This window comes from Fuscibacter oryzae (assembly GCF_016765795.1).
GTDB lineage: Bacteria > Pseudomonadota > Alphaproteobacteria > Rhodobacterales > Rhodobacteraceae > Fuscibacter > Fuscibacter oryzae.
Genome location: NZ_JAESVP010000005.1, coordinates 56686 through 112894, shown reverse-complemented (window position 1 = coordinate 112894; position 56209 = coordinate 56686). Strand labels below are relative to the sequence as shown.

At 64.0% G+C, this 56209-nt stretch carries 54 protein-coding genes and 1 tRNA gene (2 of these 55 running past the window's edge); 26 read left to right on the top strand and 29 right to left on the bottom strand.

What is annotated here, in order from left to right:
- The 3 genes in view from JI744_RS10975 to JI744_RS10965 are tightly spaced (at most 15 nt apart) and all read left to right on the top strand, a layout consistent with a single transcriptional unit that may run on beyond the window.
- A protein-coding gene (locus JI744_RS10975) for an SRPBCC domain-containing protein (RefSeq protein ID WP_236019390.1) crosses the window boundary here: on the top strand, window positions 1-146 show its final stretch. The gene continues 340 nt to the left of window position 1, outside the view; 146 of the gene's 486 nt are visible here — the last part of the coding sequence; its start codon lies beyond the left edge, outside the window; its stop codon occupies window positions 144-146.
- Between the two features lie 15 nt (window positions 147-161).
- Window positions 162-638 carry an SRPBCC family protein gene (locus tag JI744_RS10970; protein ID WP_202660717.1) on the top strand — a complete coding sequence of 159 codons (477 nt, stop codon included), beginning with the start codon at window positions 162-164 and terminating at the stop codon, window positions 636-638.
- A complete protein-coding gene (locus tag JI744_RS10965) occupies window positions 635-1087 on the top strand; it encodes an SRPBCC domain-containing protein (RefSeq protein WP_202660715.1) in 453 nt (150 codons plus the stop codon). The genes JI744_RS10970 and JI744_RS10965 overlap by 4 nt, the downstream gene beginning before the upstream one ends.
- On the opposite strand, the gene JI744_RS10960 is transcribed toward JI744_RS10965, so the two are convergent.
- Window positions 1084-1233, bottom strand: coding sequence for a DUF2256 domain-containing protein (locus JI744_RS10960; protein ID WP_202660707.1), 150 nt, complete (start codon window positions 1231-1233; stop codon window positions 1084-1086). The two genes, JI744_RS10965 and JI744_RS10960, sit on opposite strands and share 4 nt — an antisense overlap.
- Window positions 1233-2720, bottom strand: a complete 1488-nt coding sequence (locus tag JI744_RS10955) for an FAD-binding domain-containing protein (protein WP_202660705.1) — start codon at window positions 2718-2720, stop codon at window positions 1233-1235. The genes JI744_RS10960 and JI744_RS10955 overlap by 1 nt, the downstream gene beginning before the upstream one ends.
- A gap of 87 nt (window positions 2721-2807) precedes the next feature.
- On the opposite strand from JI744_RS10955, the gene pepN reads away from it, so the two are divergent.
- Complete coding sequence (gene pepN, locus JI744_RS10950) at window positions 2808-5378, top strand: aminopeptidase N (RefSeq protein ID WP_202660703.1); 2571 nt, start codon at window positions 2808-2810, stop codon at window positions 5376-5378.
- A gap of 25 nt (window positions 5379-5403) precedes the next feature.
- Here pepN and JI744_RS10945 read toward each other — a convergent pair whose 3' ends face one another.
- Entirely contained in the window at window positions 5404-5982 is a 579-nt protein-coding gene (locus tag JI744_RS10945) for a transglycosylase SLT domain-containing protein (RefSeq protein ID WP_202660701.1), read from the bottom strand.
- A gap of 182 nt (window positions 5983-6164) precedes the next feature.
- Here JI744_RS10945 and gatB point away from each other — a divergent pair, with 182 nt between their 5' ends.
- On the top strand, window positions 6165-7676 hold the full coding sequence (gene gatB / locus JI744_RS10940) for an Asp-tRNA(Asn)/Glu-tRNA(Gln) amidotransferase subunit GatB (RefSeq protein ID WP_202660699.1): 1512 nt from the start codon (window positions 6165-6167) through the stop codon (window positions 7674-7676).
- A gap of 81 nt (window positions 7677-7757) precedes the next feature.
- Here gatB and JI744_RS10935 read toward each other — a convergent pair whose 3' ends face one another.
- On the bottom strand, window positions 7758-8864 hold the full coding sequence (locus JI744_RS10935; RefSeq protein ID WP_202660697.1) for a class II histone deacetylase: 1107 nt from the start codon (window positions 8862-8864) through the stop codon (window positions 7758-7760).
- Window positions 8865-9073: 209 nt separating this feature from the next.
- Between JI744_RS10935 and JI744_RS10930 the strand changes: the two genes are divergently transcribed.
- Window positions 9074-9451 carry a DUF4177 domain-containing protein gene (locus tag JI744_RS10930; RefSeq protein WP_202660695.1) on the top strand — a complete coding sequence of 126 codons (378 nt, stop codon included), beginning with the start codon at window positions 9074-9076 and terminating at the stop codon, window positions 9449-9451.
- Between the two features lie 12 nt (window positions 9452-9463).
- Here JI744_RS10930 and JI744_RS10925 read toward each other — a convergent pair whose 3' ends face one another.
- The 4 genes from JI744_RS10925 to JI744_RS10910 form a co-directional block, all read right to left on the bottom strand.
- Window positions 9464-10564, bottom strand: a complete 1101-nt coding sequence (locus JI744_RS10925) for a pyridoxal phosphate-dependent aminotransferase (RefSeq protein WP_202660693.1) — start codon at window positions 10562-10564, stop codon at window positions 9464-9466.
- 98 nt (window positions 10565-10662) lie between these two features.
- On the bottom strand, window positions 10663-13779 hold the full coding sequence (locus tag JI744_RS10920) for a valine--tRNA ligase (protein ID WP_202660690.1): 3117 nt from the start codon (window positions 13777-13779) through the stop codon (window positions 10663-10665).
- A gap of 70 nt (window positions 13780-13849) precedes the next feature.
- Window positions 13850-14599, bottom strand: a complete 750-nt coding sequence (locus JI744_RS10915; RefSeq protein WP_202660681.1) for a VOC family protein — start codon at window positions 14597-14599, stop codon at window positions 13850-13852.
- On the bottom strand, window positions 14596-14955 hold the full coding sequence (locus JI744_RS10910; protein WP_202660679.1) for a DUF1428 domain-containing protein: 360 nt from the start codon (window positions 14953-14955) through the stop codon (window positions 14596-14598). The genes JI744_RS10915 and JI744_RS10910 overlap by 4 nt, the downstream gene beginning before the upstream one ends.
- 73 nt (window positions 14956-15028) lie before the next feature.
- Here JI744_RS10910 and JI744_RS10905 point away from each other — a divergent pair, with 73 nt between their 5' ends.
- Window positions 15029-15661, top strand: a complete 633-nt coding sequence (locus tag JI744_RS10905; protein ID WP_202660677.1) for a winged helix-turn-helix transcriptional regulator — start codon at window positions 15029-15031, stop codon at window positions 15659-15661.
- 259 nt (window positions 15662-15920) lie between these two features.
- Here the strand turns inward: JI744_RS10905 and JI744_RS10900 are convergent, their stop codons facing one another.
- Entirely contained in the window at window positions 15921-16352 is a 432-nt protein-coding gene (locus tag JI744_RS10900) for an Lrp/AsnC family transcriptional regulator (RefSeq protein WP_202660675.1), read from the bottom strand.
- 227 nt (window positions 16353-16579) lie between these two features.
- Here JI744_RS10900 and JI744_RS10895 point away from each other — a divergent pair, with 227 nt between their 5' ends.
- The 3 genes from JI744_RS10895 to aguB all read left to right on the top strand — a co-directional run bounded on the left by JI744_RS10895 (window position 16580) and on the right by aguB (window position 19918).
- Window positions 16580-17725, top strand: coding sequence for a type III PLP-dependent enzyme (locus JI744_RS10895; protein WP_202660673.1), 1146 nt, complete (start codon window positions 16580-16582; stop codon window positions 17723-17725).
- A 107-nt stretch (window positions 17726-17832) separates the two neighbouring features.
- Complete coding sequence (locus JI744_RS10890) at window positions 17833-18912, top strand: DUF2235 domain-containing protein (protein WP_236019389.1); 1080 nt, start codon at window positions 17833-17835, stop codon at window positions 18910-18912.
- 133 nt (window positions 18913-19045) lie between these two features.
- Window positions 19046-19918 (top strand): N-carbamoylputrescine amidase, encoded by an 873-nt coding sequence (gene aguB / locus JI744_RS10885; RefSeq protein ID WP_202660671.1) that lies wholly within the window; start codon window positions 19046-19048, stop codon window positions 19916-19918.
- On the opposite strand, the gene JI744_RS10880 is transcribed toward aguB, so the two are convergent.
- The 6 genes from JI744_RS10880 to gltX form a co-directional block, all read right to left on the bottom strand.
- Window positions 19919-20680: an energy transducer TonB family protein gene (locus JI744_RS10880; RefSeq protein ID WP_202660669.1), complete on the bottom strand. Its 762-nt coding sequence runs from the start codon at window positions 20678-20680 to the stop codon at window positions 19919-19921.
- A complete protein-coding gene (gene exbD / locus JI744_RS10875) occupies window positions 20677-21111 on the bottom strand; it encodes a TonB system transport protein ExbD (RefSeq protein ID WP_202660667.1) in 435 nt (144 codons plus the stop codon). The genes JI744_RS10880 and exbD overlap by 4 nt, the downstream gene beginning before the upstream one ends.
- Before the next feature lie 3 nt (window positions 21112-21114).
- Window positions 21115-22029: a tonB-system energizer ExbB gene (exbB, locus tag JI744_RS10870; protein WP_202660666.1), complete on the bottom strand. Its 915-nt coding sequence runs from the start codon at window positions 22027-22029 to the stop codon at window positions 21115-21117.
- Between the two features lie 75 nt (window positions 22030-22104).
- A complete protein-coding gene (locus JI744_RS10865; protein ID WP_202660664.1) occupies window positions 22105-22842 on the bottom strand; it encodes a heparan-alpha-glucosaminide N-acetyltransferase in 738 nt (245 codons plus the stop codon).
- Window positions 22843-22958: 116 nt separating this feature from the next.
- Complete coding sequence (gene gltA, locus JI744_RS10860; RefSeq protein WP_202660662.1) at window positions 22959-24254, bottom strand: citrate synthase; 1296 nt, start codon at window positions 24252-24254, stop codon at window positions 22959-22961.
- Between the two features lie 75 nt (window positions 24255-24329).
- Window positions 24330-25736, bottom strand: a complete 1407-nt coding sequence (gene gltX / locus JI744_RS10855) for a glutamate--tRNA ligase (RefSeq protein ID WP_202660660.1) — start codon at window positions 25734-25736, stop codon at window positions 24330-24332.
- Window positions 25737-25822: 86 nt separating this feature from the next.
- Between gltX and JI744_RS10850 the strand changes: the two genes are divergently transcribed.
- Entirely contained in the window at window positions 25823-27886 is a 2064-nt protein-coding gene (locus JI744_RS10850; RefSeq protein WP_328757240.1) for a ComEC/Rec2 family competence protein, read from the top strand.
- On the opposite strand, the gene lexA is transcribed toward JI744_RS10850, so the two are convergent.
- The 7 genes from lexA to JI744_RS10815 all read right to left on the bottom strand — a co-directional run bounded on the left by lexA (window position 27880) and on the right by JI744_RS10815 (window position 33507).
- Entirely contained in the window at window positions 27880-28563 is a 684-nt protein-coding gene (gene lexA, locus JI744_RS10845) for a transcriptional repressor LexA (protein ID WP_202660658.1), read from the bottom strand. The genes JI744_RS10850 and lexA overlap by 7 nt on opposite strands.
- A gap of 113 nt (window positions 28564-28676) precedes the next feature.
- Window positions 28677-29852 carry a molybdopterin molybdotransferase MoeA gene (locus JI744_RS10840; protein ID WP_202660656.1) on the bottom strand — a complete coding sequence of 392 codons (1176 nt, stop codon included), beginning with the start codon at window positions 29850-29852 and terminating at the stop codon, window positions 28677-28679.
- A complete protein-coding gene (moaC, locus tag JI744_RS10835) occupies window positions 29849-30325 on the bottom strand; it encodes a cyclic pyranopterin monophosphate synthase MoaC (RefSeq protein WP_202660654.1) in 477 nt (158 codons plus the stop codon). Before moaC ends, JI744_RS10840 begins: the two co-directional genes overlap by 4 nt.
- The gene (gene trpC, locus JI744_RS10830; RefSeq protein ID WP_202660652.1) at window positions 30322-31134 is read right to left on the bottom strand and encodes an indole-3-glycerol phosphate synthase TrpC; all 813 of its coding nucleotides are present in this window, start codon (window positions 31132-31134) and stop codon (window positions 30322-30324) included. Before trpC ends, moaC begins: the two co-directional genes overlap by 4 nt.
- Before the next feature lie 126 nt (window positions 31135-31260).
- The gene (locus JI744_RS10825; protein ID WP_202660650.1) at window positions 31261-31911 is read right to left on the bottom strand and encodes a uracil-DNA glycosylase; all 651 of its coding nucleotides are present in this window, start codon (window positions 31909-31911) and stop codon (window positions 31261-31263) included.
- Window positions 31904-32917, bottom strand: a complete 1014-nt coding sequence (gene trpD / locus JI744_RS10820) for an anthranilate phosphoribosyltransferase (protein WP_202660648.1) — start codon at window positions 32915-32917, stop codon at window positions 31904-31906. Before trpD ends, JI744_RS10825 begins: the two co-directional genes overlap by 8 nt.
- The gene (locus tag JI744_RS10815; RefSeq protein ID WP_202660647.1) at window positions 32914-33507 is read right to left on the bottom strand and encodes an aminodeoxychorismate/anthranilate synthase component II; all 594 of its coding nucleotides are present in this window, start codon (window positions 33505-33507) and stop codon (window positions 32914-32916) included. The genes trpD and JI744_RS10815 overlap by 4 nt, the downstream gene beginning before the upstream one ends.
- A gap of 140 nt (window positions 33508-33647) precedes the next feature.
- Here JI744_RS10815 and JI744_RS10810 point away from each other — a divergent pair, with 140 nt between their 5' ends.
- A complete protein-coding gene (locus tag JI744_RS10810; protein WP_202660645.1) occupies window positions 33648-35219 on the top strand; it encodes a divergent polysaccharide deacetylase family protein in 1572 nt (523 codons plus the stop codon).
- Between the two features lie 154 nt (window positions 35220-35373).
- Here the strand turns inward: JI744_RS10810 and trpE are convergent, their stop codons facing one another.
- The 7 genes from trpE to fabI form a co-directional block, all read right to left on the bottom strand.
- Window positions 35374-36888 carry an anthranilate synthase component I gene (gene trpE / locus JI744_RS10805; protein WP_202660643.1) on the bottom strand — a complete coding sequence of 505 codons (1515 nt, stop codon included), beginning with the start codon at window positions 36886-36888 and terminating at the stop codon, window positions 35374-35376.
- A gap of 18 nt (window positions 36889-36906) precedes the next feature.
- On the bottom strand, window positions 36907-38793 hold the full coding sequence (locus tag JI744_RS10800; RefSeq protein WP_202660641.1) for a SurA N-terminal domain-containing protein: 1887 nt from the start codon (window positions 38791-38793) through the stop codon (window positions 36907-36909).
- A gap of 78 nt (window positions 38794-38871) precedes the next feature.
- Entirely contained in the window at window positions 38872-40050 is a 1179-nt protein-coding gene (locus JI744_RS10795) for an aminotransferase (RefSeq protein WP_202660639.1), read from the bottom strand.
- A gap of 9 nt (window positions 40051-40059) precedes the next feature.
- Window positions 40060-40542, bottom strand: coding sequence for a DUF2127 domain-containing protein (locus tag JI744_RS10790; protein ID WP_202660638.1), 483 nt, complete (start codon window positions 40540-40542; stop codon window positions 40060-40062).
- Window positions 40543-40547: 5 nt separating this feature from the next.
- Window positions 40548-41069 (bottom strand): xanthine phosphoribosyltransferase, encoded by a 522-nt coding sequence (gene gpt / locus JI744_RS10785; RefSeq protein ID WP_202660636.1) that lies wholly within the window; start codon window positions 41067-41069, stop codon window positions 40548-40550.
- Between the two features lie 9 nt (window positions 41070-41078).
- Window positions 41079-41693 carry a LysE family translocator gene (locus JI744_RS10780; protein WP_202660634.1) on the bottom strand — a complete coding sequence of 205 codons (615 nt, stop codon included), beginning with the start codon at window positions 41691-41693 and terminating at the stop codon, window positions 41079-41081.
- A 241-nt stretch (window positions 41694-41934) separates the two neighbouring features.
- Complete coding sequence (fabI, locus tag JI744_RS10775; protein ID WP_202660624.1) at window positions 41935-42756, bottom strand: enoyl-ACP reductase FabI; 822 nt, start codon at window positions 42754-42756, stop codon at window positions 41935-41937.
- Between the two features lie 96 nt (window positions 42757-42852).
- On the opposite strand from fabI, the gene pdxH reads away from it, so the two are divergent.
- From pdxH to JI744_RS10705, 14 genes are all read left to right on the top strand, one after another.
- Window positions 42853-43455 carry a pyridoxamine 5'-phosphate oxidase gene (gene pdxH / locus JI744_RS10770; RefSeq protein ID WP_202660622.1) on the top strand — a complete coding sequence of 201 codons (603 nt, stop codon included), beginning with the start codon at window positions 42853-42855 and terminating at the stop codon, window positions 43453-43455.
- Between the two features lie 112 nt (window positions 43456-43567).
- Complete coding sequence (locus tag JI744_RS10765) at window positions 43568-44095, top strand: cold-shock protein (protein ID WP_202660620.1); 528 nt, start codon at window positions 43568-43570, stop codon at window positions 44093-44095.
- The gene (locus tag JI744_RS10760) at window positions 44068-44547 is read left to right on the top strand and encodes a DUF192 domain-containing protein (RefSeq protein ID WP_236019388.1); all 480 of its coding nucleotides are present in this window, start codon (window positions 44068-44070) and stop codon (window positions 44545-44547) included. Before JI744_RS10765 ends, JI744_RS10760 begins: the two co-directional genes overlap by 28 nt.
- Window positions 44548-44688: 141 nt before the next feature.
- A tRNA-Pro gene (locus JI744_RS10755) sits at window positions 44689-44765 on the top strand.
- Window positions 44766-44859: 94 nt separating this feature from the next.
- Complete coding sequence (locus tag JI744_RS10750; RefSeq protein WP_202660618.1) at window positions 44860-46296, top strand: protein adenylyltransferase SelO; 1437 nt, start codon at window positions 44860-44862, stop codon at window positions 46294-46296.
- 84 nt (window positions 46297-46380) lie between these two features.
- Window positions 46381-46941, top strand: coding sequence for a helix-turn-helix domain-containing protein (locus JI744_RS10745; RefSeq protein WP_202660616.1), 561 nt, complete (start codon window positions 46381-46383; stop codon window positions 46939-46941).
- A gap of 142 nt (window positions 46942-47083) precedes the next feature.
- Window positions 47084-48274: a glycine C-acetyltransferase gene (locus JI744_RS10740; protein WP_202660614.1), complete on the top strand. Its 1191-nt coding sequence runs from the start codon at window positions 47084-47086 to the stop codon at window positions 48272-48274.
- Window positions 48271-49296, top strand: coding sequence for an L-threonine 3-dehydrogenase (tdh, locus tag JI744_RS10735; RefSeq protein WP_202660612.1), 1026 nt, complete (start codon window positions 48271-48273; stop codon window positions 49294-49296). Before JI744_RS10740 ends, tdh begins: the two co-directional genes overlap by 4 nt.
- 605 nt (window positions 49297-49901) lie before the next feature.
- Entirely contained in the window at window positions 49902-50414 is a 513-nt protein-coding gene (locus tag JI744_RS10730) for a division/cell wall cluster transcriptional repressor MraZ (RefSeq protein ID WP_202660610.1), read from the top strand.
- Window positions 50415-50417: 3 nt separating this feature from the next.
- Entirely contained in the window at window positions 50418-51398 is a 981-nt protein-coding gene (gene rsmH / locus JI744_RS10725; protein ID WP_202660608.1) for a 16S rRNA (cytosine(1402)-N(4))-methyltransferase RsmH, read from the top strand.
- 1 nt (window position 51399) lies between these two features.
- Window positions 51400-51801, top strand: a complete 402-nt coding sequence (ftsL, locus tag JI744_RS10720; RefSeq protein ID WP_202660599.1) for a cell division protein FtsL — start codon at window positions 51400-51402, stop codon at window positions 51799-51801.
- On the top strand, window positions 51798-53597 hold the full coding sequence (locus JI744_RS10715; RefSeq protein WP_202660597.1) for a peptidoglycan D,D-transpeptidase FtsI family protein: 1800 nt from the start codon (window positions 51798-51800) through the stop codon (window positions 53595-53597). Before ftsL ends, JI744_RS10715 begins: the two co-directional genes overlap by 4 nt.
- Window positions 53598-53627: 30 nt before the next feature.
- Window positions 53628-55103: a UDP-N-acetylmuramoyl-L-alanyl-D-glutamate--2,6-diaminopimelate ligase gene (locus tag JI744_RS10710; RefSeq protein ID WP_202660595.1), complete on the top strand. Its 1476-nt coding sequence runs from the start codon at window positions 53628-53630 to the stop codon at window positions 55101-55103.
- Window positions 55100-56209, top strand: partial view of a UDP-N-acetylmuramoyl-tripeptide--D-alanyl-D-alanine ligase gene (locus tag JI744_RS10705; protein ID WP_202661472.1) — the 5' portion only. The gene runs 330 nt beyond the window's last position; only the first 1110 of its 1440 coding nucleotides appear in the window; the start codon lies at window positions 55100-55102; its stop codon lies beyond the right edge, outside the window. The genes JI744_RS10710 and JI744_RS10705 overlap by 4 nt, the downstream gene beginning before the upstream one ends.

Sequence of the window (56209 nt, the reverse complement as noted above, 5' to 3'; positions counted from 1 at the left end):
TCGCAGAGGGGCAGGGTACGCGCTATGTGGCGACCGCCCGCCATGCCCGCCCCGAAGATGCCGTCCGCCACCGCGATATGGGCTTTCACGATGGCTGGGGCATGGTGGCCGACCAGCTTGCCGCGCTTGCGCGCACGATGGCTTGAACAAAAGGAGCGCCGATGGACCTTGACCTTAACCCCGAGCTGGACCTCGTTTTGACCCGAGAGTTGAATGCCCCGCGCAATCTGCTTTACACCTGCTGGACCACGCCAGAGCATCTGGTCCATTGGTTCGTGCCCAAGCCGCACAAGGTAACCTCCTGCCATCTGGATGTGCGCCCCGGCGGTGCCTGCAACACCACCTTTGAGGTGGATGGCAACCTGATGGAGAACAAGGGTGTCTATCTTGAGGTTGTCCCGAACGAAAAGCTTGTCTTTACAGATACCTACACCGCAGGGTGGAAACCCGCGCCCGAACCTTTCATGACCGCGATTGTGACCTTTGAAGACCTTGGCGGCGGGCGCACCCGCTATACTGCCGTGGCCCGCCACCGCAACGCCGAGGCGGCTCAAACCCACAAGGACATGGGGTTCCATGACGGCTGGGGCACGGTTGCCACCCAGCTGGAGACCTATGCCAAGGGGTTGATGAAATGACCGGTGTCGCAGACCGCACCATGTTGATTGAACGGGTCATCAAGGCCCCCGTTCCCTTGGTCTGGGGGGCCTGGCTGAACGAGGCCAGCCTGCCGACATGGTGGGGGCCGGACGGGTTTTCCTGCCGCACCAGCCGGATTGACCTGCGGCAGGGCGGTGACTGGGTGTTCGACATGATCGGGCCGGATGGTACGGTTTACCCCAATCATCACCGCTACACGCTGATCCGCCCGCAAAGCCGGATCGAATACACGCTGCTCTGGGGCGAAAACGGTCCCAAGCACGCCGACGCCTGGGCCAGTTTCGAAGACATCGGCGGCGCGACCAAAATCACGCTGGGCATGGTGTTCATCACGCGGGAAGAGTTTGAAACCGCCAAAGGCTTTGGCGCGGTCGAGCTGGGCCAGCAGACGCTGGGCAAGCTGGAAAAGGTGGTGCTGGGCAGTTAGGGCTTTGCCCTGCGCTTGCGGCAGGCGTCCGAGCAGTGGCGCACCTGATCCCAGGTCTTGGCCCATGCCTTGCGCCAGACCATCGGGCGGCCGCAGGTGGCGCAGGGCTTGACCGGCAGATCGGCCTTTTTGCGCATCTTTGGCATTACAGGTCCAGCGACAGTTGGGCCTGCGCCCGCCGGGGCAGGGCCGCGCGCCGGGGGCTGCGGCTGGCGTGGCGGGCGGCGATGCGCCCCGCCTCTTGGCCCGCACCAACCTCTCGGCGCAGCGACCACACGGCATCGCGGGCCGCCCGTGCCGCGCTGGCCGGGTCCACTACGGGTTCGGGATAGCGGCGGCCCGACAGGTTGCGAAAGCCGGGCCACAGCCAGGGCTGTTGCAGGAAACTGTCGGGCACCGATGCCAGTTCTGGCAACCAGCGCCGGGTGAAGGCGCCGGTCGGGTCTTGGTCAAGCCCCTGTTTGACCGGGTTATAGATGCGCGGGGTGTTGATGCCGGTGACGCCGGATTGCATCTGCACCTGTGGCCAGTGGATGCCGGGTTCGTAATCGGTGAACAGCCGCGCCAGAATAGGCCCCGTCGCCCGCCAATCCAGCCAAAGCTGATACGAGGCGACGGCCATCACCATCGCCCGCATCCGAAAGTTCAGCCATCCCGTCGCTGCCAGATAGCGCATACAGGCATCGACAAAGGGCAGGCCGGTTTGCCCACTGGCCCAGGCCTGTAACCGCGCGGAATCGGTTTCCCTTGGCCGCAGCCCCTCGGCCAGACGCGACAGGCAGCGGGTTTCGATATCGGGCTGATCCTCCAGCTTTTGCATGAAATGGTCGCGCCATGCCAGCCGGCTTTGAAAGCTGGAGAGCGATCCGCCCCAGCCGGGCGGCCGTTCGGCCTGCCGCGCGGTGGTGGCCTGCACCACCTCGCGCAGCGACAGGGTTCCCAGCGCGATATGGGGCGACAGGCGCGAACAGGCGCGCTCTCCCGTCAGGGGGCTGGACATGGCGGCACGGTAGGGTTCGCCGCGTGTGGTCAGAAAGCTGTCCAACAGGCGCAACCCCTCGGCCCGGCCACCGCGCTGGCGGTGAGGGCAGCGGTCTTCTGCCAGCCGTATCGCGCGGGCGGAGGGAATCGGCCCCGGCTCTACCCCTTCGACCGGCTGCATCTGGGGCACGGGCAGCACAGGGGCTGCCATGAAGCCATCGCGCCGCGCCTGCCAGCCGTCACGGCTGGCCAAAGGGCGCAGGACGCCTGATTGCGGCACCTCAGTCCATTCCACCCCCGTCGCGCGTGCCCAGGCGGCCACGCGCCGGTCACGCGCAAAGGTCCACAGGTTGCCGGTTTCCTCATGGCTGACGATCCGGGTTATGGCATGGCGGCGGCACATCCGCTCCAGCACGTCCACCGCATCGCCGCTACGCAGGGCCAGCGTGACGCCAAGCGCCGCCAGCTCTGCCCGCAGCCCTTCCAGCGATTCTGCGGTAAAATCCCACTGCCGGGCCGATGTATCGGGCAGCCGCCAGTAGTCGGGTTCCAGAATATAAAGCGGCAGCACCCGGCCCAGCCTTGCAGCATGGGTCAGGGCCGGGTGGTCCGCCACCCGCAGATCGCGCTTCATCCAGACCAGAACATTCATGGAACATAGAAATAGCCGAAGACCGGGATTCGGCAAGGGGTTGCGCCTGCCGGGCAGGGGCATAGGTTCAGGCAAATGGAGGCCCGAATGTCCGACCCGCGCACTGTCTATCTTGCCGATTACCAGCCTTTTCCTTTTCTGCTGCCGCAGGTCCGGCTGGAGTTCACCCTCGGACCAAAGGCAACGCGGGTCAGGGCGCGGCTGGAATTCATGCCAAACCCAGCCCGACCCGGTCGCCATGATCTGTTCCTGCACGGGGAAAACCTGCGCCTGATCAGCGCAAAGGTGAATGGTACGTCTGTACATTCAGAACTTTCAGATATCGGAATAACAATTTCGGCCAATGACTTGTCGGGCGATCCTTTTACGCTGGAAACCGAAGTTGAAATCTCTCCCGCCGCCAATACCGCGCTGGAAGGGCTTTATATGTCGAACGGCATGTATTGCACCCAATGTGAGGCCGAAGGGTTCCGCAAGATCACCTATTACCCCGACCGCCCCGATGTGATGGCGCGCTTTCATGTGCGGGTTGCGGCGGACCTGCCGGTGCTGCTGTCAAACGGCAACCCGGTCGGCTCTGGTCCCGGCTGGGCCGAGTGGGATGACCCATGGCCAAAACCGGCCTATCTGTTCGCGCTGGTGGCGGGCGATCTGGTGGCGCATGCCGATAGTTTCACCACGCTGTCGGGCCGCAAGGTCGATCTGAACATCTGGGTTCGCCCCGGCGATGAAAACCGCTGCGCCTGGGGGATGGAGGCGCTGAAAGCCTCGATGTCCTGGGATGAGCGGGTTTATGGCCGCGAATACGACCTGGATATTTTCAACATCGTGGCGGTTGATGACTTCAACATGGGCGCGATGGAGAACAAGGGGTTGAACATTTTCAACTCCAAGGCGGTTCTGGCCAGCCCCGACACCGCCACCGATGATGACTTTGCAAGGGTCGAGGCGATCATCGCTCATGAGTATTTTCACAACTGGACCGGCAACCGCATCACCTGCCGCGACTGGTTTCAACTCTGCCTGAAAGAGGGGCTGACGGTTTACCGTGATCAGCAATTCAGCGGCGACATGCGCAGCCATGCGGTCAAGCGCATCGAAGATGTTCTTGCCCTGCGCGCCCGCCAGTTCCGCGAGGATCAGGGCCCGCTGGCCCATGCCGTGCGCCCCGACAGCTTTGTCGAGATCAACAATTTCTACACCGCCACGGTTTATGAAAAAGGTGCCGAGGTGATCGGCATGCTGCGTCGGCTTGTGGGGGATGAGGCCTATGCACAGGCGTTGGACCTGTATTTCACCCGTCACGATGGCCATGCAGCAACCATCGAAGACTGGCTGAAGGTGTTCGAAGATACGACCGACCGCGACCTGACGCAGTTCAAGCGCTGGTATACCGAGGCGGGAACCCCGCGTCTGAAGGTCTATGAAGCCTGGAGTCCCGCCGCGCAGGGCGGCACCTATACCCTGACGCTGGCGCAGGAAAACCCCGCCACGCCCGGCCAGCCCGAAAAGGGCGCCAAGGTCATCCCCGTGGCCGTGGGGCTTCTGAACCCCAATGGCGATGAGGTGGTGCCGACCACGGTGCTGGAACTCATCAAACCCGTGCAAAGCTTTGCCTTCGAGGGGCTGGCGGCCCGGCCCATCGCCTCGATCCTGCGGGATTTTTCGGCTCCCGTGGTCTTGGACCGTGAGGTTCCCGCTGCCGAGCGCGCCTTCCTTCTGGCCCATGATACCGACCCGTTCAACCGCTGGGAAGCGGGCCGGTCGCTGGCCAAAGAGGTGCTGGCGCGGATGATCACCCAGGGCACGAAACCTCAGGCGGCCTTTTTGGACGGTATGGCGGCGATTGCCTTTGATGAGGGCCTTGACCCGGCCTTCCGCGCGCTTGCCCTGCGCCTGCCGGGTGAAGATGACATGGCTGCCACCCTGCATCAGTCGGGCCACACGCCCGACCCCGCCCGCATCCATATCGCGCGCAAGGCCCTGGCGCGGGCGGTGGCGGAACGGCTTGCCCCCGGCCTGCCGGGGCTGGAGGCGGCGATGCGCGTGCCGGGGGCGTTTTCGCCGCAGGCCGCCGATGCCGGCAAACGCGCCTTGCGGCTGGCCGCGCTGGCGGGCCTGACGCGGCTGAACGGCGGCGCTGCGGCCCAGGCGGCCTTTGCCGATGCGACCAACATGACCGAAAGCTTCGGCACGCTGGCGATCCTGCTGGAGGCGGGGCTGGGCGAGCGGGAACTGGCTGCGTTCGAGGCGAAATGGCGCACCGACCGGCTGGTGATGGACAAATGGTTCGCCGTGCAGGTCAGTCTGTCCGCCCCAGAGGAAACGGCGCAAACGGTGGGCCGCCTGACGGCGCGACCGGATTTCGACATGAAAAACCCCAACCGCTTTCGCGCGGTTCTGGGGGCCTTGACGGGCAACCATGCAGGCTTTCACCATGCAAGCGGATCGGGCTATCGGCTGCTGGCGGACTGGCTGATCCGGCTTGATCCGCTGAACCCGCAGACCGCGGCGCGCATGTCAACCGCGTTTGAAACCTGGCCGCGCTATGATGCTGACCGGCAAGGGATGATCCGCGCTGAACTGGCGCGCATTCTGGCGGCACCGGGCCTTAGCCGTGATCTGTCGGAAATGGCGGGGCGGATGCTGCACGGCTAGCGCCGGGGGCCAGCCCCCCCCGCTTTTATTGGCAATAGGGCTGTTCGCGCGTCCAGGCGGCCAGAGCCTTGCGCTTTTTGCTGTCGCGCAGGGGCATCCAGTCGCGGCCGATGCCCTTGTTCCCGCCACCCGCTACCATGTCGTCGCTGGCGACATGATAAGCCACCATTTCAACCGCGCATTGCAGGTTGGCTGAGCCGTCCTTCAACTCTGCCGCGCTGTTGGCATCGCAGCCATAGTTGCGGGCAGACCGGGGCGAGATTTGCATCAGGCCGATATAGGCGCCGCCGCCACCTGCGGCGCGGGGATTCCAACTGCTTTCATAGCGCGCCACGGCCGAGATGAGGCCCGTCCAGAAGGCGCGGCGTTCACTGACCGTGCCGTCCTCGTACCCTGGGCACCAAGTGTCGATGTCGGACGGGATGCGCGCGGCAAGCACCGGATCTTCGGCGGCAACGGCGGACATTGTGCTGATCGTCCAATGCGCGGCTTCGGGCCGGTGATCCCATGCCATCGAGAAACGACCGACATCGGTTCCGCTCGAGGGCGAAACACAGCCGGCAAGCGACAGGGCAAGGGCGATCAGGGCAAAGCAACGACGCATCGGGTTCCTACAGGCGGCATCACGCAAACGTGGCGCGACCGGGGGCTTAGGCGCTGATTCGGCGATTCGGACAACCTTTGCAGCCGCAGCATGACCGGGATTGGCCGATTTCCGCCCATCCCGCCCCTTGCGAGGGGCTGCCGCCCTGCCTAATAAGGCCGGAACCACCGACGGAGGCCGCGATGCTTGACCTGACCTATGACCTGCCCAAGCCCAAAGTCATTGCGGGCGCGCAGGGTGATTGGGAACTGGTGATCGGCATGGAAATCCATGCCCAGGTCGCCAGCAATGCCAAGCTGTTCTCGGGCGCCTCGACGCAAGTTGGCATGGAGCCGAATTCGAACGTCGCCTTTGTCGATGCCGCGATGCCGGGGATGCTGCCGGTGATCAACGAATATTGCATCGAGCAGGCGGTGAAATCGGGGCTGGGGCTGAAAGCCGCGATCAACCTGCGCTCGGCCTTTGACCGCAAGAATTATTTCTACCCTGACCTGCCGCAAGGCTATCAGATCAGCCAGCTTTACCACCCCATCGTGGGTGAGGGCGAGGTGCTGGTGGAAATGGGGCCGGGGGTCGCCCGTCTGGTGCGGATCGAGCGCATCCATCTGGAACAGGACGCGGGCAAATCGATCCACGATCTGGACCCCACCATGTCCTTCGTGGACCTGAACCGCACGGGCGTGGCGCTGATGGAGATTGTCAGCCGCCCCGATATTCGCGGCCCGGAAGAGGCGGCGGCCTATGTCGCCAAGCTGCGCCAGATCCTGCGCTATCTGGGCACCTGTGACGGTGACATGCAGCACGGCAACCTGCGGGCCGATGTGAACGTGTCGGTCTGCAAGCCCGGCCAGTATGAGAAATATCAGGCCAGCCAGGATTTTGGCCATCTGGGCACGCGCTGCGAAATCAAGAACATGAACTCGATGCGGTTCATTCAGGCGGCCATCGACTATGAGGCGCGCCGCCAGATCGCCATTCTGGAGGATGGCGGCAAGGTGATGCAGGAAACCCGGCTGTATGACCCCGACAAGGGCGAAACCCGGTCGATGCGCAGCAAGGAAGAGGCGCATGATTACCGCTATTTCCCGTGCCCCGATCTGCTGCCGCTGGAGATCGAGCAGGAATGGGTCGATGAGATTGCCGCCCGCATGCCCGAACTGCCCGACGCCAAGAAGGTCCGCTTCATGGGCGATTTCGGGCTGACCGACTATGACGCCAACGTCCTGACCGCCGAGGTTGAGGCCGCGGCGTTTTTTGACGAGGTGGCCAAGGGCCGCGACGGCAAGATCGCCGCGAACTGGGTGATCAACGATCTGTTCGGTCGTCTGAACAAGGAAGGGTTGACCATCGCCGAAACTCCGGTTTCGGCGGCGCGGCTGGGCGCGATGCTGGATCTTTTGGGGTCGGGCGAGATCACCGGCAAGATGGCGAAAGACCTGTTTGATATCCTGTGGACCGACCCGGGTGACCCGGCAGAGATTGCCGCCGCGCGGGGCATGAAGCAGGTCACCGATCTGGGTGCGATTGAAAAGGCGCTGGATGATCTGATCGCGGCGAACCCCGAGCAGGTGGAAAAGGCCAAGGTCAACACCCGGCTTGCGGGCTGGTTCACCGGGCAGGTTCTGAAAGCCACGGGTGGCAAGGCGAACCCGGCTGTCATTACCGAGATGGTGGCGAAAAAGCTGGGGCTTTGAGCAAGGATGGACCTTCGCGCAGTGCGTGAGGGTCTCCTTGCAATCCTTTGAATTCGCGTAATTGACAAATGTACAGGGATGTCAGGTGAAGATAGCCTTCGCCTGTCTTTCCAGCCGATCACGCTGAAACGCCACAAAGTCGGCGGCGGGCTGTTGCGCCTCGATCAGCGGCAGGAACGGGTCGATCACCGGGCTGCGTTGGCCTGCAAGCGCCTCGATCACGGCAAGGCCGCAGAACGGCACCACGGCCTCGGAATAACCGCCTTCGTGAACAGCCAGCAGACGGCCCTGACACATCTCATCCGCCAGCACCTTCAGCCGCAGTGTCATGGCGCGAAAGGTGTCGGAATGGGCCTGCATCCGGGCCAAAGGGTCCATCGCATTGGCATCCAGCCCGCAGGCGATGATGATGATTTCGGGCGCAAAGGCGCGCAGGGCGGGCAGGACCAGCAGGTCCATCGCATCCAGATAGGCCTGATGCCCGCTGCCGGGCAGCAGGGGAATGTTCAGGTTCGTGCCAAGGCCCGCACCGCGCCCCCGCTCGTCCGCCGTGCCGGTGTCGGTGGGAAAGCACGCCTCTTGATGCAGCGAAATCGTCAGGGTGTCGGCGCGGTCCAGATAGATCGCCTCGGTCCCGTTGCCATGATGCACATCCCAATCGACCACCGCCGCCCGCAAGGGGCCATGGCTGGCGCGCAAGGCCTCCAACGCGATGGGAATGTTCGCCAGCAGGCAAAACCCCATTCCGGCATCGGGCAGGCAGTGGTGGCCGGGCGGGCGCGACAGCACATAGGCATTGGGCACCTTGCGCGCCCACACATCCTGCACCGCCTGCATTGCCAGCCCGGCTGACAGGGCCGCAATCTCATAGCCACCCGCAGAAAAGCGCGCCTCATGCCCGATCTCGCCACCGCCCGCGTCGGACAGCGCCTTGAAACGGTCGATATAGGCGGCGGGGTGGATACGCAGCAGGTCATCGCGGCTGGCGGGGGCAGCGCGGCGCTGATCAAGCTGATCGATCAGGCCCGAGGCTTCGATCAGATTCTTAAGCCGCCGTTTTGATTCGGGGCTTTCGGCATGGCCGCCGCTGGCAACGGGTTGCAGCCAGGGGCCGAGCGGCAGGATCAGCACATGCTCGCCGGCGGAATGCCAAAAGCAGCGTTCGTCATGGTAAAGGGCGGTCATCATGGCGGCAGAATGGCGGGGCGGCGGGGGTGCCGTCAATGGGGCCGTCTGCGGGGTACGGGTCTGGCAGGGCTATCTGGCGGGGCAATCTGGTGGGACAAGGGTCTGGCAGGATAGGCACATATCAGCCTCGTGATCGGAAAGGGCCTGCCATTGCTTGGCCTTGGGCGACGAATCCCTTATCTTCCCGGCGCGATCCCAAGGAGAAGCCGATGCCGCGTTACGAATACAAGGTCATTCCCGCCCCCCGCCGTGGTGAGAAGGCGCGCGGTGTGAAAACGACCGAGGAACGCTTTGCGCTGGCCCTGACCGGGGTGATGAACACGCTGGGGGCCGAGGGCTGGGACTATGTGCGCGCCGATACGCTGCCGGTGGACGAGCGTTCCGGCCTGACCGGCACCAAGACCAGTTTCCAGAACCTGCTGGTGTTCCGGCGTGAGCTTACCTTGGAGGCTGCACCCGCTGCTGCGTCGGTGCTGGTTGCAGAACCACCTGTTGCCCCGGTTCCGCGCCTTGGCCCGGCCGAGAGCGCTGCTGCGGGCACGGCCCCGGCCGTTGGCCCCGCAAAATCGGACCTTGCGGCCGAGTGAGCGCGAAAGCGATCAGCCAGCGGCCCTGATGGCCTGTGGCAAAACCTCTTCAAACACTGAAAGCGCGGACTCGTCGCCTAGACTGACGCGGATGCAGCGATCCAGCGGGGCGACGCCCGGCATTCGGATGAAGACGCCCCGCGCCACGGTTTCGCGCAGGACGGCGCGGGCGAAATCACCGTCGCGGCCACAGTCGATCGTCACGAAGTTGGTGGCAGAGGGCAGGGGCGTCAGGCCATTCGTGCGGGCAATGGCAGACAGGCGGGCACGGGCCAGAAGGGTCAGAGACTGCACCCGCGCCAGATGTTCCCCGTCGTGCAAGGCCGCCAGCGCCCCCATTTGCGATACCCGCGCCATGCCGAAATGGTTGCGCACCTTGTCAAAGGCCTGCGCCAGCCCCGGTTCGGCCAAAGCATAGCCCACACGCGCACCCGCCATGCCGTAAGCCTTGGAAAAGGTGCGGAACCGGATGACGCGCGGGTCATCGGGGGCGATGCGCGGCATGGTGCCGGGGGGCGCAAGGTCGGCATAAGCCTCGTCCAGAACCAGCAGCGTGCCATCGGGCAGGTTGGCGATCATGTCTTCAACCACGCTGCCGGAATGCCAACTGCCCATCGGATTGTCGGGGTTGGCCAGATAGATCAGCTTGGCCTTGTGCTGGCGGGCGGCATCGAGCAGGGCCTGCGGATATTCGTGATCGTCCTTGTAGGGCACGCGGATCAAGGTGCCGCCATAGCCCGCAACGTGAAAGTTGAACGTCGGATAGGCCCCCAGCGAGGTGACAACCTTGTCGCCTGGGCCAATGGTCAGCCGCACCAGATAGCCCAGCAGCCCGTCAATCCCCTCTCCCACCACCACATGGGCGGGGGTGGTGCCGTTCAGGGCGGCGAGGGCGGCCTTGAGGTCATGGTTTTCAGGATCGCCATACATCCAGACCTGGTCGGCGGCGGCCTGCATCGCGGCAAGCACCTTGGGCGAGGGGCCGAACAGCGATTCATTCGCGCCAAGCCGGGCGCGGAAAGGGCGGTTCAGGCTGCGCTCCTGCGTTTCGGGGCCGACGAAAGGCACGGTAGAGGGCAGGCTGGCGGCGAGGGGGGTAAGAAATCGGCTCATGCCGGAAATTGAGCCGGAAATGCAGGGCGGGGCAAGAGGGGAAGAAAGGGGGGGGCTGTCTGCCCCCCATCCCCGAGGATATTTATGAACAGATGATGTCAGCCGATTTCGGCCAGCCGTTTGACGGCGGCAGTGATCTTTGCCGCCTCATCTTCCCGCGCCTCAAGGTTGGCGCGGGCTTCGTCCACCACCTCTTCCGGGGCGGAGGCGACGAAGTTGGGGTTGTTCAGCCGCCCTTTCAGTCCACCGATTTCCTTGGCCAGTTTATCCAGCGACTTTTGCAGGCGGGCCTTTTCTTCGGCAATGTCGATCAGCCCTTGCAGCGGAATGGCAAAGGCTGCCCCGTCCAGCGCAAGCGCGATGGAGCCTTTGGGGGCGGGGCCTTCGGTGAAGCTTTCCACCCGGGCAAGGCGGCGGATGAGGGCTTCGTTGCGGGTCCATGCGGCGCGGGCAGCGGCAAAGAGTTCGGTTGCCACGAGGTCGATCTTCAGGCCGACCGGCACATGAACCTGCGCGCGGGCCGAGCGGATTTCGTCGATCAGCGTGGTAACGAAGGCCATTTCGGAATCGGAGTCTTTGTTCACTAGATCAACGCCATAGGTCGGCCAATCGGTATGAACCAGCAGCTTGGCGCGGGTGCCGGTGGTGGACCACAGATCCTCGGTGATGAAGGGCATCATCGGGTGCAGCAGGATCATGCACTGATCGAGCACCCAAGCCATGGTGGCGCGGGTTTCGGCTGCGGCGTCGCCGTCGAACAGGGGCTTGGCAAACTCGACATACCAGTCGCAGACCTTGCCCCAGACGAATTTGTAAAGCGCGTCGGCGGCGTTGTCGAAGCGGAAGGCCTCCAGCGCCGTGTTCACCTCGGCCAGTGCCTTGGCGGTCTCGCCGATGATCCAGCGGTTGGCTGTGGCTGTGGCTTTGGGGGCCTCGGATTGGGTGGCATGACCCTCCCAAACGCCGTTCATCTCGGCAAAGCGGCAGGCGTTCCACAGTTTGGTGCCAAAGTTGCGATAGCCCGCGATGCGCTGGGTGTCGAGTTTCAGCACGCCGCCAAGGCTGGCCATCGCCGCATTGGCAAAGCGCAGCGCGTCGGCGCCGTATTCGTCGATGATGTCGAGGGGGTCGATGACGTTGCCGAGGGATTTCGACATCTTCTTGCCCTTGGCGTCGCGGACAAGGCCATGCAGATAGACGGTGTGGAACGGGATTTCGTTCACCACGGCAAGCTGCATCATCATCATCCGCGCGACCCAGAAGAACAGGATGTCCTGCCCCGTCACGAGGACCGAGGTGGGGAAATATTTCGCCAGTTCCGGGGTTTGTTCCGGCCAGCCAAGGGTGCCGATGGGCCAGAGGCCGGAGGAGAACCAGGTGTCGAGAACGTCGGGGTCGCGCAGCAACGTTACCTGACGATTTCCCTCTGCGTCCATGGGGCTTAGTAGGTCGCCCATCGCCCCAGTGCGAATAGCCTGACCATGGGTGTCTTGAAAATTGAAGACCGTGCGGCCTCCATAGTACTCTTTGGCCAGTTCAGCTAGCGCACTGTGGTTTTCAGCGCAGAAGTAGACATCGTGTTTGCGACTAAATGTAGGACGCTCGTCCCATAGTGCTCCGATTTCGTTTAGATTCACAAAGCGATCATTTTCAGTCGTCAGACGACGTTGTTCAACGATTGCTTTTTCATACCATTCGACTTCTTCAATCCTCGGCCCATACCAAACCGGAATCTGATGCCCCCACCAAAGCTGGCGGCTGATGCACCAAGGCTCGATATTCTCCAGCCAGTGGTAATAGGTCTTTTCGCCGCTCGGCGGCATGATCACCGTATCGCCATTGCGCACGGCGTCCAGCGCGGGGCCGACGATCTTGGCGGTATCGACGAACCACTGGTCGGTCAGCATCGGCTCGATCACCACTTTCGACCGGTCGCCGAAGGGCTGCATGATCGGCTTGGCCTCGACCACGGGTTCAAGGCGCAGGTGTTCGGACCCGGTGTCCTCGTCGATCTCACGCACCAGAACCGTCACCGCGAGACCGGCGGCGTTGATGTCGGCGACGACCAGCTTCCTCGCCTCAAATCGATCCAGCCCGCGGTATTTTTCGGGGACGAGGTTCAGGCTGTCCACTTCGTTTTCGTCGGTGGGCGACCCGGCGGCGATTTCGCGGGCGCGGGCGACGGCAACCTCATAGGGCGCGCCATCGGCCCGCATGTTGCCGCGCGTGTCCATCAGGCGGTACATCGGCAGGTTGCCGCGCTTGGCCACCTGATAGTCGTTGAAATCATGCGCGCCGGTGATCTTCACCGCGCCAGAACCGAAGGTCGGGTCTGGGTATTCATCGGCGATGATCGGGATCAGGCGGTCACACAGCGGTAGGTGGACCATCTTGCCGAGGATCGGCTTATAGCGTTCATCCGACGGGTGAACCGCCACCGCACCATCGCCCAGCATGGTTTCGGGGCGGGTGGTGGCGATACTGATGTAATCGCGCATCTCGCGGAAGGTCACGTTGCCTTCGGCGTCTTTCTCAACATATTCATAGGTTTCGCCCCCGGCGAGGCGGTATTTGAAGTGCCACATATGGCCGGCGACTTCGATATTCTCGACCTCCAGGTCAGAAATCGCGGTCTCGAAATGGGGGTCCCAGTTGACCAGCCGCTTGCCGCGATAGATCAGGCCCTTGTTGTACATATCAACAAAGACCTTGATCACCGCGTCGTGGAAGTTGCCTTCCTCGCCCGCAGGTGCCCCGGGGGCGCCCGACATGGTAAAGGCCTCTCGGTCCCAGTCGCAGCTTGCGCCGAGGCGCTGAAGCTGGCCGATGATCGTGCCGCGCGATTTGACCTTTTGCTGCCAGACGCGGGACAGGAACTTTTCGCGCCCCATCTCGCGCCGCGTGGGCTCCTGCGACAGTGCCATTTCGCGCTCGGTCACCATCTGGGTCGCGATGCCCGCATGGTCGGTGCCGGGCTGCCACAGGGTGTCGTCGCCCATCATCCGGTGCCAGCGGATCAGGATGTCTTGCAGCGTGTTGTTGAAGGCATGACCCATATGTAGGCTGCCCGTCACATTGGGCGGCGGGATCATGATGGAGAAGGGCTTGGCGCCGGGTTTCGCATTCGCCCCGGCGAGGAAGGCCTTGGCATCAAGCCACAGTTTCGAAATCCGGGCCTCGGCTTCGGCGGGGCTGAAGTTCTTTTCCATCGGCATCGGCAGCATCCCTTTTTATCAGGCACCGCAATAGCGAAGGATCAGCCCCGCGCCAAGAGCGGAGGGGGCGCTACTTACCCCCGACCATGGCGAAAACCGCGCCGCGCGGGTCGGCGGCATAAATGATATAGGCGCCGTTCGGCACCTCCATCGGGTCCAGCAGAACCTTGCCACCCTGATCGGCGACGGTCTGGACGGCAGCGGTAATCGAGGGCGTACCGAAATAGGGTGTCCAGCCGCCGCGCCCGCCGGGCGGGATGGGGCCGATGCCGCCGAAATCGGTGCCGCCGGTGTTCAGCACCCGATATTCGCGTGCACCCCCTTCTTCATAGCTGCGCGAAACCGTCCAGCCCAGCAGCGCGCCATAAAACGCCTGTGATGCGTTGGCATCGGCGCTGGCATAATCGTGCCAGTTGCCATGCCCTTGCTTCATCTGGTCATAAGCCCCGCCGGTGCCGCCGGGCAGGGGTTGCAGGATGCCAAAGGGGCAACCGGCGGGATCGGTCAGCACCGCGAAACGCCCGGTGCCGGGAATGTCGGCAGGCTCGACATGCACGCCGCCCCCCAGCGACTTCGCCTTTGCCGCCGCCGCATCCGCATCGTCCACGGCGAAATACACCATCCAGAATTCCGGCATCGGCTGATCGGGCGTCATCAGGCCAGCCACCATGTCGCCGCCCGCACTGGCAAGGATATAGGTGAAACCGGGCATTCCGGCATCGGCGAAGGTCCAGTTGAGAAGGCCGCCGTAAAATGCCTGACTGGCCGCCAGATCGCCGGTGGTCAGCTCATACCAGCAGGGAGTGCCGTGGGTGCTCATTTTGCAGTTCCTTCCATCAGGATCGGGGCAAAGCCGCCATAAATCATACGCTTGCCGTCAAAGGGCATGTCGGTGAACTCTGCCGGGTCCATTGCCATCATCGCCTTGTAACAGGCGTCGCGCGTGGCCTTGTCGGGCCAGGTCATGAAGGCGAAGACCACGGTTTCATCGGGCTGCAGATCGACCGCGCGCAGGAAATCGGTCTGCTTGCCGGGCGGCACATCATCGCCCCAGCCGACCACCAGCGACAGGGCACCCGCCTTTTGGAAATGGGGCCACCACTTGGCCTCATGGGCCCGATAGATTTCCTTGTCGGTGGTGCGGACGGGAATCACGAAGCCGTCGAGATAGGTCATGGCAGCCCTCCATTCTGCTTGTAGGAAAAGGCTGGGCTGGGTAGTTATAAAAAGCAACCAAAAGTTCCATGACGTGACCAAAACCCGCCGAAGCTATGAGGAAGGCTGTTTGCAGGCCCATGCGCTGGACCTGATCGGTGACCGCTGGGCGCTGCTGGTGGTGCGCGAACTGCTGCTGGGGCCGCGCCGCTTTGCCGAGTTGCGGCGGGGTTTGCCGGGGGTCAGCGCCAATATCCTGACCATGCGGCTTGTGGAACTGGAGGCGGCGGGGCTGCTGGTTCCGGGTTACGCGCTGACCGATGCGGGCCGCGCGCTGTGGCCTCTGGTGCGCGAGATGTGCCACTGGGGCGCCGCGCAGCCGGGCCATGACCCGACGCGGTTCATTAGCCCCGCGTCGCTGATGCTGTCGATGGCGGCGATGTGGCGCGCGCCGGGGCTGATCAGCGTGACGGTGGGCTTTGATCTGGGCGAGCGGTTTCTGATCACGGTGGATCAGGGCCGCTATCACGTTGCCCGAGCTGAGGGGGGCGAGATGACCTTTGCCGGTTCGACCAACCGTCTGGCGCAGGTGGTCTATGGCCCGCAGACGCTGGCCGACAATCTGGCGGCGGGCGGGTTTGCGTTTGTGGGGGATGTGGTGGCGGGGCAGCGGTTTCTGGACGGGTTCAGTCTGCACCGGGCGTTACAGCCGGACCTGCCGTTCTAGTCTGGTGATCCCCCTTTGGTTTGGCGAAGGCCATCGCCTTCGCCATGCGATGCAGGAGCAAGTTGCACCGCCGGGCCCCTAAGGCCCGGCCAGCGCCCGCCCCGCCATCGGCGGGCGCTTCTCGCCCGCCGGGGCAGGCACTGACCTCTCGGCTTTCTCGTGGAACTGTCTCTTGCTGAACCCGCACACACGGGCGGGGAAACGCGGTGCGTTTCCTGATCCGCCCGGACCGGGGTTGGCCGAATCTGGGCCGCCCCGCCTAAACCGCCCGGTCGATCCGGGTGGACAGGTGGATCAGGCTTTCCGAGCTTTTTACCCCCGTCATGCCACCGATCTGGTCCAGCAGACTGTCCAGCACCTGAGTATTGGGTGCCGCGATCTGCAACAGCAGGTCGAACCGGCCCGAGGTGGTGAACACCCGCTCCACCTCTGACATCGCCTTCAGCCGCGTCAGCACGGCGGCCAGTGCCCTGGGTTCGATGGTCAGCAGCACACTTGCCCGCAACCGGCCCTGCCGCGCCGCCTCGCCCAGTTTCAGCGTATAGCCCGCGATGATTCCGGTGGTCTCCAACCGTTCCAGCCGGGCCTGAATCGTCGACCTTGCCACCTTCAACCGGCGGGCAAGGGTGGCCACCGACATGCGTGCATCGGCCCCAAGAAGCCCAAGGATATTGCGATCCAGATCATCCATGCAATTTGTTGCCCCATTTCGTCATTCTGACGATGATTCCCGGCAGATATATAGTTTTGTCCGGTGAGATTGTCACCCATATGCGGCATCCTCAGTTGCAGGAAAAGGGCGGCTCATACGCACCTGGCCTGGTTGGAAAAACCATGCGGGTGCCAAGGCCGTTCATACCATTCATGGTGTGGCAACGGAGGAGGACACGCATCTTGTTGGCAGAAAGGATCACGCCGATGGGACTGTCCAAGACGATCTGGACCAATCCGACCGAATTCCTGAAAAATCAGCAGCCGGAGAATCCGGTGCTGTTTTTTGCGCCCTCGGTCGTGCAGGCCATGGCACGGCGCTTTATCGAAGGGTTTCCGGGGCTTGTGACCTATGCGGTCAAATCGAACCCCGGTGAGGAAATGGTGGAAAACCTGGTCGCCGCGGGCGTTCAGGGCTTTGACTGCGCCTCGCCGTTCGAGATTGACCTGATCCGCCGGTTGGCCCCCGATGCGGCGATTCACTATAACAACCCCGTGCGGTCGCGCACCGAAATTGCCCATGCCGTGGCGCGCAACGTCAAAAGCTGGTCGGTCGATTCGCATTCCGAACTGGCCAAGCTGGTCGAGATGGTTCCCGCGGATGGGTGCGAGATTTCGGTGCGTTTCAAGCTGCCGGTGTCGGGGGCTGCCTACAACTTTGGCGCCAAGTTCGGCGCGACCGAGGATGTGGCGGTTGAACTGCTGAAAACCGTGGCCGCGGCGGGGTTCATCCCGTCGATCACTTTCCATCCCGGCACGCAATGCACCGATCCTGCTGCCTGGGCGTCCTATATCCGCGAGGCGGCGGTCATCGCGCGCCGCGCGGGCGTCAAGATTGCGCGCCTGAACGTGGGCGGCGGCTTTCCGAACCACCGGGCAACCGGCGTGGTGCCGCAGCTTGAGGCGACGTTCGAAACCATTGGCCGCATCGCGCGCGAGGCGTTTGGCGATGACCTGCCCGCGCTGGTCTGTGAGCCTGGCCGCGCCCTGTGCGGCGATGCCTTCACGCTGGCGGCGCGTGTCAAATCTGTGCGCGACGGCACCCATGTGTTCCTGAACGACGGGCTTTACGGGTCGCTGTTCGAACTGGGCCAGATCGGCATCATCGACCGGATCGAAGTGATGGATGCTGCGGGCAAGCGGCGCAGCGGTGCGGTTCACCCACGCATCACCTTTGGCCCGACCTGCGATTCGATTGACCGTCTGCCGGGCGAGGTTCCGTTCCCCGAAGACATCGCCGAAGGCGATTTCGTCGTGTTCCACGGCATGGGGGCCTATTCCACTGTCACCAACAGCCGCTTCAATGGCTTTGGCGAATTGGGACTGGTGACGGTGTTGTCGCTTCGCCTGTAAGAGTGGGGGGACACACCGGGTTTTAACCTTGCTTTTGCCGCCAATGCGTTAAGTTTGGGGGCAGGGCCCGCCGGTCCCGGCGGGCCTTTGCATTTGCAAGGTGTGACATGAGTTTCGTCCAGCGCATGAAACGCTGGTGGCAGGGCGAGCCGATCGTCGCCACCGAACCCGCCGCCCCGCCTGCGCCGGGCGCGCGTCGCGGGCGTGTGGATCATGTCATCATTCTGGATGGGACGCTCTGCACTCTGACGCCGGGGCAGGAAAGCAATGCCGGGCTGGTGTTTCGTCTATTGGCCGAGGCGCGGCCCGTAATGCGCCGCCGGATCTATTACGAACCGGGCCTGCAATGGGAAGGCTGGCGCCATACGGTCGCCTTTCTGGAGGGGCGGGGCATCAGCCGCCAGATCCGACGCGCCTATGGCTGGCTGGCCAGCCAGTACCGCGAAGGCGACCAGATTTACCTGTTTGGCTATTCGCGGGGCGCCTATGCCGTGCGGTCCTTGGCCGGGGTGATCGACCGGGTGGGCCTTGTGCGGCGCGAAGAGGCGACCGAACGCGCGATCCGTCAGGTGTGGCGGCACTATCGTCAGGGGCCAGAGACCGAGGCCGCCCTGGCCTTTGCCCGCAGTTATTGCCACGCCGATGCGACGGTACAGATGGTGGGGGTGTGGGATACCGTCAAGGCGCTGGGCCTGCGGTTGCCGCTGCTGTGGATGCTGACCGAAAAGCACACGGTCTTTCACAATCACCAACTGGGCCGGTCCGTCCGCCACGGGTTTCAGGCGCTGGCCCTGAATGAGACTCGGGCGGTGTTTGACCCGATCATGTGGAGCAGCCCTCACGACTGGCAGGGCAATGTGGAGCAGGTCTGGTTTCGCGGCAGCCATGGCGATGTGGGCGGGCAGGTCGGCAGCTTTCCCGCCGCACGGCCCTTGGCCAATATCCCGCTGGTCTGGATGCTGGAACGGGCCGAGGCCGCGGGGCTGGAACTGCCCCAGGGTTGGGCCATGCGCTATCCTTGTGATCCGCGCTCACCCATGATGGGCACCACGCGGGGCTGGGCCAAGGTGTTCCTGCTGCGTCGCCCGCGCGTGGTGGGGCGCCATGCGTCGGAAAGCGTGCATCCCACTGCGACGGGGGTGCGGCCTTTCAGCTGGATGCCCTGGCCGTTGACGCGGCTGTTCTGATTGCGGCGGTGTCGCGGTAGGCATGTCGCAGCGCGGGTTTCCCCCCCCCCCCGAGACCATTGCTTCTTGAAGCAAAGGCAAAACAATGGTCTCACCCCTGTGGGATACTTGGGTTAATGTTAAGGGGAAAGACATGCGTGAAGTGACCGTTGCCGCCACCCAATTCGCCTGCTCCTGGGATTTGCCAAAGAATGCCGACAAGGCGGAAGAGATGATCCGCCGCGCAGCCGGGCAGGGTGCGAATGTGGTGCTTGTGCAGGAGTTGTTCGGCGCGCCCTATTTCTGCATCGAGGAGCGGGCAGAGTATTTCGCACTGGCCCAGCCGATGGCAGGGCATCCGCTGATCGCGCGGTTTTCGGCGCTGGCCAAAGAACTGGGCGTGGTGCTGCCCTGTTCTTATTTTGAGCGGGCGGGCCAGGCGCATTTCAATTCGGTTGCGATGATCGACGCCGACGGGCGGGTGATGGGCAATTATCGCAAAAGCCATATTCCGCAGGGGCCGGGATATGAGGAGAAGTATTATTTCTCACCCGGCGATACCGGGTTCCGGGTGTGGGATACCGCCTTTGGCCGGATTGGCGTGGGGATTTGCTGGGACCAGTGGTTCCCCGAATGCGCCCGTGCGATGGCCCTGATGGGGGCGGAGGTGCTGCTTTATCCCACGGCCATCGGATCGGAACCGCCCAGCCCCGGCTATGACAGCCAGCCGCATTGGGAAATGGTGATGCGCGGCCATGCGGCGGCCAATATCATGCCTGTGGTGGCCAGTAACCGGATTGGGACTGAGGTGGCGCCGGGCGGGACGGAGGTGACCTTTTACGGCTCCAGCTTTATCGCCGACCAGACCGGGGCGCTGATGGCCAAGGCGGGGCGTGGAGAGCAAGAGGTGCTGCTGCACCGCTTTGATCTGGAGGCGATTGCGGCCTTGCGTGCGTCATGGGGGTTGTTTCGGGATCGGCGTCCCCACGTCTATGGCGCGGTGGCTACGCTGGATGGGGGTTGTTAGTCAGGGCGCGACGGTGACGGTTTTTTCGATCTGGCCGGATTTGCCATCGGGCCGTTCGGGCAGGGCTGGGGCGCGGCGGGCCTGAGCAAGAAGGGCGGCATCAAGGCTGGCGCTGCCGGTCGAGCCGATGAGTTTCGCTCCGGTGATCTGCCCCGAAGCCGCGACCTGAAACCGGATGGCGACCGTGCCACTGGCGTTGTTATAGCTACCCCGGCGCATGTGGCGGTCAAGCCGCTGGCTCGCCTTGGCCGTCCATTTCCGCATCGCCGATGCTGTCACCCCTTCACCCTTGGCGGTTGCGGCACTGGCGGCGGGTTCGGCCTTTTTCGCAGGCTTTTGGGCCGTCTTTTTTTTGGCGGCGGGCTTGGCGGAGTGTTCGGATTTTGCCGGAAGCGCTTCGTCTGTTGGAAGGGCGTCTGGCAGGTCGGTCAGGGTTTGCCGGTCGGGGGGCGTCAGATCCGGCGCATCCTCAGTCTGCGGGGCTGGTGGTGCGCTTTCGTCCGCCCTCGGCACAGCCTGTAATTCTGGCGGCGGGGGTGGGGTGACCGGCTGTGGTGCGGGCGGCTCTGCCACTGCGAGCGCAGGCGGCAGGGGGGGCAGGTCCAGCAGAATGGTGCTTTCGCTGGTGCCGGTGCCGACGCGGCCCCCAAACCAGTTGGCAAATGCCGCCGTAGAGATGGCCAGCAGGGCGGCCAGCGTGGCAGCGGCTAACCAGCCCAAAGGTTCAAGCCGTGGGCGGTGCCGAGCGGACCAGTCTGTCATGGTGCGGGGCTGGATTGGGCGGCATCAAGGCCGACAAGTGCCACCTTCAAATAGCCCGCCGCGCGCAAAAGGTTCATCGTCTGCATGATCTGGCCATAAGCAACCGCCTGATCGGCACGCAGGAATATCCGCGTGTCTCGGTTGCCGCCCGTCATAGCGTCAAGCGCCACGCCAAGCGCATCGCGCGCCACCGGCGCATCGCCAAGCGACAGAGCAAGGTCGCGCTGGATGGTCAGGTAAAGCGGTTTGTCGGGGTTGGGGGCTGCCTGCGCGGACGAGGTAGGCAGATCAACCGGCACGCCCACGGTGGCAAGGGGGGCCGCGACCATGAAGATGATCAGCAGAACCAGCATCACATCGATGAACGGGGTGACGTTGATCTCGTGCAGTTCCTCGATGTCATCCCCGCCGCCGCGAATGCCGCCTGCCATGGCCTAGCCCCCGTTTGCGCGACGAAAATCAAGGTCGCGGCTGACCAGCCGCTCTACCGCTGCCGCAGCATCGCCCAGACCCTGCCGATATGTGGCGATGGCGCGGGCGAACAGGTTGTAGATCACCACGGCGGGAATGGCGGCGACAAGGCCGATTGCTGTGGCCAAAAGCGCCTCGGCAATGCCGGGCGCAACGATGGCAAGGTTGGTCGTCTGCGCCTTCGAGATGCCGATGAAGCTGTTCATGATACCCCAGACCGTGCCGAACAATCCGACGAAAGGGGCGGTGGCGCCGATTGTTGCCAAGAGGCCGGTGCCTCGCATCAGGCGGCGCGCGGCCTGAACCTCTGTCCGGTCAAGCAGCGACCGGATGCGTTCTTTGGTGCCGCCATCGCCCGCAGCATCCAGCGCCGGGGTCGAGCGGTGCAACTCTGCCTGCGCGGCAAGGGCCATGAAGGCGGCGGGGTCACGGCGACCGGCAAGGGCCTTGGCGGCGGCGGGCAGGTCGGGGGCGGCGTGCAGCTCGGCCAGGGCTGTCGTCAGGCGGCGGCGCGACAGCGTCAGTTCGACTGTTTTATGGATCAGCACCGTCAGGCTGACCAGAACCGCAAAGGCAAGGCCCAGCATCACGCCCTGCACGACCTTCGCGGCAGAGGCGAACATACCCCATAATGTCAGGTCTTGCGGCAAGGCGGCTGCAATCGGGTTGCCGACCGGGACGGTATTGGCGGCGGTGGGACTGGCCACGGCTGAGCCGGGCAGCGCCTCCTCCGCCGTCGGAGGTTGAGGCGTGCTGTCTGCTAGGGGCGCCGTGGGTTGGCCGGGCGGCACAGCGGTTTGTGCGACGACCACGGGCGCTGCAAGGCAAGCCATCAGGCACAGGGCGGCGATGTGGGATGTTTTGAAGCCGGGTTGCATCTGGACCGCTTTTCCTGCCGGGGATGTGCGGGTGATAGCCGCAAACGCCTGCAAGGAAAACCCGGCTGCGCGGGGTCAGCGCAGATAGCGCGCGTACAGTCCGATCAGGCCGAACAGGATCGGCTGGTGCAGCAGGTAGATGATCAGGCTGTGCCGGCCTGGCCAAGCCGCCAGCCGGACAGACCGGGTGGCCTGCGCGGGCCATTTCGCCAGCATGGCCCACAGGCCGATGCGTGTGCCCAGCCGCCCAAGGGCAACCCCGATCAGCACTGGGGCAAGCCAGGGGAAGACAGGCTCGAAATCAACCGTCCAGGTGGCTTCGGTGTGCAGCCCGATGAACCGCAAAAGGGGCGCATTCATCGCGTCGCTTGGCAGGGTGTAAGAGGCCCAGATCACCGCCGCGCCCGCCGCTGCCGTCACGGGCCATGGCAGGCGCAGAAAGGGCAGGGCCAGCAGGCTGAACAATGCGATGGCGTGCAGGATGCCGAAGAACACCCACGCCTCGGGCAAGGCGATGCGGGTGCCCAGGGTGACAAGAGCCGCTGCCGCTGCCACCTTGAGCCAGCGGTGCCAAAAGGCAGGCCAGCGGATGCCCTGCCCATGCGCCAGCCACAGCGAGACCCCGACCAGCCCGAGAAAAGACGAGGCCACCACACGCGCATGCCAGTAAAGCCAGCCCGAAACAGCGAATTCGGGCGAGACCAGTCCGAACATCTGAAGATCATAAAGGAAATGATAGGTCGCCATGCCCAAAAGGGCGGCGGTGCGGGCCATGTCGAGCGCCGCAATGCGCAAAGTGGGTGCCGATGTCATATGTCGAAGCCGGGGGTTTCACACCCCTGGACCCCCGTGGGATATTTGGGCCAGTATGAAAGGCGAAAGCCGCCTCCGGTCAGGGAAGCGGCTTTGCCGGGGAAATTCAAGGCCGATCAACGGTGACGCAGATCGACGTAATCGCGCTGGGTCGGGCCGACATAAAGCTGACGAGGGCGACCGATCTTCTGGTTCTTTTCCCCGATCATCTCTTTCCACTGCGCGATCCAGCCGACAGTACGGGAAATCGCGAAGATCGGGGTGAACATCGAAGTCGGGAAGCCCATCGCGTCAAGGATGATGCCCGAATAGAAATCGACGTTCGGATAGAGCTTTTTCGAGACGAAATAGTCATCCGACAGCGCGATGCGTTCCAGTTCCTTGGCGACTTGCAGGGTCGGGTTGTTGTGGATGCCCAAAAGCTCCAGCACTTCATCCGCCGATTCCTTCATCACCGTCGCGCGCGGATCGAAGTTCTTGTAAACCCGGTGGCCAAAGCCCATCAGGCGGAAACCCGAATTCTTGTCTTTCGCCTTGGCGATATATTCGGGAATGCGATCAACTGTGCCAATCTCGCGCAGCATTTCAAGGCAAGCCTGATTGGCGCCGCCATGGGCCGGACCCCAAAGGCATGCGATGCCCGCTGCGATGCAGGCAAACGGGTTGGCACCCGACGATCCCGCCAGACGCACCGTAGAGGTCGAGGCGTTCTGTTCATGGTCGGCGTGCAGCATCATGATCCGGTCCATCGCCTTGGCGAGAACGGGATTGACCACATAATCCTCGGCCGGAACGGCAAAGCACATGTTCAGGAAGTTGCCAGCGTAGGACAGCGAGTTCTTGGGATAGACGAAGGGTTGACCGACCGAGTATTTGTAGGCCATGGCCGCAATCGTCGGCAGCTTGGCTATAAGCCGGATCGCCGAAACCTCGCGGTGCCACTCATCGTTAATGTCAAGGCTGTCGTGATAGAAGGCCGACATAGCACCGACCACGCCCACCATCGTGGCCATGGGGTGTGCGTCACGGCGGAAGCCACGGAAGAACTGGTGCATCTGTTCATGCACCATCGTGTGGCGCGTCACGCGGCTTTCGAAATCGGCCAGTTGCGCGGCGGTTGGCAGCTCGCCGTACAAAAGCAGGAAGCAAACCTCGAGGTAGGAGGATTTTCCCGCCAGTTGCTCGATCGGGTAGCCCCGGTGCAGCAGCTCTCCCTTGTCACCATCAATATAGGTGATCGCGCTTTCGCAAGCGGCGGTCGAGGTGAAGCCCGGATCAAAGGTAAAAACATCCGCCTCGCCGTAAAGCTTGCGGATATCCAGCACCTCTGGCCCGACGGTGGGCGAAAGGACCGGCAAATCAAAGGTCTTGTCGTCCAGTGTCAGTTTGGCGCTACGGTTTGTGTCAGCCATTTAGTCCCCCTGGTGTGCAGCCGCAGGTATAACCTGGGTGCCTGAACACTTTCTTGACAGAAGGGGGCGGGCCGATCAGGCAGACGCCTCCTTGAGCCTCGCGATCGTTTCGTCCTGACCGATGACAAGCATCATGTCAAAGACGCTGGGCGTTGCGCTGCGGCCTGCCAGCGCGGCCCGCAGGGGTTGCGCCAACTTGCCAAAGCCGATCCCGTTTTCAGCCGCGACATCGTTCAGGATCGGCTCTAGCGCTTCCTTTGTCCAGCTAGCATTTTGCAGGCGCGGCGTCAATGATTTCAGTATACCACGGGATACTGAATCGAGCGCCTTGGCTGCGGCCTCATCCGGCGCGATGGGGCGCGATGTTAGCGCAAAATGAGCCTTTTCAAGCAGTTCCGGGAAGGTTTTTGCCCGGTCCTTCACGCAGTACAGCGCACGGGACAGCAGGTCTTGCTGCGGGTCCGTCAGCGCGGGCTGCCCGGCTGCGGCCAGATAGCCCTGCAATTCATGCAGCAGTGCAGCATCGGGCGTCATGGCGATGTGATGGCCGCAGACGTTTTCCAGCTTCTTGAAGTCAAGCCGCGCCGGAGAGCGCCCGATTCCCTCCAGATCAAAGATCCGCATGGCCTCTTCGCTGGTGAAGATTTCGGCATCGCCATGCGCCCAGCCAAGGCGCGTCAGATAATTGCGCATCCCGGCGGCGGGGTAGCCCATCGCCTGATAATCATGCACGCCGGTCGCCCCATGGCGCTTCGACAGTTTTTTGCCGTCCGGCCCGTGGATCAGCGGAATATGCGCCCGGACCGGAACGGCCCAGCCCATGGCGTCATAGACCATCTGCTGGCGCGCGGCGTTGTTCAGGTGGTCATCACCCCGGATCACATGGGTCACCCCCATGTCATGGTCATCGACCACCACGGCCAGCATATAGGTGGGCGTGCCGTCCGACCGCAGGACGATCATGTCATCCAATGTTTCGTTCTTGATGGTGACGGTGCCTTGCACCTTGTCCTCGATCAGCGTCTCACCCGTGCGGGGGGCCTTCATGCGGATGACATAGGGCAGGTCGGGAAAGGTGGCCGGATCGGCGTCGCGCCACGGCGACAGGAACACCGGATAGCTGACGCCACGGGCCTTTTCGGCCTCGCGGAAGGCTTCGATCTCTGCGGTGGTGGAAAAGCATTTATAGGCGGTGCCGCGCGTCAGCATTTCATGCGCAACCTCGGCATGGCGGGGCACGCGCTCGAACTGGCTGACGACATCGCCGTCCCAGTCAAGGCCCAGCCAGGTCAGGCCCTGAAGGATGGCCGCCGTCGCCTCGGGGGTAGACCGCTCGCGGTCGGTATCCTCGATCCGCAACAGGAACTTGCCGCCCCGGCCGCGTGCGAAAAGCCAGTTGAACAGCGCCGTCCGTCCGCCACCGATATGCAGATAGCCGGTGGGCGAGGGGGCGAAACGGGTGACAACTTGAGACTCGGCCATCGGCGTTAACCTTCCAGAAACCATAAGCGGCGCAGGATTGCCGGGTTGGAATAGGCAATCCGGGGGCGGGAAACAAGGTGGCGGGGGTGCAAGGCTGGCTCCTGTGGCCATTCCTGAAACTGGCAGAGGCGCGGGGGCTGCTGTTCCCGTGGGTGCCGGTGCTGATCGGTTGCGGCATCGGGGCGTGGTTTTCCTTGGCGTGGGAGCCGGGGGCGTTGTTTTACGCGGCAGTCGGTGCGGCGTTTGTGGTGGCACTTGCGGGCGGTCTGTGGGGCGGCGATCTGGCTCGGCCCGCCTTTGTGGCCTTGGGCTGCGTTGCGGCGGGGGCGCTGGCCTGCGGGCTGCGGCTGGCACTGGTGCAGGCCCCGATGTTGCAGGTGCCCTATCGCGGCCCGGTGCAAGGCCGGGTGGTCGAGATTGACCGGTCACAATCCGACGCGCTGCGGCTGACGCTGGACAGGGTGGTGCTGTCCGATCTACCGCCCGACCGGACGCCGTTGGTGGTGCGGATTTCGGTGCGCGGGTCCGAACCGCAGGTCACGCCGGGCGAGGTGGTTTTGCTGACCGCCGATCTTTCTGCCCCCTCTGGCCCGGCGGAACCGGGGGGCTTTGATTTCCGCCGCATGGCGTTTTTTGATGGCTTGGGGGCGGCGGGCTACACCTCCAGCCCCGTGGTGTTGTGGCAGGAAGCGGCGGCGGATGAGCAATGGATCAACCGCCTGCGCAGCTATCTGGGCCGCGCGATCATGGCCCGTGCGCCGGGCGATGGCGGAGCCTTTGCTGCGGGGGCGATCACTGGTGACCGTTCCGGCATCTCGCGGCAAGTGGTTGAAGACCTGCGCGATTCCAGCCTGTCGCATCTGCTGGCGATCTCGGGGATGAACATGGCCCTGCTGACGGGCTTTGTGTTCATGGTGCTGCGCTATGGACTGGCGCTGGTGCCACCATTGGCGCTGCGGGTGAACGCTAAAAAGCTGGCGGCGGTGGCGGCCTTTGGCGTGGCGCTGTTTTATCTGCTGCTGTCGGGGGCCAGTGTGGCGACCGAGCGGGCGTTTCTGATGGTGACGGTGATGCTGGGCGCTGTGCTGGCCGACCGGCGGGCGCTGACCCTGCGGACACTGGCGCTGTCTGCGGCGGTGCTGCTGCTGTGGCAACCCGAAAGCCTGCTGGAGCCGGGGTTTCAACTGTCTTATGCGGCGACGGCGGCGCTGATTGCCGGGTTTGGCGTGCTGGACGGACAAGTGATGCGCGAAAAGGTGCCGCGCTGGTTGATCCCGACCTATACGCTGGTCTTGTCCTCGGTCGTGGCGGGGGTGGCCACGGCGCCCTATGCGGCGGCGCATTTCAACCGCTTTGCCGATCTGGGGCTGCTGGCGAACCTGCTGACAGTGCCGATGATGTCGGTGGTGATGGGTGCGGGGGCGGTGGCCGCGCTGCTTGCCCCGCTGGGGCTGGCGGCTCCGGCGGTCTGGGTGATGGACATGGCATCACGCTGGATATTGTTCGTGGCGCATTGGATTTCGGGGCTGAACGGGGCGGTGACGGCGGTGCCAAGCCCCGGCCCGTGGGTTCTGCCGCTGATCACGCTGGGTGGGATCTGGGCGATACTGGCACGGGGGCGGCTGCGTTTGGCTGGCGCCGCGCCGATGCTGGTTGCGGCCCTGCTGTGGTTGGAGGTGCAGCGGCCTGTGCTGCTGATTTCCGCCGATGGCGGGTTGGTCGGTGTTGCCGGGCCAGAGGGGTTGGCCCTTAGCAAGCCACGCGGTGGCGGTTTTGCCGCCCAGACCTGGCTGGAGAATGACGGCGATCTGGCGGACCAGAAACAAGCCGCGCTGCGGGCGGGATTTGAGGGTTCGGTTGGCGCGCGGAGGTTTGCGGTCGGAGGCGTGGGTGGCATTGCTTTGTCGGGCAAGGGGGCCGAAGCGACCTTGCCCGAGGCCTGTGCCAAGGCGCGGTTGGTGGTTACCTCTGCGCCCATGCCAGCGGGGTTCGATGGGCCATGTCAGGTTATCGGCCCAGACATCCTGGCCCGGTCGGGGGCGCTGGCGGGGTGGGTGCAGGGCGGCAGACTGGTTCTTTACCCCAGCCGCAGCGCCAGCCGGGCCTGGTCACCCGACCCGGTGCAGCCGTCGATCACGGTGAGTCAATAGGTGCGGATCAGACCAACCAGCTTGCCCTGCACCTTGACCATATGGTCGGGGAAAACGCGGGTTTCATAGGCGGGGTTCGCCGCTTCCAGCGCGATCATGCTGCCCTTGCGGCGGAACCGCTTCAGCGTCGCCTCATGGTCTTCGACCAGAGCTACAACGATGTCGCCGTTGTCGGCGGTGATCTGTTCGCGGATCACCACGATGTCACCATCGTTGATCCCCGCCTCAATCATCGAATCGCCTTTGACCTCCAGCGCATAATGCTGACCGCGCCCCGATAGCATGGCACCGGGCACCGCTACATGGTGCGAGATATGGCTGATCGCCTCAATCGGAACCCCGGCGGCGATGCGGCCCATCACCGGCAGCTCCAGCGCATGAACCGCCTCGACCGGCATGGCGCCACGCGGCTGGTCGGCCCGGTCGCCTGCGATGACCTTGGGGGTAAACCCCTTTTCCATCGCCTCTGGCAGCTTCACAATCTCCAACGCGCGGGCGCGGTGGGCCAGACGGCGGATGAAACCACGCTCCTCCAACGCCGTGATCAGCCGGTGGATGCCGGATTTGGACTGCAATTCCAGCGCATCTTTCATTTCATCAAAGCTGGGCGGAACGCCATCGGCATCAATCCGCGACTTGATGAACTCCAGAAGTTCCAACTGCTTGCGTGTCAGCATCGCCCGGCCCTTTTGATGGGTGTTTGACGAATGTTCTGCCCACGTTCCCGGTTTGTGTCAAGTATTTTGACACAGCGGCCGCGCGGTTAACCCTATTTCAACGCAATGCGGCTTTAGATCGGGATATATTCTGCCAACTCTCCGGCCTGCCGTGGGCCATCATCCATCGGGCGGATCAACAGCGCGTCGGCACCCGACAGAATTGACAGCAGCGCTGAATCCTGCCGGTCGAAGGGGGTGATCACGGCCCCCTCGTTCGACAGACGGGCGCGCATGTAATGGGCGCGTGGGCCGGTCGGGCCGACCTCGGTCCCAAGCCGTGCCTTGCGGGTGGCGGGTGGCAGGGCAGGCAGGCCCTGCAACGCGGCCAGCATCGGCAGCAAGAACAGATGGCCGCAGACAATCGCCGACACTGGATTGCCCGGCAGGCCCAGCAACACGGCACCTCCCAATCGGCCCGCCATCAGCGGCTTGCCGGGACGCATGGCGATTTTCCAGAACGCCCGCTCCATCCCCATATCGGCCGCGACTTTGCCCACAAGGTCATGGTCGCCGACCGAAGCGCCACCGATGGTCACGATGACATCCGCCCCCTCGGCCAGCCCCAGCACAGTGCGCAGGCTGTCTTCGGTATCGCGGGCAATGGGCAGCATCCGCGCCTCACCTCCAGCCGCCTCGACCATTGCGGCAAGGGCGAAGGTGTTGGAACAGATGATCTGATCGGGGCCGGGGTTTTCGCCGGGCATCACCAGTTCGTCGCCGGTGGCGATCAGCGCGACCACGGGTTTGCGGGCGACGGTAACTTGCGGGATGTTCATCGCGGCCAGCAGAGCGATGTCATTCGCAGTCAGGCGGCGGGGCACGGGCAGGCTGGCCCCTTCGGCAAAGTCCTGACCGCGCGGACGAATGTTGTCCCCGGGTTTCGCGCCTTTTTTCAGGGTGATGCGGGGGCCATCGGCCTGCACCTCTTCCTGAATGGCGATTGAAACGGCCCCTTCGGGCAGTGGTGCGCCGGTAAAGATGCGAATGGCCTGACTGGGTGTCAGGTGACCGGCAAAGGCATGGCCAGCGCCGGCCTCTCCGACCACCTCATAGCTGGCACCGGGGGCACCGATGGCCCCCAGCGCATAGCCGTCCATGGCTGAGGCATCAAAAGGCGGCTGCGTCAGCCGGGCCGTCGCGGGCTCACGCTGCACGCGGCCCGCAGCCCGGCGCAGGGGCACCTCTTCGGTGCCAACCGGGTGGCAAAGGGCAAAACAGCGGGCTAGCGCTTGGTCAACGGTGATCATTTGGCGCTCCAGCTGCCGGACTTGCCGCCCTCTTTCAGCAACAGGCGGATGCCGGTGATCTGCATGCCCTTTTCGGCGGCCTTGAGCATGTCATAGACGGTGAGGCAGGCGACCGAAACGGCGGTCAGCGCTTCCATCTCCACGCCGGTCTGGCCAGAGGTTTTCACCGTGGCGCGCACCACAACGCCTGGCAAGGTGGCGTCGAGCGTCAGGTCAAGCGCCACCTTGGTGACGGGCAAGGGGTGGCAGAGCGGGATCAGATCGGCGGTCTTCTTGGCCCCCATGATGCCCGCGAGCCGCGCAACCCCCAGCACATCGCCCTTTTTCGCGGTGCCCTGCATCACCAAAGCCAGCGTTTCGGGCGACATGATCACCCGCCCTTCGGCCACAGCCATCCGGTCGGTCGCGGCTTTGTCCGACACATCGACCATATGGGCAGCCCCCTGATCGTCGAAATGCGTAAGCCCGCTCATAGCCCGCCCCCGGCGGTCAGGGGGCGCGACAGGATGGTGCGGGTGGCGGCAGTCACATCGGCTTGACGCATCAGCGCCTCGCCGATCAGAAAGCAGCGTGCGCCATAGGCGGCGACCTCGGCCAGATCGGCGGGGGTGAACAGGCCCGATTCCGACACGATCAGCCGGTCTTCCGGTACCAGCCGCGCCAATTGGCGGGTGGTCTCCAGCGTCACCTCAAAGGTATGAAGGTTGCGGTTGTTGATGCCGATCAGCGGCGATTTCAGCAGGGTCGCCCGCTCCAGCTCTGCCTTGTCATGGACTTCGATCAGCACATCCATGCCATGATCAAAGGCGGCGGCCTCCAGCTCTGCCGCCTGTGCATCGCTGACCGAGGCCATGATGATCAGGATCGCATCGGCCTTGAGCGCGCGGGCCTCGGCCACCTGCCAGGTGTCATACATGAAATCCTTGCGCAGGCAGGGCAGGGATACGGCATCATGCGCGGCGGTCAGAAAAGTATCATCGCCCTGAAAGCTGGGGCCATCGGTCAGGACTGAAAGGCAGGTCGCCCCCCCCGCCTCATAGGCTTGTGCCAAGGCGGGCGGGTCAAAATCAGCGCGGATCAGCCCTTTTGAGGGGCTGGCCTTCTTGATCTCGGCAATCAGGCCATAGCCGGTAACGGCAGCTTCGGCCAGCGCGCGGGCAAACCCACGGGGCGCAGGGGCGGCCCTGGCGGCGTCTTCAACCTGCGCAAGGGGGCGGGCGGCCTTGCGGGCGGCAACCTCTTCAAGCTTGTAGGCTTTGATGCGGTCAAGAATGGTTGTCATGCGCGGCTCCTCGTGGCCAAGGCCGGGGGTTTCACACCCCCGGACCCCCGTGGGATATTTCTGCCAAGATGAAGAGGCTTGGGCTTGTCACAGTTGTGCCCGCAAGTCGGGGGCGGGCGCAACCCTTCACGCCGCCCAGTTGATCGGGGTTTGCCCCTGATCCAGCAGCCAGCGGTTCACGGCGCTGAACGGTCGAGAGCCGAAGAAGCCGCGATAGCAGGACAGGGGAGAGGGGTGGGCGCTTGCCACGAACAGGTGGTTCGCGCGCGGGAGTGCAGCGCAGAGTTTCTGCGCCGGATTGCCCCACAGCAGAAAGGCGCGCGGCCCGTCGGCGGCTGTGGCGGCAAGGATTTCTTGCGCAAGAATTTGCCAGCCCCAGCCCTTGTGGCCATTGGCCTGACCCATGGGAACCGTCAGCGCGGTGTTTAGGAGAAGGACCCCCTGTTCGGCCCAAGGGGTGAGGTCACCATCTGGTTTGGTTTGGCCGGTATCCGTCGCAAGTTCGGCAAGGATGTTTTTCAGGGAATCGCGGGGTGGCTGACCGGGCGGAAAGGAAAACGCGAGGCCGGTGGCGCGGCCCGGCGTGGGATAGGGATCTTGGCCCAGAATGACCACGCGCACTTTGTTTCGCGGTGTCAGGGAGAGGGCGCGGAAGATCGTCTTGGGGGGCGGCTGCCAGTCTGGGTTCGCCGCCAACCTGTCCCACAGGGCGGGCCAGCGGGATGTGAAGAACGGCAGGTCCGCCCAGCTTGCGGGCGGTTCGGGCCGGTCAGGCATTGGTCAGTTTGACCAGAGCAGCCACCTTGGCCTTGGCCGCGCCGGAATCGATGCTGGCCCGGGCCATTTCAACCCCTTCGGTCAAGTTTGTCGCCTTGTCGGCAACCACCAGCGCCGCAGCGGCATTCAGCAGCACCGCATCGCGGTAGGCACCGGGCGCCCCATCCAGCAGCGAACGGAACGCCACGGCGTTTTCGGCCGGGGTGCCGCCCAGAACATGCTCGAACGGATGGTAGGGCAGGCCCGCATCTTCGGGGTGCAGGGTGAATTCGCGGATATGGCCATGCTCCAGCGCCGCGACCTTGGTAGGGGCGGCGATCGAAATCTCATCCGTGCCGTCGTCGCCATGAACCAGCCAGGCCTTGATGGCGCCAAGCTGTTGCAGGGTTTCGGCCATCGGGCGCAGCAGAGCATCGCTGAATGTGCCGGTCAACTGGCGCCGGACCCCCGCCGGGTTTGTCAGCGGACCAAGGATGTTGAAGATGGTTCGTGTGCCCAACTCGGCCCGCACCGGGCCGACATGGCGCATCGCGGGGTGGTGCATCGGGGCCATCATGAACCCGATTCCGGCTTGATCAAGGCAGCGCTCCACCACCTCTGGCCCGACCATGACGTTCAGCCCCATCTCGGTCAGCGCATCCGCGGCCCCGGATTTCGAAGACAGGTTTCGATTGCCATGCTTGGCCACCGCAACGCCCGCGCCCGCCACCACAAAGGCCGTGGCGGTCGAGATGTTCAGCGTGCCCTTGCCATCGCCCCCGGTGCCCACAATGTCCATTGCCCCTTCGGGCGCACGGACTGGCAGGCATTTTGACCGCATCACGGTTGCGGCGGCGGCAAATTCATCGACCGTTTCGCCCCGCGTGCGCAGCGCCATCAGGAAGCCACCCATCTGCGCGGGGGTGCCCTGACCTTCGAACAGCGCGTCAAAGGCGGCCTCGGCCTCGGTCCGGGTCAGGGGGCGGGTTGCTGCAACCCCGATCAGCGGCTTGAGATGGTCGCTCATGCCGACACCTTGGCCTTGGCTTTCGCCTCATCCAGAAAATTCCGCATCAACTGGTGGCCATGTTCCGAGGCGATGGATTCGGGGTGGAACTGCACGCCCTCGATCAGCTTGGTCTTGTGGCGCAGCCCCATGATGGTGCCATCCTCCAGCCAGGCGGTGACCTCAAGGCAATCGGGCAGCGTTTCGCGCTCGACGATCAGCGAATGATAACGGGTGGCCAGGAAGGGCGAGGGCAGGCCGCGAAACACGCCTTTGCCCGCATGGTGCATGGCGCCCATCTTGCCATGAACAATCTCATGGCAGCGCACGACCTTGCCGCCAAACGCCTCGCCAATGGTCTGATGACCAAGGCAAACGCCCAACAGGGGCACATCGTTTTCTGCCGCCGCGCGGGCCAGCGGCAGACAGATGCCCGCCGAAGCCGGATCGCAAGGGCCGGGCGACAGCACGATCGCCTCTGGCCGCATGGCCAGCGCGTCCTGCACCTCCAGCGCGTCGTTCCGCCAGACCCGCACGTCAGCGCCCAGCTCGCCCAGATAGTGGACAAGGTTGTAGGTAAAGCTGTCGTAGTTGTCGATCAGAAGCAGCATCTTGCTTGGTCCGGTCCGATAGGGGATGAAGGGCGCGCCGCGCCGGGCTATAGATGGGCTTAGGCGCAAGGCAGCGTCAAGGGCAAGTGTTCGGCCGGATCGACCGGCTAGGACAGGGCAGGCAACAGGCGGAGGGCAGTATGATCCGGGATATGGTGGCGGGTGTGCTGTGCGGCGGGATCGTCAGCGCCGTGGGGCTGGGGATTGTATCTCAGGTTACATCCGGGCCGCAGGCGGGCGAACAGCCGGTGATTGCGTCCGAAATGGCACCTGCCGCCCCAAAGCCTGCCGAGCCGGAGGGCGGGGTTGAAACTGCGGCGTCGAAGCCAGCGGAGGTGAACCTCGCTGTGCCCGATGCTGCTGCCCCTGATTCTGCGCCTTTGGAAAATACTTCTCCAGAAGCGGTCACAGCAGAACCGGCAAAACCCGCACCATCCATCAGCGCCGATCCATCGCCCGTTCCGCCCGAGGTGACACTGGAAGAGGTGCCGCAAGCCGGTGCCACGCCGGCAGCGCCGGGCAAGGTGACCAGCCCAGCCCCCGATTCTTTGGCCCCCAGCCTGCCAGCGGCAACGGTAACGCCCAAGGTGCAACCGGGTGACGCGGCACCCGCCGCCGTGGCGCAGGCCCCGGCCAGCCAGCCTGCCACCACCGCGCCTGCATCGCCTGTGGCCCCTGCCGAACCGGCCGCCGCACCGACCCCGTCGGCCGAGCTGCCCGCCCCCGCCTCGACCGCCATTCCCGGTCAGCCGACCGACCGGCTTCTGGAGCCGGGTGCCGAACCTGCACCGGCCCCGGCCCCGGCTGATGTCGCGCCGATGCCAGAGGTCGCGCCCGAACCCGCAACCGAAGCGGCGGCTGCGGCGGAAAAACCCAAGATGCTGCAACCCGACAGCGCGACAAAGCTTGATCCCGCGCCGGGCCTGCCCAAAGCGGCAGACGGGGTGACGGTTGGCCGCTTGCCCACCATCGGCGCAGCGCCGGATACCGCCGACACCAAAGACGCGGCGCAACCTGCCAGCCCGGTGCCCGAAGATCTGCCCCCGATCAAACGCTATGCGGCTGCGTTCGAAAACCCCTCGGGCAAGCCGCTGTTCGCCCTGGTGCTGACCGATGATGGCAGCCCAGAGCTTGACCGCGCGCGGCTGGCAGCACTTCCCTTCCCGGTGACCTTTGCCGTCAACCCGCTGGCGCCCAACGCGCCCGAGGCGGCGGCAACCTATCGCGCGGGCGGGAAAGAGGTGGTCATGCTGGTCTCTGGTCTGCCCTCAGGTGCGCAAGCCTCTGACGTGGAACAGAGTTTTCAGGCGATGTCTGCCGCCCTGCCGGAAAGCGTCGCGGTGATCGACCTTGCCGCCAGCGGGTTTCAGGATGACCGCGCTTTGGCAACCCAGATTGTCACCATCCTCAAAGCCGACGGTCGCGGCCTGATCACCTATGACCGCGGCCTGAATGCCGCCGATCAGGTTGCGCGCCGCGATGCCTTGCCTGCCACGATGGTGTTCCGCGATCTTGATGGTCAGGGAGAGGAGGTGCCGATGATCCGCCGCTATCTGGACCGCGCAGCCTTCAAGGCGGCGCAAGAGGGGCGGGTGACCGTGGTCGGCACGACCCGGCCGGAAACCGTGGCGGCCATCATGGAGTGGACGGTCGAGGGGCGGGCGTCCTCGGTCACGCTGGCTCCGGCAACGGCGGTGATGGTTACGCAGTAAAAAGGGGGCTGTCTGCCCCCTCTTGGCCCTGTCGGGCCAATTCACCCCCGAGAGTACTTTCGCCAAGAGGAAGCGGCAGAGACGGGCATGGCTTTCATCTGTTCATAAATATCCCACGGGGGTGCGGGGGTGTGAAACCCCCGCTGCCGAAGGTTCAACCGTTGCCACGCCGGGTAAACAGGCCCGAATCCGCCGCAGCGCGCCGAAGGGCGTTGGATTTGTTTACGGTTTCCTGAAACTCTGCCTCGGGGTCGCTGTCATAGACCACGCCGCCGCCGGATTGGATATACAGCTTTTCATCCTTCAGCACGGCGGTGCGCAGGGCGATGCAGAAATCCATCTCGCCATTCGCGGCAAAGTAACCGACACCGCCGCCATAGACGCCGCGCTTTTCGGGTTCCAACTCGTCGATGATCTCCATCGCCCGCACCTTGGGCGCGCCGGAAACCGTACCTGCGGGCAGGCCCGCCAGCAGGGCGGACAGGGCATCCTGATCGTCGCGAATCTCTCCCACGACGTTACTGACAATGTGCATGACGTGGGAGTAGCGTTCGATGATGAATTTTTCGGTGGGTTTGACCGTGCCCACCTTGGCGACCCGGCCCACATCGTTGCGGCCAAGATCCAGCAGCATCAGATGCTCGGCCAGTTCCTTGTGGTCAGACAGCAGGTCCGCCTCCAGCGCCTTGTCTTCCGCCTCGGTCGCACCGCGTTTGCGGGTGCCGGCGATGGGGCGAATCGTCACCTCTCCATCCCGCAGGCGCACCAGAATTTCGGGGCTGGCGCCGATGACCTGAAAGCCGCCGAAGTTGAAGAAGAACATGAAGGGGCTGGGGTTCGTGCGCCGCAAGGAGCGGTAAAGCGCAAAGGGCGGCAGTTCGAACCGCTGGGTCCAGCGCTGGCTGGGCACCACCTGGAAGATGTCGCCCGCGCGGATGTAATCCTTGGCCTTTTCAACCGCTTGCTTATAGCCTTCGTGGGTAAAGTTAGAAACCGGCTCTCCCACGGCATCGGCAGCCCCTTCGCCAAGGTCGCGCTGGGCCGGGGGGGCGCGGTCCAGATCGCGCAGCGCATCCATCACCCGTTCGGCGGCCTGGGCATAGGCGGCGCGGGCCGATTGGCCGGGTGTCACCCAGGCAGGGGCGCAGACCGTCACCTCGCCCTTTACCCCGTCCAGCACTGCGATGACCGAGGGGCGGATCAGTTGCGCATCGGGCAGGCCAAGCGGGTCGGGGTTCACGTTCGGCAGGTGTTCAACCAGCCGGATCATGTCATAGCCCAGATAGCCGAATAGGCCCGCCGCCACGGCAGGCACGCCCTCTGGCATCTCGATCCGGCTTTCGGCGATCAGGGCGCGCAGTGTGTCGAGCGGATGGCCGGGAAGGTCGTCAAAAGTGGTCGGGTCAAACCGGGCTTGCCGGTTGATCCGGCTTTGCGGCCCGTTGCACTGCCAGATCAGGTCGGGTTTCATTCCGACGATGGAATAGCGCCCCCGCACCTCACCACCCGTGACCGATTCAAGCATGAACGTGTCTGTCCGCGCCTCGGCCAGTTTCAGCATCAGCGAAACCGGCGTATCAAGGTCGGCTGCCAGACGCGCATAAACCAGTTGGTTCTGCCCGGCGGCCCAGCCACGTTCAAAGGCTGTGAAATCGGGAAACAGGCTCATGCGCGTGGTCCTTGGGTCTTAGTTGCCAAGCTGGCTGTTGACGGCATTGATCGCCGACTGGTCCAGCGTAATCCCGGCCTCGGTGGTCAGCGACTGGGTATAAAGCGCCAGAATGTCGGCAGAGATCGCCTTGGCGGCATTGATCTGGATCGCCTCTTGCAGCGCTTTGCCGTCCTGCCCGGCGGGGTCGGCGGCCACCACGTCATTCAACTGGATCAGGGCGACAAAATCCTTGTCCTGCACCAGTTGCACCTCGCCCGGTGCCAGTTTGAACAGGGTTTCCACCAAGGCGGGGGGCGCACCTTCGACCGTGCCCTGACGGTCAATCGGGGCGCTGCGTTCGGCAATCCCTTGCGAGGCCAGCGAGGCCCCGCCCTTGACGGCGGCCAGAACCGCATCGCCACGGGTGGCCAGCGCCTTGGCCAGCGCATCGCTGCGGACGGCGGCGGCAACCTTGTCTTTCACCTTGTCCAGCGGGCGGGGGGCGGCCGGCACCATTTCATCCATTTGCAACGCAACGATGCCACCATCGGCGGTCGCGACAGTTTCGGCAAAATCGCCCTCGGCCAGCTTGTCAGCAGCGGCTTGAACGGCAGCGTCTTGCGTCAGCGGGTCATTGTCATCGGCGGCGGGGGCATAATCGGTGGTGACCAGCACCATGCCCTGTTCCTTGGCCAGATCCTGCAAGGTTGCCCCGCCTGCCAGCGCATCATCAATCGCTTCGGACTTGGCCGAGATTTCCTTGCGCGCCGCGGTTTCCTGCGCGGCGGTCAGCAGTTCGGCCTTGGCCTGATCAAAGGTCTTTTCCTGCGCAGCCAGAATGCCGTTCATGCGGAACAGCGCCGGGCCAAGCGCCGAGGGCAGTGGCCCGACCACGCCGGGTTCTGCCAGCCCGAACACCGCATCGCCCGCAGCGCCCAGTTCGGTCTTGGATACATCGCCGATATCCACATCGGTCAGTTGCAGCTTGCGGTCGGCGACCAGGCCTTCAAAGGTGGCCTCGCCCTTGTCCAGCCGGTCTTTTGCAGCCTTTGCCTCCTCCTCGGTAGCAAAAGCCAGCCGCTCGACAAGGCGCTTTTCGGGAACGACATACTCGTCCTTCTTCGCCTCATAGGCCTTTTTCAGATCGTCATCCGAGATGGTGATCTTGCCCGCGATATCCTTGGGCAGCAGCGCGGCATAGGTGATGCGCTTGGCCTCTGGCCGGGTGTAGTCGGTCAGATGGGCATCATACCACGCCTTGATTTCCGCCTCGGTCGGGGCGGGCAGGGGGGTGGGCAGGCCAGCCTCGGTCAGCCGCAGCAGGGTATAGCCGCGCTTTTCCCCGGCCCAAGCAAAAATGGCATCGGTCAGGGGCTTTGGCGTCACCACGCCGCCCGTCACAGCCCCTTGCAGCAGGCTGCGCGCCATGTCAGACCGCAGGCCTTTTTCGTATTCGCTTTCGGTCAGGTTGTTGCGCTGCAACACATCGCGATAGGTCTGGGGGTCAAAGGCGCCGCTAACGCCCTGAAACGCCTGATTGGTGGAAAGCTGGCTTTTCAGAACATCATCCCCGACCGACAGGCCGATGCGGTCCGCCTCATTGTCCAGCGCGGCGCCGCTGACCAGAGTTTGCAGCACCTTCTGGTCAAGACCAAAGGCGCGCACCTGCTCCATCGTCAGTTGGGTGCCGAATTGCTTGGACAATTGATTGGCCTCTGCCCGCATGGTGCGGGCATATTCGTTGACCGTAATCTCGCGGTCACCGACCGACCCGATCTTGGTGACGCCGCCGCCGAAATTGGTGACGCCATAGCCGCCAAGGCCGCCGACGATCATTGCCAAAAGGACTAGCGACAGGACATGGTTGCCCTTCTTGCTTTTCTTCGGCGCTTCGTCGTCATCGTGCTTTGCGGCTTTGGCCATCTGGTCCCTCGGGGTCACGCGCTTTGCCCGACTGTCTAAGCGACGGGCGGCAGGGGGGCAAGGCAGGAGATATTTGGTTCAGGCGCGGAAGGCTTGCAATCTTTGGAACATTTCCGCGATGCCGGTCGCATCCACATTGGCAAAGGCGATGCGGATCTGGCGTGCGCCCTCGGGATGGGTGGCGGGCTGGAACATAGTGCCGGGCAGCATCAAAAGGCCTGCATCCTGCACCAGCCGCTTGCAAAGGGCATCCGAGGCCATGGCGAAGGGGTGTTCGACATAGCCGAAATAGGCCCCGCACCCGAGGAGTTTCCACCCTTCAAGCGCGCCAAACCCGCCCACCATCGCGGCGCGGCGGGCCAGAATCTCGTCCCGCTCACCCGCAACCCATTGCGACAGGTTCCGCATTCCCCACAAGGCACCCATCTGGCCCAACTGGCTGGGGCAAATGGCGACGGTATCAAGGAATTTTTCCACCTCGGCCAGCCGCGCCTCACTTGCCACAATTGCGCCGACGCGGTGGCCCGTCAGGCGGTAAGCCTTTGAAAAGCTGTAAAGGTGGATGAAGGTGTCGGACCAATCGGGGTCGGTGAACAGGTCATGCGGGCGGCCTGATCGGCTGTCGAAATCGCGGTAGGTTTCATCCACGATCAGCGCGAGGCCACGCGACCGTGCCAGATCGCGGAACGCGGCCAGCGTTTCGGCCGGATATTCCGCCCCGCCGGGGTTGTTGGGCGACACCAGCACGATGGAGCGGGTGCGGTCGGTAATCAGCGCCGCAGCGGCCTCCGCTTCGGGGATCAGGCCGGGGCCTGCGGGCAGGGGCACCGTCTTAACGCCCTGCATGTCCAGCCACATTTTATGGTTGAAATACCACGGTGTCGGCAGGATCACCTCATCCCCGGCACCTGCCAGCGTTGCCATCACGGCGCAAAAGGCCTGATTGCAGCCTTGGGTGATCGCCACCTGCGTGTCGCGGATCGTGCCGCCATAAGCGGTGGACCATTGCGCCGAAATCTCGGCCCGCAACTCTGGCAAGCCCAGAACCGGGCCATAAAGATGGGCTTGGGGGTCGTTCAGCGCCGCATCCGCCAGCGCCTGCCGCAGCCCCAACGGCGGGCTTTCCACCGGGGCGGCCTGGCTGACGTTGATCAGCGGGCGTTCGGGCGGAAAGGTCACACCTTGCAACCAGCGCCGCGCCTCCATCACCGGTGGCGGTTCGGTTCCGGCCATGGCGGGGTTCAGCGGATGGGGCATCGCGGTCTCCTAGGGATGGGCGGGTTCAGGCTTCAGCGCCCGCCATTCCTTCCAGACCAGACCGATCATGAAAAGGTCAAAAACCGCCAGCACCGCGAGAAAAGGAGAGCCATCGCGCAGCCATTCGGTGCCCTCATAAACCACGAACAGCGCCAGAATCACCATGGCCAGCGGATAGGCCCAGAGCTTGCGCATCCAGAGCAGGATCATGATTCCCAGCTTCAGCCCACCATGCAGCGCCAGATAGACGCCATAGAAATGCTGAACCCCGACCGGGAAAATCGTCGCAATATGCTGGACATAGCTTGCCAGACGGTCGCTGGGGTCTTCGGCGATCTCAAAATGCGTTAACCAGCCGACCAAGCGCAAAACCAGCGCATTGGGCGTCAAGAGCAGGCCCAGACCGGCCAGCGCCTCCAGCCCGCCAAGGCTTGCCTTTACCGCCACCCCGGCCTCGAACAGCCAGTGCCACAGCCGGGGATGGGGTTTCATGGGGATCAGTCCTTGCCCCGAAAGGGTTGGACATATTGCAGCGCCATGTCCCAGGGAAAGAATATCCAGGTGTCCTGACTGACCGAGGTGATATAGGTATCGGCCTGCTTTTCGCCCTCGGGCTTGGCATAGACGCAGGCGAAATGGGCCTTCGGGTAAAGGCCACGGATCAGTTCCAGCGTCTTGCCGCTGTCCACAAGATCATCAACAATCAGGATGCCCGAGCCGTCGCCCATCAACTCGGTGTTCGGAGATTTGATCACCTGCGCCTCGCGGCGCTGATCGGCCTTGCCGCCGCCGGAGTGATAGGATTTCACCGAAATCGAATCTACGACCCGGATGTCCAGCTCGCGGCTGACGATCATCGCGGGCACAAGGCCGCCGCGCGTGATGCCAACCACGGCCTTCCATGCCCCACCTTCGCCCGGCCCCTTGCCATCCAGCCGCCAGGCCAGTGCGCGGGCGTCGCGGTGAATCTGGTCCCAGCTGACGTGAAAGCCTTTTTCATGCGGCAGGCGGTCGGTCATGGCGTCCCCTCAGGTCGCGGCGAGTTTCAGGCCCAGCAAGGCCAAGGCGCCGCCAAAGCAACGGTCGATAATGGATTTAAGGCTGATATAGGCCGCGCGGGTGCGGTCAAGCGAGAAGATACGCGCCACCAGCGTGTTCCACACCGTTTCATTGACAAAAATCACCGCCAGCAGCGCCAGCCGTTGCCACAATGGCGTATGCGGCGGCATCGCGCCCAGCAGGACCACCGAAAAGAACGCCACCGCCTTGGGGTTCGACAATTGCGTTGTCACCCCCCGGCGAAAGGCCGATATCGCAGACCGAGGCGTCGGACTGGCATCTTCGCTGACAAAGGGTTGGGCGGCATCGCGCCACAGCTTGAACCCAAGATACAGCAGATACCCCCCGCCGATCAGCTTGAAGGCTATCAAAAGCGACGGGGCCATCTTGAACAGGATCGCCAGCCCGAACATGGCCGAGGCAGCCCAAAATACTGCCCCCGCACCGATGCCCATGGCCAGAAAGAAGCCGACGCGGAACCCTTCGTTCAACCCGGTGCGCGCGGCCACCAGAACGGCCGGTCCGGGCGATACCGCCCCCAGCAGGGTCAAGAGGGCAAAGGCAAGGAACGCGGCAAATGACATCAGATCCCCCAAAACGTCTGCGGCGATTCATACAAGCCCATGCGGCGGCGTCCAGCCCCGCAGCCGGGGGCACTTCGCCCACCCGACCCCCAGAGAGTATTTCGAAAGGTGCAAATGAAAAAGGGCAACCCTTTGGATTGCACCTTTGCAGATAATCACGGATTGCGAGACGCGGGCGCGCAGCGCGAAAGAGCCGCGAAGCGGGGGGGTAAGCCCCCCGCTGCCGACGGCGCGACCAGGATCAGTCCTTGCGACCGGTCACCACGTCAATATCCGGGGCATCGACCGATTTCATGCCCACGACATGATAGCCGCAATCGACATGCAAGTTTTCGCCCGTGGTGCCGCTGCCCAGATCGGACAGAAGGAACAGCGAAGCCTTGCCCACCTCTTCCTGCGTCACATTGCGGCGCAGCGGAGAGTTCAACTCGTTCCACTTAAGGATGTAGCGGAAATCTCCGATGCCGCTGGCAGCCAGCGTCTTGATCGGGCCGGCAGAGATGGCGTTCACGCGGATGCCGTCCTTGCCCAGATCCTCGGCCAGATACATCAGCGACGCTTCCAGTGCAGCCTTGGCGACACCCATCACGTTGTAATGCGGCATGACCTTTTCGGCGCCGTAATAGGTCAGCGTCAGCAGACTGCCGCCTTCGTTCATCATCGCCGCAGCGCGCTGGCAGACGGCGGTGAAGGAATAGACCGAGATGTCCATTGTCATCAGGAAATTCTGGCGGCTGGTATCGACATAGCGGCCACGCAGCTCGTTCTTGTCAGAGAAACCGATGGCATGGACCAGAAAGTCGATCTTGCCCCATTTTTCTGCCAGCCGGGCGAACAGCGCATCCATCGACTCTTCGGACGATACGTCGCATTCCACCATTTCGGACATGCCGATAGAAGCGATCAAGGGTTCGACCCGCTTTTTCAGCGCGTCGCCCTGATAGGAAAAGGCGATCTCAGCCCCATGGGCGGCAAGTTGCTGCGCGATGCCCCAGGCGATGGATTTGTCATTGGCAAGGCCCATGATAAGGCCGCGCTTTCCTGCCATAAGTCCGGTTGACATTAGGTGCCCCTCGCCCGTTCTGATTGTCTTCGGTGTGTAGGCCAGCTTTGGCCGGGCATCAAGGGCGGCGCGACTGGCTGCGGGAAGGGAAGAAAGATGGACAGAACCGGGATCTTTGCGGGCGACGACCCGTTTGCCATTGCACGCCGTTGGTTGGCGGAGGCAGAAAAGACCGAGGTCAACGATCCGAACGCGATTGCGCTTGCCACGGTTGATGCCGACGGGTTGCCGAATGCCCGGATGGTCTTGCTGAAGGACATCGAAGACGCGGCCTTCGTTTTTTACACCAACTACGGCAGCGCTAAGGCGCAGGAGATTGACGGGGCCGGTAAGGCGGCCTTTGTGATGCATTGGAAGTCATTGCGCCGTCAGGTTCGGGTGCGCGGCCTTGTCAGCCGTGAAGAGGGATCGCAGGCTGATGCCTATTACGCCAGCCGCAGCCTGAAATCGCGGTTGGGCGCCTGGGCCAGCCAGCAGTCGCAGCCCTTGGCTTCGCGCGGGACGCTGATGGCAGAGGTGGCGAAGGTGACGGCGGAAAAGGGGCTCAATCCGGCGCGCCCGCCGTTTTGGGGGGGCTTTCGCATCGCTCCTTTGGAAATCGAATTCTGGGCTGACGGGGCTTTTCGCCTGCATGACCGCTTCCGCTGGCGTCGTGCAACCATAGGTGATGGTTGGGAAATAACCCGACTCAACCCCTAGGCATTCACGTTGCGCGAATGGAAGTGTGCTGAAATGCTGCACTTTTGGCTTGCATCTTGCTCAAGAAACGCTGCACATCTTGCGCGGGCTATATCTGGGGAACGGCTCGATAATGACGCAGGAAGACGAGGCCACGCAGGAAGTGCATGGCCGGGTGAAGTGGTTTGATCCGGCCAAGGGATTTGGCTTCATCGTGGCAGAAGATGCTGCGACGGATATTTTGCTTCATGCTAATGTTCTTAGGAATTTTGGCCAAAGCTCGGTCGCCGATGGCGCGGGCATTACTGTGCGGGTCCAGCGGACCCAGCGCGGTGTGCAGGCTGTTGAGGTGGTGCACATCGAGCCGCCGGCTGTGGGAACATTGCCGGTTCTGGATGAGGCGGTGCAATCGCTGGCCGATTTTGCCGATCTGCCGCTGGAACCCGCACGCGTAAAGTGGTTCGACAAAGGCAAGGGCTTTGGCTTTGCCAATATCTTTGGCAGGCCCGAGGATGTGTTCGTTCATATCGAGGTGTTGCGCCATTCGGGCTTTGCCGACCTTCAGGCGGGCGAGGCGGTGTGCTTGCGCATCATCGAGGGCAAGCGCGGGCGCATGGCGGTGCAGGTGGTATCATGGGACGCGGCGGTGCGCTCGGTCTGATGACCGGGCTTATGGTGCTGGCGGGTCAGGCCGGGGCGGAATGTTCGCCCGACCGGGTTGACCTGAAAGGTGCGGGCGGTGCGGCGCGGTTCACCGTTGAAATCGCCGACAGGCCTGACTTGCAGTCCAAGGGGCTGATGTTTCGCGAGAAAATGTCGCTTTCGGCGGGGATGCTGTTTGTCTTTCCCCAGCCGAAACATGCGAGCTTCTGGATGAGGAACACTCTGATTCCGTTGGACATGATCTTTCTGGACCAGTCTGGCACGGTGACCCAAATTCACGCCAATGCCGTGCCGCAGGATGAAACCGCCATCGATGGTGGCGAAGATGTCGCCATGGTGCTGGAGATCAACGGCGGGTTGGCCGAGCGTATGGGGATCGCCGTGGGCAGCACGATGCGAAGCCCCTTTGTTGACCAGAAGACGGCGCTTTGGCCCTGTGCGGCACCCTAAAGGCAGCGCGGTCAGGCCGTCGCATCAGGCAGCCTTTGGCTTTATTTGTCGCCTGTCTTTAGAAAAAACCGGAATCCACTTTTGTCGGAAGGCCCTAAAGGGGTTTTCATCCTGGGCGAACCTCGCTAGGAAGGCGCCAGTCGGGGCGTAGCGCAGCCTGGTAGCGCGACGGTTTTGGGTACCGTAGGTCGAGAGTTCGAATCCCTCCGCCCCGACCATTCCAGCTCCCCTTGTCTACTGCGGCTCTGTCCCGGCATTGCCGCGCCGCGTGCAGAGGGCCATATTGTCAGCCATGACTGCAATGGGGCGCCGATGACCTTTCGTTTTGACAATTCCTGGGCGCGTGATCTGCCGGGCAGCTTTTTGCGGCAGGTGCCCGACCGTGCGCCGTTGCCTGAGCTTTTGGTCTTCAACCGGCCCCTTGCCATCGATCTGGGTCTTGGCCCCGAGGTCGAGGCGCAGGCTGCTGCGTGGTTTTCGGGTGCCGAGGTGCCGCCGGGGGCGGAGCCCTTGGCACTGGCCTATGCCGGGCATCAGTTCGGCGGATTTTCCCCGCAACTGGGTGATGGCCGGGCGCATTTGCTGGGCGAGCATATCGGCCCGGACGGGCGGCGCTGGGACATTCAGCTAAAGGGTTCGGGCCGGACACCATTTTCGCGCGGTGGCGATGGCAAGGCCGCCGTTGGGCCGATGCTGCGCGAGTATCTGATTTCCGAGGCGATGGCGGCCCTTGGCATTCCGACCACGCGGTCGCTGGCGGTGGTTGCCACGGGCGAGACGGTGTGGCGCGATGGCATGGCGCTGCCCGGTGCCGTGGTGGCGCGGGTCGCGGCCAGCCACATTCGGGTGGGCAGTTTCCAGTTTCTGGCCGCGCGGGGCGAGGATGCCAAGCTGCGGGCGCTGCTCGATTATACCATCGCACGGCATTTCCCCGATCTGGCCCCCGGCGATGCCTTGGGCCTGTTCGATGCGGTGGCGGTGCGGCAGGCGCGGTTGATTGCCGAATGGATGGGTGTGGGCTTTATCCATGGCGTGATGAACACCGACAATATGGCGCTGTCGGGCGAGACGATCGACTATGGCCCCTGCGCCTTCATGGAGGGCTATGCGCCGGGGACGGTGTTTTCCTCGATCGACCGGCAGGGGCGCTATGCCTATGCCAATCAGCCGCTGATTCTGGGCTGGAATCTGGCGCGGCTCGCGGAATGTCTGGTGTCGTGGTTCGATGCGGATGAGGAAACGGCGGTGGCCATCGCCAACCAGCGGCTGGGCGCGATTGCGGGGCTGTACCGTGCCGAATGGGTGGCGGTGATGCGCCGCAAGCTGGCGCTGGAGGGTGAGGAGGACGGCGACGGCGCGCTGGCCGATGACCTTTTGGCGGCGATGGCCGGGCAGGGCGCGGATTGGACGCTGACCTTCCGCCGTCTGGCGCATGCAGCAGAGAGGGAAGAGGCCCCGTTGACCGGCCTTTTCACCGATGCGGCGGCTTTGCGGGCGTGGCTGCCACGCTGGCGGACACGACTGTCCCCCGATGCGGCTGTGCGGCTGCGGGCGGCCAATCCGGCGGTTATCCCCCGCAATCATCTGGTGGAAGAGGCGCTGACGGCAGCAACCGCAGGCGATATGGAACCGTTCGCGGCACTCTTGGCCGAGGTGCAGCGCCCGTTTGCGCCCGAGGCGGGGCGAGAGCGGTTCACCCTGCCCGCCCCGACTGGCTTTGGCCCCTATGTCACCTTTTGCGGCACCTGATATCTGACAAATTTCTTTGAAGAAATTTGGCAAGGATTTTCGAAAACCCTTGCATCGCGCAAGGCTAGGGGGTTCGCTTTGGCCATGAACGTCAAATCCGATATTCACGACAGGCTTGCGGCCAGTCTGCGAGAGGCGCGTAAGGCGCGCGGCCTGTCACTGGATGCGGTGGCCAAGCTGTCGGGCGTGTCGCGCAGCATGGTCAGCCAGATCGAACGGGGCGAATCCTCGCCCACGGTGGCAACGCTGTGGAACCTGACCCAAGCCCTGCAGGTTGATTTTGCGGGCCTGCTGGAAGGGCGGCCCGAGCCGGGGATTCAGGTCACCCGCGCCGGGGCCGCGCCCGTCATTCAGGGTCGCGCCAAGGGCGTGACCATCCGCATCCTGTCGCCCGCCGAGGCGGTGGGCGAGCATGAGGTGTATGATCTGGGCTTTGCCGCAGGCGGCGCGCTGGACAGCGAACCCCACAGCGCGGGCTGCCGCGAACATCTGACGGTGATCGAAGGCGCGGTTCTGGTGCGGTCGGGTGAGGAAGAGGTGCGGCTGGGGCCGGGCGATACCGCCCGCTATGCTGCCGACCGTTCCCATGCCATTCTGGCCGAAGGCGGCGCGGCGCGCGCCATTCTGATCGTGCAGGACAGTTGACGGTGCGGACCGGGGCGCCGCCCCGGACCCCGGAGTATTTGGGCCAAGAGGAAGTCGTATCCGCTATGGCGGAGGATATTCTGCTATCTTGACCGGTGCGCGCCGATACTGCAATGTCCGTCAAGTTGGAGGAATTTCCGTCATGACAGATTCTCGCTTTCTGACCCATATGAAAGAAACCCTTGCGGGCATTGAGGCCGAGGGCCTGATGAAGCGCGAGCGGCTGATCGAGGGCGCGCAGGGTGCCCATGTCACGATTGGCGGGCGGCGGATGCTGAACCTTTGCGCCAACAACTATCTGGGGCTGGCGGGTGATCCGCGCCTGACTGCGGCCGCGAAGGCGGCGATGGACAGCCATGGCTATGGCATGGCCTCGGTCCGCTTCATCTGCGGCACGCAGGATTTGCACCGGCAGTTGGAGGCTCGGCTGGCGGATTTCCTTGGGATGGAGGATGCCATCCTGTTCGCTGCCTGTTTCGACGCCAATGGCGGGTTGTTTGAGCCCTTGCTGGGCGAGAATGACGCGATTGTGTCGGACAGCCTGAACCACGCCTCGATCATCGACGGGGTGCGGTTGTGCAAGGCCAAGCGCTATCGCTTTGCCAATGGCGACATGGCCGACCTTGAGGTGCAGGTGCTGACCGCGATCCGCGACGGGGCGCGGTTTGTTATGATTGCCACCGATGGCGTGTTCTCGATGGATGGCTATCTGGCCGACCTGCGGGAAATCCGACGGATTGCGGACCAGTATAACTGCCTTGTGATGGTGGATGATTGTCACGCGACCGGATTCATGGGGCCACAGGGCAGGGGCACGCCCGCCCATGCCGGAGTGAAGGCGGATGTGATCACCGGCACCCTGGGCAAGGCCTTGGGTGGGGCGCTGGGCGGTTACATCGCCGGGCCGCAGCCGGTGATTGACCTCTTGCGGCAGCGGGCGCGGCCCTATCTGTTTTCCAACGCATTGCCGCCTGCGGTGGTGGGGGCGGCGCTGGCGGCGTTAGATATTGTCGAGGCTGCCGATGACCTGCGGGCGCGGCTGTTTCACAACGCTGCCTATTGGCGCGACGGGTTGCAGGCGGCGGGGTTCCGGCTGTTGCCGGGGGAACATCCGATCATTCCGGTGATGCTGGGCGATGCGCCCTTGGCGCAAAGGTTCGCTCAGGCGTTGGATGCGCGGGGGGTGATGGTGTCGGCCTTTTTCTTCCCCGTGGTGCCCAAAGGGGCGGCGCGGATCCGCACGCAGATGAATGCCGCGCTGACGCAGGAGGACCTGGATTTTGCCCTGACCGCATTCGAGGCGGCGGGCCGTGAGGTGGGGGCGATACGATGAAGGCGCTGGCGAAATCGAAACCCGAAGTGGGCCTGTGGCAAGAGGAACGCCCGGTGCCTGACATCGGCCCCGAGGATGTGCTGATCAAGGTGAAAAAGACCGGCATCTGCGGCACCGACATTCACATCTGGAACTGGGATGAATGGGCAGCGCGCACGGTGCCGGTGGGCCTGGTGACGGGCCATGAGTTCGCCGGGGAAATCGTGGCCAAGGGCGCGCTGGTCGAGGGGCTGGAGATTGGTCAGCGTTGTTCGGGCGAGGGGCATCTGATCGGCAAGCTGTCGCGCCAAAGCCGGGCGGGGCGGTTCCACCTTGACCCGGCAACGCGAGGGATTGGGGTGAACGAACCCGGCGCCTTTGCCGAATACCTGCGCCTGCCCGCCTTCAACGTGGTGCCCTTGCCCGATGCGATTGATGATGAGATTGGCGCGATCTTGGACCCGCTTGGCAATGCGGTGCATACCGCGCTGAGCTTTGATCTGGTGGGTGAGGATGTGCTGATCACCGGCGCCGGCCCCATCGGCATCATGGCGGCGGCGGTGGCGCGGCATGTCGGCGCGCGGCATGTGGTGATCACCGATGTCAACCAGGCGCGGCTGGACCTTGCCGGGCAGGTGGCCGATGTGACGCCGGTGAACGTGGCGACGACCGAGCTGCGCGACGTTTATGGCAAGCTGAAGATGGTGCAGGGCTTTGACGTGGGCATGGAGATGAGCGGCAACCAGCGCGCCTTGGACCAGATGGTGGAACATCTGGTGATGGGCGGGCGCATCGCCATGCTGGGCATTCCGCCGGGGAAAAGCCCGGTGGATTGGAGCCGGATCGTCTTCAAGGCCATTACCATCAAGGGCGTCTATGGCCGGGAAATCTTTGAAACCTGGTACAAGATGATCGCCATGCTGGAAAACGGGCTGGATGTGAGGAAGGTGATCACCCACCGCTTCAAGGCCAAGGATTTCGTGACCGGGTTTGAAACCATGCGCTCGGGCCTGTCGGGCAAAGTGGTGCTGGACTGGGACTGACCGCCACACGCCGAATCAATCTGGTGGGAAATCATGGGAAAGCCGGGGCATCTGCCCTGGCTTTTTCGATTCCCGGTGTATTTTTTGTCAGGTGCAGTTGGGTTTTGTGGTGCCAGCATCGCAATTGCAGAAAGTTCACGGGAATTTCTGGGATGCCCCGGGTGGCGAGAGTTGTGTCTATATCTAGCGGTAACCGCAGCGTGAGCGCCTAGTGATTGAAGCCAATCACAGCGCTGACCCACAAGATGCTGTTTCAACCCCGCAGCGCAGGCAAAATCTTGAGACCTGTCCCCAAAAATTTCCATTGCTTCCCATGAAATCCCATGGCATCCCTAACTTACGGAAGATGAGACGGGTACGGAAAGCAGGGGCGGCTACAAGACCCCGAACGGCGAATACCAAGGCTTCATACAGGCAACCGATTTCATCCGACGAAAAGAGATCCGGCGCGCAAGCGAGCAGACATCTCCCCCAGGTGGCATGCGCAGCTGGACGCCCAGCGATGGGACAGACGGCGGGTCGAGCAGTGGCAGCAGCTCGGCCCGCCTTTCTATTTAAAGACCCGGAATACCGGGCAAACGGGACAGAAGGGCAGGCCGAAGACCATGGCGTCAGAGGCGTTCAGAGGCGAGTTCTACCAGCGGGTAGACGGCAAGGCGCGGGTCTCGATCCCGGCGGCCTTCCGGCGCATTCTGGAAAGCGAAGACCCGTCTTCCCCCGAATTCCCCCGCCCGCGCATCTATATGGTTTACGGCGGAAAAAAGCGCAGCTTTGTCGAGTGTTACTCCAAAGCCGGTGCCGATCGTCTTGCCGAACAGATCGAGGCGATGGAACTGGGTTCGCCTGCGCGGGATCGGGCCGAGCGCGATCTGATCAGCCGGTCCGTCATGGTCGAGATTGACCCCGAGGGCCGCATCGTCCTGCCGCCTAAGGTGCGCGAGAAGATGGGTTTTCTGGGCGATGACCTGTCCACGGGGGCCGAGGCGGCATTCGCCGGGTTCACCAACCGCTTCAAGCTTTATCGTCGCGAAGTCTATGACGCAGAGATGGCCGAAGAGGACGACGACGAGGATGTCGATCCCCTCGCGCTGGTCGGCAGGGCGCACCGGGGGGGCTGAGGTATGGCCGAGACCCCGCATATTCCCGTTCTGCTGAACCCTCTTCTTGCTGCCGTTGCCCCGGTTACGGGCGTCTGGCTGGACGGCACCTTTGGCGCGGGCGGCTATGCGCGTGGGCTGCTGGCGGCTGGTGCCGATACCGTGATCGGGGTTGATCGCGACCCGCTGGCGTTTCAGATGGCGGCCCCTTGGGTGGGCGAATATGGCGACCGGCTGCGGCTGGTTCCGGGCACGTTTTCGCAGCTTGATGCCCATGCGGGCGAACCCTTGGACGGGGTTGTGCTGGATCTGGGCGTCTCCTCGATGCAGCTTGATCTGGCAGAGCGCGGCTTTTCCTTCATGAAGGACGGCCCGTTGGACATGCGGATGAGCCAGCAAGGCGACAGCGCCGCCGATCTGGTGAACACGGTCGAAGAGGCCGAGTTGGCAGACATCATCTATCTTTACGGCGAAGACCACGCCTCGCGCCGCATCGCGCGCGCGATTGTGCAGGCGCGCGAGGCGCGACCGTTTGAAACCACGCTGCAATTGGCCGAGGTGGTGGCGCGCTGTCTGCCGCGCCCCAAGCCCGGCCAAAGCCATCCCGCCACCCGCACGTTTCAGGCGATCCGCATCGCCGTGAACACCGAATTCACCGAACTGGCCGAAGGGTTGGCCGCTGCCGAACGGGCGCTGAAACCCGGCGGTAAACTGGCCGTGGTGACGTTCCACAGCCTGGAGGACCGCATCGTGAAACGGTTCTTCCAGCTTGCCTCGGGTGCTGAGGCAAATGCCAATCGCTATGCCCCCGCCCGTGAAACCACCACCGCCCGGTTTGAAATGATCACCCGCCGCGCCGTTGGGCCCGATGACGAAGAGCTGGCCGCCAATCCGCGGTCACGCTCGGCCAAGCTGCGGGTGGGGCGCCGCACCGACGCCCCGGCCAAGGCCATCGCGCCCGACGCTTTGGGCGTGCCGCAATTCCGCAAGAAAGGACGCCGCTGACATGCGCCCGTTGGTTTACATCCTGTCGTTTCTTGCCGTCATGGCGTTGGGCTTCTGGGCTTACCGCGAAAACTACGAAACCCAGTCCACGCTGAAGGAAATGGCGGCGGTGCAAGACCAGATCGCCAACCTGCGCGAAAGCCTGACGATCCAGCGCGCTGAATGGGCCTATCAGAACCGGCCAGACCGGCTGCGCGCGCTGGTGGTGGCGAATTTTGACAAGCTTGAGCTGTTGCCGATGGAACCGGCCCAATTCGGCACGCCGACCGAAATCGCCTATCCGCCGCCGCCCGCCGTGTTGCAGGCAGCGCCCGAAGCGGTGTCGCCGGATGAGCTGGGCATCGACGCGCCGGTGGCCATCAGCGGCGAGCTTGCTAGCAATGCCAAGGGGCAAACGCCATGATCCGCACCCCCCTGCGCCCGCTTGCCCGCATTCTGAAGGCCCGCGACCAAGGCCAGAACCCCGATGTGATCGAGCGTGAAAACCTGCGCCTTCGGCATGAGGAAATGCGCGACAAAACCCGCGCGCGGGCGCAGATGCGCCTGCTGATCCTCGCGCTGTGCTTCTTTTCCGCCTATACCGTGATCGGCGCGCGGATGGGCACGCTGGCCGCGTCAGAGCCGATCGAGCCGCGCACAGCCTCAAGCGCCGAAGAAATCACCGCCAGCCGCGCCGACATCGTGGACCGCAATGGCCGCATTCTGGCGACCAACATGCTGACCCATGCGCTGTATGTGCAGACCAAGGATCTGATCGACCCCGAACATGTCGCGGTGGAACTGGCCAAGATTTTCCCCGATCTGAATGCTGACCAGTTGCTGAAACGCATGACCGACGGGCGCAAATTCATGTGGGTCCGCAAGGTGATGTCGCCTGAACAGATGCAGGCCGTGCATGAAATCGGCGATCCAGGCCTGTTGTTCGGCCCACGCGAGATGCGGCTTTATCCCAACGGCAACCTTGCCTCGCATGTGCTGGGCGGAGCGAGTTTCGGGGCCGAAGGTGTTGCTTCGGCCGAGGTGGTGGGCACCGCAGGCCTTGAAAAAGCAATGGATGCGCGGCTGCGTGACCCCAACATGGCGGGCACACCCCTGACGCTGTCGCTGGATCTGACCGTTCAGGCCACGATTGAAGAGGTTCTGGCCACCGGCATGACGATGATGAACGCCAAAGGTGCCGCTGCCGTTCTGATGGATGTGCGCACCGGCGAGATCATCGCCATGGCCTCGCTGCCAGATTTTGACCCCAACAACCGCCCCAACCCCGTGCTGCCCAAAGGGGCAGAGCCGGGCGACAACCCGCTGTTCAACCGCGCGGTGCAGGGGGTGTATGAACTGGGTTCGGCCTTCAAGATCTTTGCGGCCTCTCAGGCAATGGAATTGGGGTTGGTGCGCCCCGATACGCTGGTTGATGCCGACGCGCCGATGGTCTGGGGCAAGTTCAAGATCAAAGAGTTTGAAAACCACAACTATGGGCCGTTGCTGTCGGTTTCCGATGTCATCGCCAAATCGTCGAACGTCGGCACGGCGCATATCGCGTTGATGATCGGCGGCGAACGGCAGCAGGCGTTCCTGAAATCGCTGGGTCTGTTCCAGCCGGTTCCGGTCGAACTGGTCGAGGGGCCGTCGGCCAAGCCCATCGTGCCCAAGCGCTGGCCCGACATCACCACGATCACCGTCAGCTATGGCCACGGCATTGCCGCCAGCCCGCTGGCGCTGGCCACGGCCTATGCCAGTATTGCAAATGGCGGGATCAAGGTGACGCCGACGCTGCTGAAACGCGATACACCGATGGAGGGGGTGCGCATCCTGTCCGAGGCGACCGCGCATGAGGCAGTCAAGATGCTGCGCCGCGTGGTGACCGAGGGCACCGCCAGCCTTGGCAACGTGCCGGGCTATGAGGTGGCAGGCAAGACCGGCACGGCGGAAAAGCCCAAACCCATGGGCGGCTATTATGACGACAAGGTGGTGAACACCTTTGCCTCGGTCTTTCCGGCCAGCAACCCGCGTTATGTGCTGACCGTCACGCTGGATGAGCCGTCCGAGAACACCGGGCCAAAGCCGCGCCGCACTGCGGGGTGGACGGCGGTTCCCGTCGCGGCAGAGGTGATCCGCCGCACGGCTCCGCTGCTGGGCCTCAAGCCGCAGGTTGAAGCTGTCACACTGGATGGGGTAACAGCCGTCTCCAACACGAACTAGGTCGGCCGTTCGGGCCGAAGCAGGCAGGATATGGCGGGCAAGACACTGGGTGAACTGGGGCTGACGGCGCGGGGCGGGGCGGATGCCTTCGTGACCGGCCTGACGGTGGACAGCCGCGGCGTGCGCGAGGGAATGCTGTTTGCCGCCCTGCCCGGGGTCAAGGTGCATGGCGCCGAGTTCATCGCCAAGGCGCTGGCCCAAGGGGCGGTTGCGGTGCTGACCGATCCAGCAGGCGCGGTGATCGCGGCCGAGGCGCTGGTTCTGTCGCCCGTGGCGTTGGTCGTGGTGCAGGATGCGCGGGCCGCCTTGGCGCAGGCGGCGGCCCTGTGGTTCGGCGCGCAGCCCGAAACCATGGTTGCCGTCACCGGCACCAACGGCAAAACCAGTGTCGCCACCTTTACCCGCCAGATCTGGATGGCCCTTGGCCATGCCGCGATCAACATCGGCACCACGGGCATCGAGGGCGCGTGGGAGGCCCCAAGCTCTCATACCACCCCCGACCCGATCACCTTGCAACGCGTTCTGGCCGAGGCGGCAGCGGCGGGTGTGACCCATGCGGCGATGGAAGCATCCTCTCACGGCCTGACCCAGCGGCGGCTGGACGGGGTGCGGTTGAAGGCGGCGGGGTTCACCAATCTGACGCAAGACCACCTCGACTATCACGGCACGATGCAGGCCTATTTTGACGCCAAGGCCGAACTGTTCAGCCGCCTTTTGCCGCCCGAAGGCGTGGCGGTGGTGAATGTCGAAGGGGCCAAGGGGCCCGAGATGCTGGCACTGGCGCAGGGGCGCGGGCTGGCGACGATCTCGGTCGGCAAGGGGGCCGATGCCGATTTTCGCATTTTGGGCCAACGCTTTGACGCCACCGGGCAGGATTTACGCTTTTCGTGGAACGGGCAGGACCATCAGGTCCGCCTGAACCTGATCGGCGGCTTTCAGGCAGAAAACGTGGCCGTTGCGGCCTGTATGGCGATTGGCGCGGGGCAGGCGGCGGGCGATGTGTTCCGCGCCTTGCCACAGCTTTCGGGCGTGCGGGGGCGGATGCAGCTTGCTGCAACCCGGCAGAACGGCGCTGCGGTTTATGTCGATTACGCCCATACGCCCGATGCGATTGAAACGGCGCTGCGCGCGCTGCGCCCGCATGTTCTGGGGCGGATCGTCATTGTCTTCGGCGCGGGCGGCGACCGTGACACGACCAAGCGGCCCCTGATGGGCGCTGCGGCCAAGGCCAATGCCGATGTGCTGTACGTCACCGACGACAACCCCCGCAGCGAAGACCCCGCCACCATCCGCGCCGCGATCATGGCCGCTTGCCCAGACGCGAACGAGGTGGGCGACCGGGCCGAGGCGATCTTGCGCGGCGTTGATGCGCTTGGGCCGGGCGATGCCCTGCTGATTGCGGGCAAGGGGCACGAGACGGGGCAGGTGATCAAGGGCGATGTTTTCCCCTTTGATGATGTGGAACAGGCCAGTATCGCCGTGGCGGCGCTGGATGGGGTGATCTGATGGCATTGTGGACCAGTGCAAAGGCGGCAGAGGCAACGGGCGGGCGGGCAACCGCGCCTTGGGCCGCCACGGGCGTGTCGATCGACACCCGCACCCTGCAACCGGGCGACCTGTTCGTGGCGCTGAAAGATGTGCGCGACGGGCATGAGTTTGTGGCGCAGGCGCTGGCCAAGGGGGCTGCCGCCGCGTTGGTTTCCCATATTCCCGACGGGGTTTCGCCCGATGCGCCGCTGCTGATCGTGCCCGATGTCCTGCAAGGTCTGGCCGATCTGGGGGCTGCGGGGCGGGCGCGGACGCGGGCCAAGGTGGTGGGGGTGACCGGCTCTGTCGGCAAAACCTCGACCAAGGAAATGCTGCGCGTCACGCTGGCCGGGCAGGGCAGCGTTCACGCCGCCGAAGCCAGCTATAACAACCATTGGGGTGTGCCGCTGACGCTGGCGCGGATGCCGGAGGATGTAGATTTTGCCGTGATCGAGATCGGCATGAACCACCCCGGCGAAATCGCGCCTCTGGCCCGCATGGCGCGGCCCCATGTGGCACTGATCACCACCGTCGCCCCCGCGCATCTGGAGGCGTTCGACAGCCTTGAGGCCATCGCCCGCGAAAAGGCCGCAATCTTTCTGGGACTGGAGCCGGGCGGCACCGCAATTCTGCCCGCCGATCTGTCGGTGACGCCCACCCTTCGCGCAGGGGCCGCGCAGGCCGCGCATATGGTCACCTTTGGCGCGGCGGACGGGGCCGACTGGCACCTGACCGCCACCAAGCTGTGCGACACGGCCACCGTGGTGCAGGTCAGCCATGCGGGTCAGCCGATGCTGTTCAAGGTGATGTCGCCCGGCCGCCATTTTGCGGTCAACGGCCTTGCCGTTCTGGCGGCGGCAGAGGCGCTGGGGCTGGACCCGGTGCTGGCCGCGACCGACCTTGGCCGCTGGTCGCCCCCCGCCGGGCGCGGCGCGCGCGAACACATCATTCTGGATGTGGTTGAAGAAACCGCCTTTGACCTGATCGACGATGCGTTCAACGCCAACCCCGCTTCGGTCGCGGCCAGCCTTGATGTGCTGATCGCGGCCACCCCGCAGGACGGCGTGGGCGCCAAGGCCAAGGGC

Coding starts and splice junctions, on each gene's coding strand:
- aguB (WP_202660671.1), top strand. CDS start 19,046: ATGCGTGAAGTGACCGTTGCCGCCACCCAATTCGCCTGCTCCTGGGAT.
- JI744_RS10970 (WP_202660717.1), top strand. CDS start 162: ATGGACCTTGACCTTAACCCCGAGCTGGACCTCGTTTTGACCCGAGAG.
- JI744_RS10925 (WP_202660693.1), bottom strand. CDS start 10,564: ATGAGCCGATTTCTTACCCCCCTCGCCGCCAGCCTGCCCTCTACCGTG.
- JI744_RS10800 (WP_202660641.1), bottom strand. CDS start 38,793: ATGGCCAAAGCCGCAAAGCACGATGACGACGAAGCGCCGAAGAAAAGC.
- JI744_RS10900 (WP_202660675.1), bottom strand. CDS start 16,352: ATGGATGATCTGGATCGCAATATCCTTGGGCTTCTTGGGGCCGATGCA.
- JI744_RS10760 (WP_236019388.1), top strand. CDS start 44,068: ATGGGACGCGGCGGTGCGCTCGGTCTGATGACCGGGCTTATGGTGCTG.
- ftsL (WP_202660599.1), top strand. CDS start 51,400: ATGCGCCCGTTGGTTTACATCCTGTCGTTTCTTGCCGTCATGGCGTTG.
- JI744_RS10890 (WP_236019389.1), top strand. CDS start 17,833: ATGAGTTTCGTCCAGCGCATGAAACGCTGGTGGCAGGGCGAGCCGATC.
- JI744_RS10710 (WP_202660595.1), top strand. CDS start 53,628: ATGGCGGGCAAGACACTGGGTGAACTGGGGCTGACGGCGCGGGGCGGG.
- JI744_RS10715 (WP_202660597.1), top strand. CDS start 51,798: ATGATCCGCACCCCCCTGCGCCCGCTTGCCCGCATTCTGAAGGCCCGC.
- exbD (WP_202660667.1), bottom strand. CDS start 21,111: ATGGCAGGCGGCATTCGCGGCGGCGGGGATGACATCGAGGAACTGCAC.
- trpC (WP_202660652.1), bottom strand. CDS start 31,134: ATGACAACCATTCTTGACCGCATCAAAGCCTACAAGCTTGAAGAGGTT.
- JI744_RS10745 (WP_202660616.1), top strand. CDS start 46,381: ATGAACGTCAAATCCGATATTCACGACAGGCTTGCGGCCAGTCTGCGA.
- JI744_RS10880 (WP_202660669.1), bottom strand. CDS start 20,680: ATGACAGACTGGTCCGCTCGGCACCGCCCACGGCTTGAACCTTTGGGC.
- JI744_RS10930 (WP_202660695.1), top strand. CDS start 9,074: ATGCCGCGTTACGAATACAAGGTCATTCCCGCCCCCCGCCGTGGTGAG.
- moaC (WP_202660654.1), bottom strand. CDS start 30,325: ATGAGCGGGCTTACGCATTTCGACGATCAGGGGGCTGCCCATATGGTC.
- lexA (WP_202660658.1), bottom strand. CDS start 28,563: ATGCTGACACGCAAGCAGTTGGAACTTCTGGAGTTCATCAAGTCGCGG.
- gpt (WP_202660636.1), bottom strand. CDS start 41,069: ATGACCGACCGCCTGCCGCATGAAAAAGGCTTTCACGTCAGCTGGGAC.
- JI744_RS10910 (WP_202660679.1), bottom strand. CDS start 14,955: ATGACCTATCTCGACGGCTTCGTGATTCCCGTCCGCACCACCGACAAG.
- JI744_RS10815 (WP_202660647.1), bottom strand. CDS start 33,507: ATGCTGCTTCTGATCGACAACTACGACAGCTTTACCTACAACCTTGTC.
- JI744_RS10955 (WP_202660705.1), bottom strand. CDS start 2,720: ATGAATGTTCTGGTCTGGATGAAGCGCGATCTGCGGGTGGCGGACCAC.
- JI744_RS10895 (WP_202660673.1), top strand. CDS start 16,580: ATGGGACTGTCCAAGACGATCTGGACCAATCCGACCGAATTCCTGAAA.
- gatB (WP_202660699.1), top strand. CDS start 6,165: ATGCTTGACCTGACCTATGACCTGCCCAAGCCCAAAGTCATTGCGGGC.
- JI744_RS10945 (WP_202660701.1), bottom strand. CDS start 5,982: ATGCGTCGTTGCTTTGCCCTGATCGCCCTTGCCCTGTCGCTTGCCGGC.
- trpE (WP_202660643.1), bottom strand. CDS start 36,888: ATGAGCCTGTTTCCCGATTTCACAGCCTTTGAACGTGGCTGGGCCGCC.
- rsmH (WP_202660608.1), top strand. CDS start 50,418: ATGGCCGAGACCCCGCATATTCCCGTTCTGCTGAACCCTCTTCTTGCT.
- JI744_RS10920 (WP_202660690.1), bottom strand. CDS start 13,779: ATGCCGATGGAAAAGAACTTCAGCCCCGCCGAAGCCGAGGCCCGGATT.
- JI744_RS10965 (WP_202660715.1), top strand. CDS start 635: ATGACCGGTGTCGCAGACCGCACCATGTTGATTGAACGGGTCATCAAG.
- trpD (WP_202660648.1), bottom strand. CDS start 32,917: ATGAGCGACCATCTCAAGCCGCTGATCGGGGTTGCAGCAACCCGCCCC.
- JI744_RS10750 (WP_202660618.1), top strand. CDS start 44,860: ATGACCTTTCGTTTTGACAATTCCTGGGCGCGTGATCTGCCGGGCAGC.
- JI744_RS10790 (WP_202660638.1), bottom strand. CDS start 40,542: ATGAAACCCCATCCCCGGCTGTGGCACTGGCTGTTCGAGGCCGGGGTG.
- JI744_RS10960 (WP_202660707.1), bottom strand. CDS start 1,233: ATGCCAAAGATGCGCAAAAAGGCCGATCTGCCGGTCAAGCCCTGCGCC.
- pepN (WP_202660703.1), top strand. CDS start 2,808: ATGTCCGACCCGCGCACTGTCTATCTTGCCGATTACCAGCCTTTTCCT.
- tdh (WP_202660612.1), top strand. CDS start 48,271: ATGAAGGCGCTGGCGAAATCGAAACCCGAAGTGGGCCTGTGGCAAGAG.
- JI744_RS10740 (WP_202660614.1), top strand. CDS start 47,084: ATGACAGATTCTCGCTTTCTGACCCATATGAAAGAAACCCTTGCGGGC.
- JI744_RS10915 (WP_202660681.1), bottom strand. CDS start 14,599: ATGAGCACCCACGGCACTCCCTGCTGGTATGAGCTGACCACCGGCGAT.
- JI744_RS10780 (WP_202660634.1), bottom strand. CDS start 41,693: ATGTCATTTGCCGCGTTCCTTGCCTTTGCCCTCTTGACCCTGCTGGGG.
- gltX (WP_202660660.1), bottom strand. CDS start 25,736: ATGGCCGAGTCTCAAGTTGTCACCCGTTTCGCCCCCTCGCCCACCGGC.
- JI744_RS10730 (WP_202660610.1), top strand. CDS start 49,902: ATGGCGTCAGAGGCGTTCAGAGGCGAGTTCTACCAGCGGGTAGACGGC.
- fabI (WP_202660624.1), bottom strand. CDS start 42,756: ATGTCAACCGGACTTATGGCAGGAAAGCGCGGCCTTATCATGGGCCTT.
- JI744_RS10935 (WP_202660697.1), bottom strand. CDS start 8,864: ATGATGACCGCCCTTTACCATGACGAACGCTGCTTTTGGCATTCCGCC.
- exbB (WP_202660666.1), bottom strand. CDS start 22,029: ATGCAACCCGGCTTCAAAACATCCCACATCGCCGCCCTGTGCCTGATG.
- JI744_RS10765 (WP_202660620.1), top strand. CDS start 43,568: ATGACGCAGGAAGACGAGGCCACGCAGGAAGTGCATGGCCGGGTGAAG.
- gltA (WP_202660662.1), bottom strand. CDS start 24,254: ATGGCTGACACAAACCGTAGCGCCAAACTGACACTGGACGACAAGACC.
- JI744_RS10840 (WP_202660656.1), bottom strand. CDS start 29,852: ATGATCACCGTTGACCAAGCGCTAGCCCGCTGTTTTGCCCTTTGCCAC.
- JI744_RS10865 (WP_202660664.1), bottom strand. CDS start 22,842: ATGACATCGGCACCCACTTTGCGCATTGCGGCGCTCGACATGGCCCGC.
- pdxH (WP_202660622.1), top strand. CDS start 42,853: ATGGACAGAACCGGGATCTTTGCGGGCGACGACCCGTTTGCCATTGCA.
- JI744_RS10795 (WP_202660639.1), bottom strand. CDS start 40,050: ATGCCCCATCCGCTGAACCCCGCCATGGCCGGAACCGAACCGCCACCG.
- JI744_RS10810 (WP_202660645.1), top strand. CDS start 33,648: ATGATCCGGGATATGGTGGCGGGTGTGCTGTGCGGCGGGATCGTCAGC.
- JI744_RS10825 (WP_202660650.1), bottom strand. CDS start 31,911: ATGCCTGACCGGCCCGAACCGCCCGCAAGCTGGGCGGACCTGCCGTTC.